This is a genomic window from Pseudomonas morbosilactucae (genome assembly GCF_023241665.1).
In the GTDB taxonomy this organism is placed as follows: Bacteria; Pseudomonadota; Gammaproteobacteria; order Pseudomonadales; family Pseudomonadaceae; genus Aquipseudomonas; species Aquipseudomonas morbosilactucae.
Window position 1 is genome coordinate 1 of the sequence record NZ_JALQCX010000029.1, and the last position, 52,307, is coordinate 52,307.

Here is a 52,307-nt window from a genome sequence, read left to right on the forward strand (position 1 = left end):
ATCCGCCCTTTGTAGGAGCTGGGCTCGCCAGCGATAGCGCCCTCAAGCCCTTTGCAAAACCCGAGGCCCCATGCCGGCAAGCCGGCTCCCACATTCACATGGAAGGCATCGAAATACCCATTGTAGGAGCTGGCTCGCCAGCGATAGCGCCCCCAAGCCCTGTACAAAACCCGAGGCCCCATCGCCGGCAAGCCGGCCCCGGCGGGGTCAGTGGTTCATGCTTTGGAAATGCTCGAGCATGCGCTGGGCGTCGGCGGTGACGCCGCTGAACAATTCAAACGCCTTGACCGCCTGGAACACCGCCATGTTGCCGCCATCCAGGGTCCGGCAACCGAGGGCGCGGGCGTTGCGCAGCAGTTCGGTTTCCAGCGGGAAGTAGACAATCTCGGCCACCCACAGGTCCGCGCGCAGCAACTCCACTGGCACGGGCATCCCCGGTAGCTTGGCCATGCCCATGGGCGTGGTGTTCACCAGGCCGTTGGCGGCGCCGAGGGTGGCGGGCAGGTCCACACCCGCCTTGGCCCGGCCGGGACCGAAGTGCTGATTGAGGTTGTCTGCCAGGCTCTGGGCGCGGCTGCTGTCCACATCGAAAATACTCAGTTGCTGCACGCCTTCACCGAGCAGGGCGTGGGCCACGGCGCCCCGGCACCACCGGCGCCCATTTGCACCACCCGTTCCAGGGCCACGCCTTGCAAGCCACGACGAAAACCTTCGGCAAAACCCAGGCAATCGGTGTTGTGGCCGATGCGCTTGCCGTTCTTCAGCACCACGGTGTTCACCGCGCCGATGCCCCGGGCTTCGGCAGACAGTTCATCAAGCAGAGGAATGATGCTCTGCTTGCACGGGAAGGTGATGTTCAGGCCGGTGAAACTCATGCGCTCGGCCGCCTGCAACAAATCGGGCAGGGCACTGCTGTCGAGTTTCAACTGATCCAGGTCGATGAGCCGGTACAGGTAGCGCAAACCCTGGGCATCGCCTTCACGCTCGTGCATGGCCGGGGTGCGGGAAGCCTGGATACCGGCGCCGATCAGGCCGGCGAGAATTGCGTTGTCAGCACTCATTGAGATCACCCTTGCAAGCGCTTGCTGAAATGTTCCAGGGCCAGGCGGTAGCCATGGCTGCCAAAGCCGCACATCACGGCCAGGGCGATGCTCGACACAAAGGAGTGATGACGGAACGGCTCGCGGGCGTGGACGTTGGACAGGTGCACTTCGATCACCGGCAACTCGCTGGCCACCAGGGCGTCGCGGATGGCCACCGAGGTATGGGTCCAGGCTGCCGGATTGATGACGATCCCGGCGCAACGGCCGCGGGCGCCGTGGATCCAGTCCAGCAACTCGCCTTCGTGGTTGGTCTGGCGGAACTCCACGGTGAGGCCGAATTCCTCGGCCGCACGGCCGCACAGGGCAGAAATATCCGCCAGGGTTTCATGGCCGTAAGTGGCGGGTTCGCGGGTGCCGAGCAGGTTCAGGTTCGGGCCGTTAAGCACCAGAACGATAGGACGCATGGGGAGTATCTCCGTTGTTATTGTTGGCCCGGCGTGAGGAGACCGGGCTGTGGAGATAAATTGTACTAACTGGTTAATTAGGTCAATTGCGCTCGGATCAGCGAGCCCCTGGCCCGGCATTAAGTGTTCGGTGATCGAACAAAAACACGAGCCGTCTTTGCGTGGGCACCGGCCTTGCAAGAATTGCTTACCACCTGATCGCCGTTTATCCCGCCGTCGTGGCTAGCCTTGATGGAGCTGGCTGGGGTATTGAGCGCTTCCCGTAACGGCCGTCAGAGCAGTGCGGCCAAGGCCCAGGCGGCCCGTCTCAATGGCAAGAAGGGCGGTCGCCCACGCAAGGTGGCTGAAGAGCTCTGAGGCGCAGGGGCTGCAAACGGCCGCCAGCCAGGGCATGGCGGCCGGTGGCTTTAACGACGAGTCAGCAAGACCCCGGATTCCATGTGATGGGTCCAGGGGAACTGGTCGAACAGCGCGCAGCGGGTGATGCGGTGGGTGTCGTGCAACTGGGCGATGTTGGCCGCCAGGGTTTCCGGGTTGCAGGAGATGTACAGGATGTTGTCGAAGCGCCGGGTCAGCTCGCAGGTGTCCGGGTCCATGCCGGCCCGGGGCGGGTCGACGAACACGCTGCCGAACTCGTAGCTCTTCAGGTCCACGCCTTGCAGGCGACGGAACGGACGCACTTCGTTCAAGGCTTCGGTCAGCTCTTCAGCGGACAGGCGCACCAGGGTCACGTTGTCCACGGCGTTTTCGCTGAGGTTGCTCAGGGCGGCGTTGACCGAGGTCTTGCTGATCTCGGTGGCCAGCACTTTGCGCACTCGAGTGGCCAGGGGCAGGGTGAAGTTGCCGTTGCCGCAGTACAGCTCCAGCAGGTCGTCCGGTCGATCACCCAGGGCCTCATAGGCCCAGTTGAGCATCTTCTGGTTCACCGTGCCGTTGGGTTGGGTGAAGGCACCTTCGGGCTGGCGATAGCTGAAGGTACGACCGCCCACCTCAAGTTTTTCGACCACGTAATCCTGTCCGATCACTTCACGTTTGCCCTTGGAGCGACCGATGATGCTGACGTTCAGGTCGGCTGCGAGTTGGGTCGCGGCTGCATGCCAATGCTCATCCAGCGGGCGGTGATAACACAGGGTGATCATCGCGTCGCCGGCCAGGGTGGTGAGGAACTCCACCTGGAACAGTTTGTGGCTCAGGGGCGCGCTGGCTTGCCAGGCGGCCTTGAGGCGGGGCATCAGGTCGTTGATGTGGCGACTGGCGATGGGGAAGGCTTCGATCAGGATCGGCGTGCGCTTGTCTTCCTGGGAAAACATCGCGTAATGCCGCTCACCGGCCTCGCGCCACAGACGGAATTCCGCGCGCAGGCGGAAGTTCTGCAAGGGCGAGTCGAAGACCTGGGGCTCGGGCGCATCGAAAGGGGCCAACAGGTCACGCAGGCGAGTGACCTTGTCGTCCAACTGTGCGGTGTAGCTTGGGGCATCAAAAGTCATGCGGCGAACCAACCCAACTTGATCACAAACAGAATCGACAGGATCACCAGCGGTGCATTCAGCTCACGGGCGCGGCCGGACAGCAACTTAATCGCGGTCCAGGCAATAAAGCCGAAGGCGATGCCGTTGGCGATGGAATAGGTGAACGGCATGGCCAGCGCGGTCACGACCACTGGTGCGGCTACGGTGATGTCGTCCCAGTCGATTTCCGCCAGGCCCGAGGTCATCAGCACCGCCACGAACAGCAGGGCTGGCGCGGTGGCGAAGGCCGGCACGCTGGCCGCCAGTGGCGAGAAGAACAGCGCCAGCAGGAACAGGATCGCCACCACGATGGCCGTCAGGCCGGTGCGGCCGCCGGCGCTGACGCCCGCTGCGGATTCGATGTAGCTGGTGGTGGTCGAGGTGCCCAGCAGGGAACCGGCCATGGCCGCGGTGCTGTCGGCGATCAAGGCCCGGCCCATTTTCGGCATGTGGCCGTCCTTGCCCATCAGGCCGGCGCGCTTGGCCACGCCGATCAGGGTGCCGGAGTTGTCGAACAGGTCGACGAACAGGAAGGCGAAAATCACGCTGACCAGGCCGATGTCCAGGGCGCCCTTGATGTCCAACTGGAGGAAGGTCGGCGCCAGGGATGGTGGCATGGACATCACCCCTTTAAAGGCAGTGAAGCCCAGGACGATGGAGGCGATGGTCACCACCAGGATGCCGATCAGCACAGCACCGCGAACCCGCAGGGCTTCCAGGGCCACGATCAGGGCAAAACCCAGAGTGGCGAGGATCGGCGCGGGTTTGCGCAGGTCGCCGAGGCCGACCATGGTCGCCTCGTTGCTGACCACGATGCCGGCGTTGTGCAGGGCGATCAGCGCCAGGAACAGGCCGATACCGGCCGCGATTGCCGAGCGCAGGGGCAGGGGGATGCTGTTGATGATCCATTCACGGATACGGAAGATCGACAGCAGGAAGAACAGCACCGCCGAGATGAACACCGCGCCCAGCGCCACTTGCCAGGTATGGCCCATGTGCAGGACCACGGTGTAGGTGAAGAAGGCGTTCAAGCCCATGCCCGGTGCCAGGGCGATTGGGTAGTTGGCGATCAGGCCCATGATGGTCGAGCCGATGGCCGCGGCCAGGCAGGTGGCGACAAACAGCGCGCCTTTGTCCATGCCCGTCTCGCCGAGGATGCTCGGGTTGACGAAGAGGATGTAGGCCATGGCCAGGAAGGTGGTGACGCCCGCAAGAATCTCGGTGCGCACGTTGGTGTTGTGTGCCTTGAGTTGAAACAGCCTTTCCAGCATGTCTGCTCCCCGTGGCGCGCCCGGCGCCGTGAATGTATCGACCTCAATAGCAAAGCACAGGCGGCCTGAGGCGTCTGTGGATTTGCGCTGGGTCGGAAAAAGCCGCGCATCATACCAGCAGCGTGGGGCAATGGCTGCGATCGTCGGCGATGTTTTGCCGGGATCGCAACTGGCGCATACTGCGCCCTGATTGATAGGGGGGACCTATGGGCAGCACGATGAAAATGACCGCTTGGGCTATTGGCCTGTTGAGCGCTGCCGGCTTGTACCTGGATGCGCTGCCGGCGCAGGCCCGTTCCGCGCCGCCCCTGAGCCGGGTCGAGGTGCTCAAGGTGCAGTCGCCCTCATGCGGGGTGGAAGATGTTTCCGGTGGCCGTGAAAGCACCTACTGCGACCACAGCGGGCCGAACATCAAGGTCTACGTGCTGGAGCTGGGCTACGGTCGCCAACCCCACGTGACCCTGGACGGCTTCGCCCTCAATGGCAGCCGTTCGGCGGTCTGCCAGGACGGCAGCAGCCTGGTGGCCTGTGGCACGGGCGCGGTCACGGTGGGCTATCTGTATACCTTTGACCTGGCGGGCAAGCAGGAAGGCACCTTCAGTTTCAGCAATACCTCGATCAATGCGCCGGGAAACACCATGAGCGCGCAGATCTATATCAAGTAACGACCTGAAAGCTGGCTAAGCTCTAAAGACCCTTTCGTGGAATTCCCCCCATGAGCTTCAGAGCCCTGATTACCCTCGCCGAGGGCATCGACGACCTGCAAAGCGTGACCCTGATTGACGTGTTGCGCCGCGCCGAAATCGAAGTGCTGGTGGCCAGTATCGAGGCGCGCCGCATGCTCACCTGTGCCCGGGGCACGCGCCTGACCGCCGATGCCATGTTAGTGGATGTGCTGGCCCAGGACTTCGACCTGATCGTGTTGCCCGGCGGCGCGGTGGGTGCACAACACCTGGCGGCGCATCAACCCCTGATGCAGCGGGTTAAGGATCAAGCGGCTGCGGGGCGGGTGTTTGCCGGTATCGCCGAAGCGCCGGCCCTGGCCTTGCAAGCCTACGGTGTGCTGCGCCAGCGACGCATGACCTGCTTGCCCAGCGTCAGCCAGCACTTGCTGGGCTGCACCTTTGTCGACCAGCCCGTGGTGGTGGATGGCAATTGCGTCACCGCCCAGGCTTCGGGAGCCGCCCTGGCGTTTGCCCTGACCCTGGTGGAGGCACTCTGTGGCCGCGGCAAGCGCGCTGCGGTGGCGGGGCAGATGCTGGTTTAGCCTGCCCCAAAGGCTTCAGGCGAGTTTTTCCTCGACCGGGACGTGCATCCGATCCCGATTGGCCAGGCTCGGGAACAATTTGATCCAGACGCCAGTGATCACCAGCGTACCGACCCCGCCCATGACCACGGCCGGCACGGTGCCGAACCAGTGGGCGGTAACCCCGGATTCGAACTCCCCAAGCTGGTTCGAGGCGCCGATAAACAGCCCGTTGACCGCACTGACCCGGCCGCGCATTTCGTCCGGGGTTTCCAACTGCACGAAGGACGCACGGATCACCATGCTGATCATGTCCGCCGCCCCCAGCACCACCAGCACGGCTAGGGAAAACCAGAACGAGGTGGACAGGCCGAAGGCGATGGTGGCCACGCCAAACACCCCGACCGCAGTGAACATCACCCGGCCCACGTGGCGATCGACACTGCTGCGTGCCAGCCACAGGGACATCAACAAAGCCCCCACGGCGGGCGCTGAACGCAGCAAGCCCAGGCCCCAGGGGCCGGTGAGCAGAATGTCCTTGGCAAACACCGGCAGCAAGGCGGTGGCTCCGCCCAGCAGCACGGCGAACAGGTCCAGGGAGATGGCGCCGAGGATGTCCGGGCGGCTGCGGATAAAGCGAATCCCCGCCAGTAACGAATCCAGGGTGGCCTTGCCCTTGTTCAGCGGCGTTTGCCGCGCCGGCAGGTTGAGCATCAGGCAGCAGGCGATCACGTAGAGCAGCACCGTCGGCCCATAGACCCAGACGCTGCCGAAGGCATAGAGCAGGCCACCGAGTGCCGGGGCCACGATGGTGGCCGATTGCTGGGCCGACTGCGCGGCCGCCACGGCCCGGGGGAACAGGGCGCTGGGCACGATGCTCGGCAGCAGGGCCTGGGTGGTGGGCATCTCGAAGGAACGGGCGGCGCCGAGCAGGAATGCGAGGATAAAGATCATTTCCCGGGTGACGTTGTCAGTCAGGCTGCCAATGGCCAGGGACAGGGCGATCAACGCCTGCAGCGACTGACAAATAGCGGCCACGCGGCGCCGGTCATAACGGTCGGCCACGTGCCCGGTGTGCAGCATGAACAGCACCCGCGGGGCGAATTCCACCAGGCCCACCAGGCCCAGGTCGAGCACGTTGCCGGTCAGTTGGTAGAGGTTCCAGCCGATGGCCACGGTGAGCATCTGGAAGCCGCTGGCGGTGAAAATCCGGGCCAGCCAAAAGGCAACGAACGGCTGGTGATGACGTAACAGCAGAGGGGCTTGGCTGGGCATCGGAACGTGGGTCTGAGCGAGGGGAACCGCGAGATTATCACCAACATGTAACCAATAGTTGCTATGCCGGGGAAAATCGTTAGCTGCGCATCTATCGAACTTCGCGGGGTCTTTCAGCGAACACGTCAAATCGCCGCCAAACCCCGGGCTTGAGGTGGTGAGGCAAGCTGTCACGCGACAAATAACCACACAGTTGCACCGTGAAAATGGGACTACTCTTTCAACGTTGCTTGACCCAGATCAAAACCTTTTTTCAAGGCTGATGTGGTGGCCAGAGGGCCGAAAATCCCTGCGTTGCGATGGTTTAAAAAAGAACGAATCAGAATTCGCCACACTCCATATCCGTGGGGGCAGTGGGTGCAGGCCCCAGGCCGGCAGCCGGTATTACCTGACTGAGGAAAACGTATGTTCGGTTTGGAGGCAATTGATCTCGCCCGAATTCAGTTCGCATTCACCATCTCGTTCCACATCCTGTTCCCGGCCATCACCATTGGTCTGGCGAGCTATCTGGCGGTGCTTGAAGGTCTGTGGCTGAAAACCCGTGACGATACCTACCGCGACCTGTACCACTTCTGGTCGAAGATCTTCGCCGTCAACTTCGGCATGGGCGTGGTGTCCGGCCTGGTCATGGCCTATCAGTTCGGCACCAACTGGAGCCGCTTCTCGGATTTTGCCGGCGCTGTCACCGGCCCGCTGCTCACCTATGAAGTCCTGACGGCCTTCTTCCTGGAGGCCGGTTTCCTCGGGGTGATGCTGTTCGGCTGGAACAAGGTCGGGCGCAACCTGCACTTCTTCTCCACGGTCATGGTGGCCATCGGCACGTTGATTTCGACCTTCTGGATCCTCTCGTCCAACAGCTGGATGCAGACCCCCCAGGGCTTTGAAATCGTCGACGGCCGGGTGATCCCGGTGGACTGGTTTGCCGTGGTGTTCAACCCCTCGTTCCCGTACCGCCTGGCCCACATGGCGACCGCAGCCTTCGTCGCCACCGCCTTCTTCGTGGGTTCCTCGGCCGCCTGGCACCTGCTGCGTGGGCGTGATAACCCGGCGATTCGGCGCATGCTGTCGATGGCCATGTGGATGGCCCTGATCGTCGCCCCAGTACAGGCGGTGATCGGCGACTTCCACGGCCTCAACACCCTCAAGCACCAGCCGGCAAAAATTGCCGCCATTGAAGGCCACTGGGAAAACGTCGGTGACGAGCCGACCCCGCTGATCCTCTTCGGCTGGCCGGACATGAAGGAAGAGAAAACCAAGTACGCGGTGGAAATTCCCTACCTGGGCAGCCTGATCCTGACCCACTCCCTGGACAAACAGGTGCCGGCGCTCAAGGAGTTTCCGCCTGAAGATCGCCCCAACTCGACCATTGTCTTCTGGTCGTTCCGGATCATGGTCGGCCTGGGCTTCCTGATGATTTTCACCGGCCTGTGGAGCCTGTGGCTGCGCAAGCGTGACCGCATTTACCACAACCGCCTGTTCCTGCATTTGGCGTTGTGGATGGGCCCGTCCGGGTTGATCGCGATCCTCGCTGGCTGGTTCACCACTGAAATCGGTCGCCAGCCGTGGGTGGTCTACGGGTTGATGCGCACGGCCGATGCGTCCTCAGGGCACAGCTTTGCCCAGATGAGCATCACCCTGGCGCTGTTTGTCGTGGTGTATTTCTCGCTGTTCGGCGTGGGCCTGGGCTACATGATGCGCCTGGTGCGCAAGGGGCCGAAAATCAACGAAGGCGCCGAGACCAGCCACGGCGGTCCCGGACAGCAACGTACACCGGCTCGTCCGCTGTCGGCTGCCGACGACGATGCTGGGGTCGACGACCACGGCACCCGCCTAAACAAGGGGAACTGAGTCATGGGTATTGATCTTCCGCTGATCTGGGCCGTGATTATCATCTTCGGCATCATGATGTACGTGGTCATGGACGGCTTCGACCTGGGCATCGGGATTCTCTTCCCGTTCGTCAAGGACGAGCGCGACCGTGACGTGATGATGAACACCGTCGCCCCGGTCTGGGACGGCAACGAAACCTGGCTGGTATTGGGCGGTGCGGCGTTGTTCGGCGCCTTCCCGCTGGCTTACTCGGTGGTACTTTCGGCGCTCTACCTGCCGCTGATCCTGATGCTGATCGGCTTGATCTTCCGCGGCGTGGCCTTTGAGTTCCGCTTCAAGGCCAAGGACGACAAGCGCCACATTTGGGACAAAGCCTTTATCTGGGGGTCGTTGGCGGCGACCTTTTTCCAGGGCGTGGCCCTGGGTGCCTTCATCGATGGCATTCCGGTGGTCAATCGCCAGTTCGCCGGCGGCTCCCTGGACTGGCTGACTCCGTTCACCCTGTTCTGCGGCCTGGCGCTGGTGGTGGCCTACGCCTTGCTCGGCTGCACCTGGCTGATCATGAAGACCGAAGGCAAGTTGCAGGAGCAGATGCACAACCTGGCGCGGCCCCTGGCCTACGTGGTGCTGGCGGTGATTGGCGTTGTCAGCCTGTGGACGCCCTTGGCCCATCCGGAAATCGCTTCGCGCTGGTTCACTCTGCCCAACCTGTTCTGGTTCCTGCCGGTGCCGATCCTGGTGTTGGTGACCATGTACGGCTTGCTCCGCGCTGTGGCCCGCAACGCCAACTACACGCCGTTCCTGTTGACCCTGGTGCTGATCTTTCTCGGCTACAGCGGTTTGGGCATCAGCCTGTGGCCGAACATCGTGCCGCCGTCGATCTCCATCTGGGACGCCGCCGCGCCGCCGCAAAGCCAAGGCTTCATGCTGGTGGGCACGCTGTTCATCATCCCGTTCATCCTGGGTTACACCTTCTGGAGTTACTACGTGTTCCGCGGCAAGGTCACCCACGAAGACGGTTACCACTAGGTAGGGGCCGGCTAGCCGGTGACGAGTCCCTTGAGGCTCGCGCCCGGCTTGCTGCCGCTTTCGCTGGCAAGCCAGCGGCTACAGGCATTCGGGTTAAGCAGGAATCGAGATCATGAGCGGTAAACACTCTTTGCAGGAAATCGAACAGGCGGAAAAGAAGCCGCTCTGGCAGCGGCTTGGTTGGCTGGCAATGATCTGGACCGGCAGCGTCCTAGCGCTTTTCGTGGTGGCCAGTCTGATGCGCATGTTTATGAACGCTGCGGGCCTGACCACCCACTGAAACACTACAGTCCATCCCATCCCGTTGCCTTGCGGCACGGTTTTATAACCCTCCGTTGGAGGGTTTTTTTTGGCCCGGGATTTACTTGCGTGCTTTGAGAATCACGAACTTCGGCGTGGCCGCCACTTGCTCCACGCCGCGGAACAGGCGCGCCAGCTTGCTGTGATAGCCCAGGTGGCGGTTGCCGACTATATAGAGGGCGCCGCCCACCACCAGGGCTTCACGGGCCTGCTGGAACATGCGCCAGGCGAGAAAATCGCCCACCACTTGCTGCTGGTGGAACGGTGGGTTGCACAGCACCACGTCCAGGGACTGGGCTTCCTGGCCGGCCAGGCCGTCGCCGGCGCGCACCGTCACGTCGCGTTCACCCAGGGTGGCGCGCCAGTTCTCCAGGGCTGATTGCACCGCCATGAACGACTCGTCCACCAGGGTGTACTGGGCGTCGGGGTTGTTCAGGGCACTGGCGATGGCCAGCACGCCGTTACCGCAACCCAGGTCGGCGACCCGGGCGCTGCCAAGGTTGTTCGGCAGGTGGGGCAGGAAGGCCCGGGTGCCGATGTCCAGCCCTTCGCGGCAGAACACGTTGGCGTGGTTGAGCAGCTCGATGGCCGGCTCGTCGAGCCGGTAGCGTGTCGGGTAGGGCGACACGGCCTGGGTTTTGTCTTCCGGGGTGGCGATCAGCAAACGGGCCTTTTTCACCGCCAGGGACGCCTGGACCGGGCCGATGTAGCGCTCCAGCAAATCCCCGGCGGCGCGGGGCAGGTGCTTGACCATGGCCGCCGCGACGACTTGTGCGCCTGGGGCCAGTTGCCCTTGCAGGCGGATCAGTTGTTCTTCCAGCAGTGCCAGGGTTTTCGGCACGCGGATCAGCACCCGGTCGAAAGGCCCGCTCAAGGGATGGCTGGCCGGCACCAGGCTCACGGCGTCGAAGGCCTGGCCATTGCGCACCAGGTTCTTTTCCAGGCCCTGGGCGCCGAGAAAGGAATCGCCACTGCTGCTGACCTGCACCCGGCCGACCAGACTCGCGGCCAAGGCGCCGAAGCTGTCGTTGAGCACCAGCACCCGCGTCGTTGCCGCCGGCTGTTGCTCGGCTAGGTGGTTGAGCAGGTACTCGTCCGCCGCGTCGAAGGCTTGCAGGGGCTCATTCGATTGTTCGGGTTGGCGGATCAGGTCGAGCTGGGCGAAGGGACTGACGAGCAGGGGCATGGGTACAGACTCTGGGTAATCGATGAATGTCCTGCCGGCGCACGGGCCGCGATGAAGGCAGGCCCCAGCGAGCCGGCGCGGTGTGGGCGTGGCTCGAAGGGGGGTAAATGGTACGTTTTTTTGCCGGTGCTTGCCCGGAAACGATGCCATTACAAACCGCCGGTGTTTGTCCGGCCCGCTTTGCGGGACACTAAGGGCCTTCGTCCCATGGAGCCCGTCATGACTGCCAGTGCAGAAAAATACACGCGCCAGACGTTGCTCGACGTCCAGCCCCTGACCCCCAGCCTGTTTACCCTGCGCACCACGCGGGATACGGGTTTTCGCTTTCGCGCCGGTCAGTTCGCTCGCCTCGGGGTGACCAAGGCCGATGGCAGCACGGTCTGGCGCGCGTACTCCATGGTGTCGTCGCCCTTTGATGAGTTCCTCGAGTTTTTCTCCATCGTGGTGCCGGACGGCGAGTTCACCAGCGAGCTGAGTCGGTTGCAGGTGGGCGACAGCCTGTTGGTGGATCGCCAGGCGTTTGGTTACCTGACCCTGGATCGCTTCATCGATGGCCGCGACCTGTGGCTGTTATCCACAGGCACCGGGGTCGCGCCTTTTCTGTCGATCCTCCAGGACTTTGACGTCTGGGAGAAATTCGAGCGCATCCTCCTCGTCTACAGCGTGCGCGAGGCCAAGGAGCTGGCCTATCAACAGTTGATCGCCGAGTTGGCGCAGCGCGACTACCTGGCGGAGGTTGCCCACAAGCTGACGTTCATCAGCACCGTGACCCGGGAGCAGCATCCAGGCAGCCTGAATGGGCGCATCACGACCCTGATTGAGAATGGTGAATTGGAACGGGCTGCGGGCGTTGAACTGTGCGCTGAGCACTCGCGGGTGATGCTCTGCGGCAACCCGCAGATGATCGAGGACACCCGCGCGCTGCTCAAGCAACGCGACATGCAACTGAGCCTGAGCCGGCGCCCTGGGCAGGTGGCGGTGGAAACCTACTGGTAATAAAAACGGCGCCTCGAGGGCGCCGTTTTGCTGATCCGTCGCCAGGGTTCAGGGCTTGTCGTTCTGCGCCTTGAGCAGGTCGCGGATCTCGCCCAGCAACACTTCTTCCTTGGTCGGAACCGGCGGCGCGCTGGGGGCCACGGCTTCTTCGCGCTTCAGGCGGTTGATGGCTTTCACGCCCATGAAGATGGCGAAGGCGACGATCACGAAGTCGATCATGCTCTGGATGAATTTGCCGTAGGCCAGAACCACGGCCGGCGTATCGCCCACTGCTGCCTTGAGGGTGATCGCTAAGTCGCTGAAGTCCACTCCACCGATCAGCAGGCCGATCGGGGGCATGACCACATCGCCGACAAAAGACGAGACGATTTTGCCGAAGGCGGCGCCGATGATAATACCGACCGCCATGTCGACAACATTCCCTTTGACCGCGAAGGCCTTGAACTCACTGATCACGCCCATGGGGTATTCCTTATTACTGATGAGGTTGGTTTTCGCAGTGTAAATCAGCAAAAAGCATTTTGCCGAAACAACTTTTTACAGCTCAGGGGGTATCGACCCTGATAACGGCCAATAGTTTATTAAAGTGCCACTATTCGCGCGTGATACCCCTCGCTTCAATAATTAACCAGAACTTTTTTTCAATCGGGGTCTTGTTGTCTTTCTATTTAGTACTCAAACACTTAGCTACTAGCCTCTGGCAGGCGCATCACGGTGCGCCTTATATAACTAGAGGAATAAAACATGACCGCTACCTTTGGCCTTGGGGCTCTTTCCCAGCGACGCATACTGGGCGTTCTTGCCGCCAGCATGCTCTCTCTTTCCGTACAGGCTGCCACCCTGACCCGTGATAACGGTGCTGCGGTGGGCGATAACCAAAACTCACAGACCGCGGGTGCCACCGGGCCGGTGCTGTTGCAGGATGTGCAGTTGATCCAGAAGCTCCAGCGCTTCGACCGCGAGCGCATTCCAGAGCGTGTGGTGCATGCCCGAGGCACTGGCGCCCATGGTGTGTTCACCGTCACCGACAACCTCAGCGACCTGACCCGGGCCAAGGTGTTTTCCAGCGGTGAAGTGACCCCGGTGTTTGTGCGTTTTTCTTCGGTGGTGCACGGCAACCACTCTCCGGAAACCCTGCGTGACCCCCGTGGTTTCGCCACCAAGTTCTATACTGCCGAAGGTAACTGGGACTTGGTGGGCAACAACTTTCCGACCTTTTTCATTCGTGACGCAATCAAGTTTCCCGATATGGTCCATGCGTTCAAACCGGACCCGCGCACCAACCTGGACGATGATTCCCGGCGTTTCGATTTCTTCTCCCATGTACCGGAAGCCACCCGGACCTTGACCGAGCTGTATTCAAACGCCGGCACTCCGGCGAGCTATCGGGAAATGGACGGCAATGGCGTGCACGCCTACAAGTTGGTCAACGCCAAGGGTGAAGTGCACTACGTGAAGTTCCACTGGAAGAGTCTGCAAGGCCTGAACAACCTTGATCCCCAGCAAGTCGCGCAGGTGCAGGGGCGTGATTACAGCCATATGACCCACGATCTGGTCAGCCACATCAACCAGGGCGACTTTCCGAAATGGGACCTGTATGTGCAGGTCTTGAAGCCCGAAGACCTGGCCAAGTTCGACTTTGACCCCTTGGATGCGACGAAAATCTGGCCGGGCATTGCCGAGCGCAAAGTCGGGCAAATGGTGCTCAATCGCAACCCGGCGAACGCCTTCCAGGAAACCGAACAAGTGGCCATGGCGCCGTCCAACCTGGTGCCGGGTATCGAGCCTTCGGAAGACCGTCTGTTACAGGGCCGAGTGTTCTCCTACGCCGACACCCAGATGTACCGCCTGGGGGCCAATGCCCTGCAACTGCCGATCAACGCGCCGAAAGTCGCGGTCAACAACGGCAATCAGGATGGTGCCCTGAATGGTGGCCAGACCAGCACCGGGGTCAACTACCAGCCCAGCCGTCTGTTGCCTCGTGAAGAGCCACAGAGCGCACGTTACAGCGCCTTGCCGCTGTCGGGCAGCACCCAGCAGGCGAAGATCCAGCGTGAGCAGAACTTCAAACAGGCAGGTGATCTGTACCGTTCTTTCAGCAAGAAAGAGCGCCAGGACCTGATCGACAGCTTCGGCGGTTCCCTGGCCACCACCGACGACGAGAGCAAGCACATCATCCTGTCGTTCCTCTACAAGGCTGACCCGGAGTACGGCACTGGTGTCACTCAAGTGGCCAAGGGCGATCTGGCCCGGGTCAAGGCCCTGGCGGCCAAACTGAGCGACTGATGCTTCACGCCTTGTAGGCGCTGGCTTGCCAGCGAGCACGGACGCCGCGCTGTCTCAGGCGGCCCCCTCGCCGGCAAGCCGGCGCCTACGGCTCTCAATTAAAACGGAGGGGCGTTATGCGCCTGTTTATTGCGTTGCTGACATCGGCCTGGGCCCTGGCTGCCCAGGCGCAGTCCCCCGACCCGGTGGCGGTCAAGGTCCAGTTGGAAAACTACTATTTCGATGCCGCTCGTCGTGGCGATGTGGAGATGCTCAACACCTTTATCGACGCCGGGTATGCCCTCAATACCCAGGATGACAAAGGCTACACGGCCTTGATCCTGGCGGCCTATCACGGCCAGGGGCCGGCTGTGGAGCGCTTGCTGGCCGCCGGTGCCGATGCCTGCGCCCAGGATAAAAGAGGCAATACGGCGCTGATGGGCGCCATCTTCAAAGGCGAATTACAGATTGCCCGGCGCTTGTTGGCTGCCGATTGCAGCCCCGACCAGCGTAACGCTGCCGGGCAGACGGCGGCGATGTATGCCGGCTTGTTCCAGCGCCAGGAATTGCTGGACGCCTTGGCGGCCAAGGGCGCCGACCTGCTGGCCGAAGACTCGTTGGGCAATAGCGCCGCGCGCCTGGCCGGCGGTGAAATCCGTACCGCCGTGCCGCACTGATCCCGCTCCAGCTGAGCTATCATCGCGGTTTTTGCCGGGGGTTCAGATGGCCAAGGCCAAGCGCATGTATGGCTGCACCGAGTGCGGCTCAACCTTTCCCAAGTGGGCCGGGCAATGCGGCGAGTGCGGGGCCTGGAACACCCTGACCGAAACCATGGTGGAAAGCGGCGGCGCTGCAGCGCCTACGGGGCGTACCGGCTGGGCTGGGCAGCAGGCGCAGATCAAGACCCTGGCTGAAGTCAGTGTTGAGGAAATCCCTCGTTTCTCCACCGCCTCCAGCGAGCTGGATCGCGTCCTCGGCGGTGGCCTGGTGGACGGTTCGGTGGTGCTGATCGGCGGTGACCCGGGCATCGGCAAGTCGACCATTTTGTTGCAAACCCTGTGCAATCTCGCCACGCGCATGCCGGCGCTCTACGTCACCGGCGAAGAGTCCCAGCAGCAGGTGGCCATGCGTGCCCGGCGTTTGGGGCTGCCCCAGGACAAGCTGCGGGTCATGACCGAAACCTGCATCGAAACCATCATCGCCACGGCCCGCCTGGAAAAGCCCAAGGTCATGGTGATCGACTCGATCCAGACGATCTTCACCGAACAGTTGCAGTCGGCGCCCGGCGGTGTGTCCCAGGTGCGCGAGAGTGCGGCGCTGCTGGTGCGTTACGCCAAGCAGAGCGGCACGGCGATTTTCCTGGTGGGCCACGTGACCAAAGAGGGCGCCTTGGCCGGACCGCGGGTGCTGGAGCACATGGTCGACACCGTGTTGTATTTCGAGGGCGAGTCCGACGGCCGCCTGCGTTTGCTGCGAGCGGTAAAAAACCGTTTCGGCGCAGTCAATGAGCTGGGTGTGTTCGGCATGACGGACAAGGGCCTGAAGGAAGTTTCCAACCCGTCGGCGATTTTCCTCACCCGAGCCCAGGAAGAAGTGCCGGGCAGCGTGGTCATGGCCACGTGGGAGGGCACTCGGCCGATGCTGGTGGAAGTCCAGGCCCTGGTGGATGACAGCCATCTGGCCAACCCGCGCCGGGTCACCCTCGGCCTGGACCAGAACCGGTTGGCCATGTTGCTGGCGGTGTTGCATCGCCACGGTGGCATCCCCACCCACGACCAGGACGTGTTCCTCAACGTGGTGGGCGGGGTCAAGGTGTTGGAAACCGCGTCTGACCTGGCGTTGATGGCGGCGGTCATGTCCAGTTTGCGCAACCGCCCGCTGCCCCACGACCTGCTGGTGTTTGGCGAGGTGGGCCTGTCGGGTGAAGTGCGCCCCGTGCCCAGCGGCCAGGAGCGCCTCAAAGAGGCGGCCAAGCATGGCTTCAAACGGGCCATCGTGCCCAAGGGCAACGCACCGAAAGAGTCGCCGCCGGGCTTGCAGATCATCGCGGTGACGCGTCTGGAACAGGCGCTGGATGCACTTTTTGAATAAATCGGATTCGGCCTCAATGAAAGGAAATCAATGATGGGCATAACACGCTGGGCAGTTTGCACGCTGGGGTTGGGCATGCTCTGCCACCTCGGCCTGGCGGTCGCGGAACCGGGCGAGCTACCGGAAGGTTATCGGGTGGCGCAGCAGGTGCTGGTGGGCGATGGCTCGGTGCTTGAGGTGCTGGAAGACCTGCGCATCACCCCGCAATTGCATGCCGCCAGTTGGGGCAACTCGCTGGATGCGGAGGCGTTTGACGAGTCCGAAGACGGCGATCAGCCACCGGCCCTGGAGGCTCAGGCGCGCTGGCTGGCTGATTCGGGAGAGGTGCTGGCGCAGAAGGCCCTGGGTTATCCCTTGGCCACAGTAGAGAAGGCCCCAATCAATGGCCTGCCGTCCCCGGTGTTTTTCCTGACCGTCGACCAGACCGCCCCGATGGGCAGTTACAGCGGCCCGGCCACCGAAATCCTGATGCCGTTGCAACATCAGCTCGACCCGGTGCTGTTTGTCTCCGAAAGCGGTGAGAAGCATCCCCTGGTGCTGGCCCAGACCGGCAAGGCTGCCTGGCAGATCGTGGCCGCCAGCGGTGGCGCCACCGAATCGATCCAGCAGGTGTCTTCGGCCTCTTCGGCAGACAACGAGGAGTTCGTCACCACCTATCGCACCTACCGTTACCTGAATGGGCAATGGACGGCCGCCGGGCGCCAGCAAGCCGGTTATTGGGACACGGAAAGCGAGTTTCCCCCGCCGGCGAATTTCCCCTGAGTGAATGCAGGGTGTTGATCAGATTTCGATCAGCGCCCCCAGTTCGCGCTCCAGCTCCTCCGGGTCCCCCAGGTTCAGCTCGATCAGGCGCCTTAGGTGTTCAATCGACGCCAGGTCGATGTGCACGCAGACGAAACCCAGTTGCCCGTGGTCGTCATGGGCCAGTTGCACTTCCATGCGCACATCGGCGTCGTTGCCCAGATGAATGTCGGCTGCGAAGGTCTGGCTGGCGTCGCCCTGCCAGGGTTCGGGGCGCTGGATCAGCAAGCCCTTGAGTGACAGGTCGAGCAGTTGCACCGACCAGCGGTTGGGCCCCTGGCTCAGTTCGGTCCTGGCATCGAAGGCGATGCGTTTGAAACGGCGGCGATCAGCGTGGTGCTCGCTCATGGTCTGGCCCTCTGCATGGTGAAATGACTATAGACCCCGGTTTCGATCAGTCGCTAGAGCCAGCGCCGCACCTTGCGACAATAGTCACGGTAGCCCTCGCCGAACTGCGCCAGCAGTTGCCTCTCATCGGGCCCGATCACGCTGAGGTTCATCAGCATCAGCAGGGGCATCAGCAGCAACCAGGGCCAAAGGCTGCCCATCAGCAAGGCAATGGCGCAATAACCCAGGGTGTCCCCCAGGTTGATCGGGTTGCGCGACACCGCAAAGGGGCCGTCGCGCAGCAGTTGCCGTGGCTGGTTGAAGTTGCTGCTGGTGGTGTGTTGCTGGCGAAAGCGCCACATGGCCCAGAACGACAACCCCTGCCCACCGACGATCAGGGCGACGGAAAGGGCTCTGATCCAGTCATTGACGAGCAGGGGCAGGGGGAGCCAGTCGGCCAGGAACAGGGCGCAGGTGATGAACAGCAAATACAGCAGGGGCGGTGGCAGTGGTGGCTGTTCGGAGGGGGCGGGCATGGCGATACCTGACAAGTTGCACTCAAGGTTGCGACCCTGTTCGCGCCCGGCTGGTTCAGCCGGGGTTGGGTGTGGGTTTCGAGAGGGGCGTATCGAGCCGCTTCCAAGGCGTTCCAACAACCCTCAAATTGGCAAAAGAAGGCTCTAGACCAACGTGGGGGGTGGTCTTTGGGACGGTTAGCGCTAAACTCCGTTTGGCTGTCTTTCTGTCCACCCTGGCTGGAATAAAAAAATGAAAAATAATAATAGCCTGCTACGCCACTTACCCTGGCTGCTGCTGGCAATCGTAGGAGCGTGCGCCCTTGGCGTAGTGGCATTGCGTCGCGGCGAGGCGATCAACGCCTTGTGGATTGTGGTCGCTGCAGTGGCCATTTATCTGGTTGCGTACCGTTACTACAGCCTGTTCATCGCTAACAACGTGATGCAACTCGATCCACGTCGGGCCACCCCCGCCGTGCTCAACAACGATGGTCTGGACTACGTCCCTACCAACAAACACATTCTTTTCGGTCACCACTTCGCGGCGATTGCCGGTGCAGGCCCCTTGGTCGGTCCGGTGTTGGCAGCGCAGATGGGCTATCTGCCCGGTACGCTCTGGCTGATTGCCGGCGTGGTGCTGGCGGGTGCGGTACAGGATTTCATGATCCTGTTCCTTTCCACGCGTCGTAACGGTCGCTCCCTGGGGGACATGGTCCGCGAAGAAATGGGCCGGATTCCCGGGACCATTGCGCTGTTTGGCTGCTTCCTGATCATGATCATCATCCTCGCGGTGCTGTCGCTGATTGTGGTCAAGGCCTTGGCCGAGAGCCCGTGGGGCATCTTCACGGTGATGGCAACTATCCCGATCGCGATGTTCATGGGCGTGTACATGCGCTACATCCGCCCGGGCCGCATCGGTGAAATCTCCATCATCGGCGTGCTGTTGCTGCTGGGTTCGATCTGGCTGGGCGGGCAGATTGCCGCTGATCCGGTATGGGCCAAAGCCTTCACGTTCACCGGGATCCAGATCACCTGGATGCTGGTCGGTTACGGTTTTGTGGCGGCGGTACTGCCGGTATGGCTGATCCTCGCCCCGCGCGACTACCTGTCGACCTTCCTCAAGATCGGTACCATCATCGCCCTGGCGATCGGCATCCTGATCACCATGCCCGACCTGAAAATGCCGGCGCTGACTCAATTTGTCGACGGCACTGGCCCGGTGTGGAAGGGCGGCCTGTTCCCGTTCCTGTTCATCACCATCGCCTGTGGTGCGGTTTCCGGCTTCCATGCGCTGATCTCCTCGGGCACCACGCCCAAGTTGCTGGCCAATGAGGCCCACTCGCGCTATATCGGCTACGGCGGCATGTTGATGGAGTCCTTCGTGGCCATCATGGCCATGGTCGCTGCATCGGTGATCGAGCCTGGCGTGTACTTCGCCATGAACAGCCCGGCTGCCGTGGTCGGTGCCGATGTGGTGTCTGTGGCACAAACCGTCAGCAGCTGGGGCTTCGCCATTACCCCGGAAGCGCTGCAAGCGGTCGCCCATGACATCGGTGAAACCACCATCCTGGCTCGCGCCGGCGGTGCGCCGACCCTGGCGGTCGGTATCGCGCAGATCCTGCACAGTGTGCTGCCGGGTGAAAACACCATGGCGTTCTGGTATCACTTTGCGATCCTGTTTGAAGCGCTGTTCATCCTGACCGCTGTCGACGCCGGTACCCGTGCCGGTCGATTCATGCTGCAGGACTTGCTCGGCTCCTTCGTCCCGGCCCTCAAGCGTACCGAGTCCTGGACCGCCAACCTGATTGCGACTGCAGGCTGTGTGGCGATGTGGGGTTACCTGCTGTATCAAGGCGTGATCGACCCGCTGGGTGGCATCAACACCTTGTGGCCGCTGTTCGGTATCTCCAACCAGATGCTCGCCGGTATCGCGCTGATGCTCGCCACCGTTGTGCTGATCAAAATGAAGCGCCAACGCTACATCTGGGTGACCATGCTGCCGGCTATCTGGCTGCTGATCTGCACCACGTCCGCAGGCTTCATCAAGCTGTTCGACGCCAACCCGGCGATCGGCTTCCTGTCGCTGGCGAAGAAATACAGCGACGCCCTGGCTAACGGGCAAATCCTGGCTCCGGCCAAGAGCATCGAGCAGATGCAGCACGTTATCTGGAACGCCTACACCAACGCCACGCTGACGGTGCTGTTCCTGCTGGTGGTCTTCAGCATCCTGTTCTATGCGCTCAAGGTCGGTGTCGCCGCCTGGGGCAATAAGCAACGGACGGATAAAGAATCGCCATTCCAGGCTGTTCCGGACGCGTAATAGAGGGTTGCGAACATGTTCAATGACTTGAGTCGCCTCGGTAAATACCTCGGTCAGGCCGCGCGCCTGATGGTCGGCATGCCCGACTACGACAACTACGTCGAGCATATGCAAACCAAGCACCCGGACAAGCCGATGATGTCGTACGAGGCGTTCTTCCGCGAACGCCAGGAGGCACGTTACGGCGGCAAGGGCGGTCCGAAGTGCTGTTGAACCACAGCGTTTAAGCCACACCCATGTAGGAGCCCGGTTTGTGGGCGATGGCGGTCTTGAGACCGTTATCGCCGGCAAGCCCGGCTCCTACATTTTTTTTGCGTGGGAGATCCTGTTTTGCAAAATCCTATTCCCGTCACCGTACTCAGCGGCTTTCTTGGCGCGGGCAAGACCACCTTGTTGCGCCATCTGCTCAAGGCCGAGCACGGCTTGAAAATCGCCGTGATCGAAAACGAATTCAGCGACGCCGGTATCGACACCCAGCTGTTGGGCGATGAGCCGGTGCAGGTGATGACGCTGTCCAACGGCTGCGTCTGCTGCACCATTCACACCGACCTGACCAAGGCCCTGTACCTGCTGCTGGAGCGCCTGGACAGCGGTGAGATCGCCTTTGACCGATTGGTGATCGAGTGCACCGGGCTGGCCGATCCGGCCCCTGTGGCCCAGACCTTTTTCATCGATGAAGAGCTGCGCGAGCGCTACATTCTCGACGGCATCATTACCTTGGTAGACGCCAAGCACGCCGAGCACCATCTGACCCAGACCATCGCCCAGGCGCAGATCGGCTTTGCCGACCGTTTGCTGGTGAGCAAGCGCGACCTGGTGGACGACGCAGCCTTTGATGCCTTGTGCGAACGCCTGACCCGTATCAACCGGCGGGCAGCGATCCGCGTGGTGGACCACGGCCGTATCGACCTGGCTGAGCTGCTGGATGTGCGCGGCTTCAACCTCAACGCCGACTTGGGCGGCGGGCTGAGCCTGCGCCCGGTGAGCAAGGCGCCCTCAGTGGACCGGATTTCCAGCCTGGTGCTGCGTACCGAGCAGCCCCTGGACCTGGACCGCCTCAGCGAGTTCATGAATGAGCTGCTGGAAGATCACGGCAAGCAATTGCTGCGCTACAAAGGCGTGCTGAGCGTTATCGACGAGCCGCGGCGCATGGTGTTCCAGGGCGTGCTCAAGCTCTATGGCTTCGATTGGGACACCGAGTGGGCCGAAGGCGAAGTGCGGGAGAGCGTGATGGTGTTCATCGCAGACGACCTGCCGGAAGAGAAGATCCGGCAGGGTTTCGAGAGGATGTTGGGGCGCTGAGGTCTTCGCCGGCAAGCCGGCTCCTACAGGCTGCCTAGCAGGCGCTGTTCCAAGTGATCGAGGTGCTGGTTCATCAGCGCTTCGGCCTTTTCGACATCGGCGTCCTGCACCGCATCGACAATGCTTGAGTGCTCTTGCCAGGCGCAGTAGTTGCGAGCCCGGCCCTCGAACTGGGCGATGGCCAGGGAGGTCAGCGGCACCAGGCTGCCGAGGAAGTGCGCCAGAGGAGCATTGCCGGCCACCTCGGCCAGTTGCAGATGAAACTCCCCTGATAAACGAATCGCCGGGCCGCGCTGATCACGCTCGATGGCCTCGCGTTCGCGCGCCAACAACTGGCGCAAGGGCAGCAACTGCCTTTGTGGCTGCTGGCAGGCCAGGCGCACCAGGGTGGTTTCCGTGAGCCGCCGGGCGTGCAGGATCTGCCGGGTCTGCTCGGCATCCGGCGCTGCCACCCGTGGCCGATGATTGGGCTGCAAGATCACCACCTGTTGATGGGACAGCCGCGCCAGGACTTGGCGGATGATGCTGCGGCTGACGCCGAACGCCTGGCCCAGGTTGTCTTCGGTAAAGCGGCTGCCGGGGGCGATGCGCTGCTCGAGAATGGCGTCGAAAATCTGCGGGTAGACGTCGTCCACCAGCAGGGTGCGTTCACCGTTGTGGCGCCGGGGCAGGCTGGCGGCCAGGGTGAACGGGTTGTTTTTAAAGGCGTAGCTGACCATGGCGTGGTGTCCCCTCCGGTTGCAGACGTTCAAACCATCACGGGGTTATCTGGCCCAGATGATCGTCCGGAATATTCAGTTCAATTCCCATGCGCTGGCCTTCCATCAGGATATGCCGACGCATTTCGGCACTGGCCAGGGCGCTGTTCTTGCTGCGGATGGCACGCACCACCGCTTCGTTTTCCTGCAGTCGTTCGGCCAGGTGTTCCGGCGAGTTACGCAGGACCTGGGCGCTCTGCTTGAGGGCATTGCTGGTTTGTTGCACCACGTTCTGGAAGATCGGGTTGGAAGTCAGGGTGAACAATTCTTCGTGGAAGGCGATGTAGGCGTTCATCCCGGCTTCGCTGTCGTTGGCTTCCAGGGCTTCGCGCATGTCCATGAGGGTCAGGCGCAGTTGGCCGACTTCCTTGCTGCTGATGGATTGCGCCACCAGGCCGACGATAAAGGGCTCGAGGGTGTAGCGCAGTTGCAGCACATCCTCGAGGCTGGCGCCGGCCACGCCGCTGTCGCTGGCCGGGGTGTCATCCAGGGGCGCATCCAGTACCACCACGCCCTTGCCGGGCATGGAGCGCACCAGGCCCAGGGTTTCCAGGACCGTCACCGCTTCGCGCAGGCTAGGGCGGCTGATGCCCAGTTGTTCGGCCAGTTCGCGTTGTCCGGGCAGCATGTCGCCGGAGCGCCACTGGCCCCGGGCCAACGCGGCCCGCAGCTTTTCCACCACTGAATTTACGACTGTCGACGAGCTGATCACTGTTTACTCCATGGGTTATCGGTCATGGCGCCACGCTGGGCGCCGATGAGTGTGCCTGCCCGAGGCAGGCACGAACGGGTCAGAATTCCTGCGGCTGGGTGCCCGGCGCTGGCTTTCTTGGCTGGAAAACATAGCCTTGTTGGCCGCTCAGTACCTTGTCGGCCCGCTGCAGGTCGATGTCTTTCTCCCAGCGCGCGATGGCCACGGTGGCCACGCAGTTGCCGATCAGGTTGGTCAGGGCGCGGCCGATGCCCATGAACCAGTCCACCGCCAGCACCAGCACCAGGCCCACCACCGGAATGGCCGGGATCGCGGTCAGGGTCGCTGCCAGGATCACCAGGGCCGAACCGGGAATACCGTGTGCGCCTTTGGAGGTGATCAGCGACACCAGCAAGATGGTCAGCAGGTCGGACATCGACAACGGCGTGCCGGTGGCGTTGGCGATAAAGACGATGGCCAGGGTCAGGTAGATGGAGAAACCGTCGAGGTTGAACGAGTAGCCGGTGGGGATGACCAGGCCGACCGTGGAGCTGCCGATGCCCAGGTGTTCAAGCTTGCGCATGATCTGCGGCAGCACGGCGTCCGAAGAGGCGGTGCCGAGAACAATCATCAGCTCTTCGCGCAGGTACTTGAGGAACGGCAGCATGGGCAGGCCCGCCACACGCATCACCACGCCCAGGATCACCGCCACAAAGGCGAAGCAGGTCAGGTAGAACAGGCCCACGAGGCTGCCCAGGTGCTGCAATGAATCCACCCCGTATTTGCTGGTGGTGAAGGCGATCGCACCAAACACGCCGATGGGCGCCAGGCGCACGATCATGCCCATGATGCGGAAGATCACATGGCTGAGTTCGTTGATCAGGCGGGAGATGCCGGACGCCGCTTCACCCACCAGGTTCAGGGCGCTGCCGAACAGCACGGAGAACAGCAGTACCTGAAGGATGTTGTTATCGGCAAAGGCGCCGATGACCGAGTTCGGAATCAGGTTCATCAGGAACTGGGCGGTGCCCTGCATGTGCTGGCCGCGCTGGGCGAGGTCGCCGACGTCGGCGCTGGACAGCTGCTCCAGATGGATGTTGGCGCCGCTGCCGATGCCGGTACTGAAGGCCATGACCAGGCCCAGTACCAGGGCAACGGTGGTCAGTATTTCGAAGTAGATCACCGACTTCAGGCCGATGCGCCCAACCTTCTTCAGGTCACCGGCACCCGAGATGCCACTGACCACCACACAGAATACGATCAGGCCGATCAGCATTTTGATCAGCTTGATGAAGCCGTCGCCCAGTGGTTTGAGTTGAGAGGAGAATTCGGGGAGTGCGAGTCCGCACACAACGCCGAGGATCAGTCCGAGGACTACTTGGAGGAAAATCGAACGCGAGCACCATCTGAGCATGGGAGGGATCCTGATCGGTGTCCTGGCTGCCATGCGCGGGGCGCTATGGATTCAGGACTTAATTATTGTGGTCTTACCGGTATGTCCAGTGCAGCCGCAGTCTACGCTCGGACTTTAGGGGGTTACAAGGGGCTGTGAATAAATTGGCTTTACCGGTCTGACCAGTGGCGATCCGGGTCAATGACAGGCGAAAAAAAGCCCGGCACTCAGGCCGGGCTTTTTCGTGCTGCGGTGTAACGGGCTGATTAAGCGCCGTATACCGGCAGTTTTTTGCAGATGGCTTTGACCTTTTCACGTACGGCATCGATCACCGCTTCGTTGTTCAGGTCGGCCAGGATGTCGCAGATCCAGCCAGCCAGTTCCTTGCACTCGGCTTCCTTGAAGCCACGAGTGGTCACAGCCGGAGTGCCGAAGCGCAGGCCGGAGGTGACGAACGGGGAGCGTGGATCGTTTGGCACGGAGTTCTTGTTCACGGTGATGAACGCTTTGCCCAGAGCGGCGTCGGCGTCTTTACCGGAGATTTCCTGCTTGATCAGCGACAGCAGGAACAGGTGGTTTTCAGTACCGCCGGACACCACGTCAAAACCGCGCTCGATGAACACGCTGGCCATGGCCTGGGCGTTTTTCACCACTTGCTGCTGGTAAGTCTTGAACTCAGGCTGCAGGGCTTCCTTGAAGCAGATCGCTTTGGCTGCGATCACGTGCTCCAGCGGGCCACCTTGGGCGCCTGGGAATACAGCAGAGTTCAGCTTCTTCTCGATGTCGGCGTTGGCGCGAGCCAGGATCAGGCCGCCACGAGGACCGCGCAGGGTCTTGTGAGTGGTGGTGGTGACCACGTCAGCGAAAGGCACCGGGTTCGGGTAGACGCCAGCGGCGACCAGACCGGCCACGTGGGCCATGTCGACGAACAGGTACGCGCCGACTTTGTCAGCGATTTCGCGGAAGCGCGGGAAGTCGAGGATCTGCGAGTAGGCAGAGAAACCGGCCACGATCATTTTCGGCTTGTGCTCGACGGCCAGGCGCTCGACTTCGTCGTAGTCGATCAGACCGTTGGCGTCGATGCCGTATTGAATGGCGTTGTACAGCTTGCCGGAGGAAGAAACGCTGGCGCCGTGGGTCAGGTGACCACCGTGGGCCAGGCTCATGCCCAGGATAGTGTCGCCAGCCGACAGCAGAGCCAGGTAAACGGCGCTGTTGGCTTGGGAGCCGGCGTGCGGCTGGACGTTGGCGTAATCGGCGCCGAACAGTTCCTTGGCACGGTCGATGGCCAATTGCTCAACCACGTCGACGTACTCGCAGCCGCCGTAGTAGCGCTTGCCTGGGTAACCTTCGGCGTATTTGTTGGTCAGCACCGAGCCTTGAGCTTCCATCACCGCTGGGCTGGTGTAGTTTTCCGAAGCGATCAGCTCGATGTGCTCTTCCTGGCGCTGAGCTTCTTGCTCCATGGCGGCAAAGAGATCGGCGTCGTACTTGGCAATAGTCAAATCACGGCTGAACATGGCGGTCCTCAAGGATCGGGGGGCAGAAAAGGGAGGCATTCTAACCCAATGGCTTTTAGAAGGCATATGAAAGGACATCATGTCGCAGAGAAGCAGGGTTCAAGTGACGAGCTGCAAGCGGCAAGTCAAAGCGAACCGCTCCTCTCTCGCCGCTTGAAGCTTGAAACGTGCCGCTGCTACCCATCAATCAAACATGAATAACGCGTCATTGCTGAACTGCGCTTCAAACCGATTGGCCGGCATCGGGCGGCCGAACAAGTAGCCTTGTACTTCGTCGCAGCCGTGCTCACGCAGGAAGTCCAATTGTTCGTGGGTTTCCACGCCCTCGGCGATCACCGCCAGGTTCAGGCTGTGGGCCATGGCGATGATGGCCCGGGCAATCTGCGCATCCTGTTCACCGGACGGCAGGCCGTCGACGAAGGTGCGGTCGATTTTCAGCACGTCGATGGGGAACTGCTTGAGGTAGTTCAGGGATGAATAGCCGGTGCCGAAGTCGTCCACCGCGATGCTCAGGCCGAGGTTTTTCAGGCCGTCGAGGATCTGCATCGCTTCGCTGACTTCGCGCATCAGGATACTTTCGGTCAGTTCCAGCTCCAGGCACGCCGGCGGCAGGCCGGTGTCCCTGAGAATGGTGGCGATCCGCGTGCCCAGTTGGCCGTCGGAGAATTGCCGCGCCGAGATGTTCACCGACACTTTCGGCACTCGCACCTTAGCCTGGTGCCAGGCCTTGAGCTGGCGGCAGGCTTCGCTGATGACCCAGTCGCCCACGTCCACCACCAGGCCCAGCTCTTCGAGTACCGGAATGAAATCCCCCGGCGGCACCAGCCCGCGGCGCGGATGGCGCCAGCGCAACAGGGCCTCGGCACCGGTCAGGCGCTTGCCGTCGCCGCTGAACTGCGGCTGGTAATAGAGCACGAACTCTTCCTGCTCCAGGGCGTGGCGCAGGTCGCTTTCCAGCTCCAGGCGCTCCAGGGCGCTGGCGTTCATGTCCGCCTGGTAGAACTGGAAGTTGTTCTTGCCGCGTTCCTTGGCGTGGTACATCGCGGTGTCGGCGTTCTTCATCAACTGGCTCAGCTCGTTACCGTCCTGAGGGCTCAGGGCGATACCGATACTGGCGGTGACGAAGAACTCCCGGCCTTCGAGGACGAAGGGTTTGACCAGGCTGGCGAGGATCTGCTCGGCCACGTGGATCGCTCGGTTCAGGGCCATCTCACGGCTGGCGCGTGGTTGCAGCAGCAGAGTGAATTCGTCGCCGCCCATGCGAGCCACGGTGTCGTCATCGTCGACGCAGCCCAGCAGGCGCGTGGCCATTTCCTTGAGCATGCGGTCGCCGGCGGCGTGGCCGAGGGAGTCGTTGATCGGTTTGAAACGGTCGAGGTCGAGGAACATCAGCACCACCCAGGACTTCTGCCGCTCCGCCGATTGCAGCGCGGTGTGCAGGCGGTCCTGGAACAGGGTGCGGTTGGGCAGGTGGGTCAGGGCGTCGTAGTAGGCGAGGCGGTGAATGCGCTGCTCACTGGCTTTGCGCTCACTGATGTCGCTGAAGAAGCACACGTAGCTGGCCAGGTCGCCTTCGTCGTCGAGTACCGCGGTAATGCCGACCCAGGCCGGGTAGTGCTCGCCGTTGCGCCGCTTGAGCCAGACTTCGCCTTCCCAGGTGCTGTGCTGGTGCAGTTGCTTGAGCACGTAGCGCAGGTGGGCTTCCTGCTGGTTGTCGACGGTGAGCATGTTGGGCAACTGGTCCAGCACCTGGGACACGGCATAGCCGCTGACCCGGCTGAACGCTTCGTTGGCCTGGACGATATAACCCGCAGGGTCGGTGATGAGGATCGCCGACGTCGAGTGCTCGAATACCGTGGCGGCCATGCGCAGGTCTTTTTCCGCGCGGCGCTGTTGGCTGATGTCGCGGCCGACGCCGAGCACGCCTTCGAAGCCCCCTTGTTCATCCCAGACCAGTACCAGGCGCAGCTCGATGGGGATCTTGCGCCCATCGCCACGCAGGCAGTCGAAGAGGAACAGCTGGGTCTGCACCTGGCTGCGCAACTCGGCCAGTTGCTCGGGTTTGTCCAGGGCCTTGCTGACCCGGTCCATCAAGGTATAGATGCCGGTCAGTTGCTGGGGGTTGGCGATGGTCGATTGCCAGCCGTTCTGGAAGATCCAGTCCACGTCGTAACCCAGCACGGCTTGCACCGACGGGCTGACGTAGTTGAGGGACAGTTGGCTGTCGGTGGAGAAGATCACGTCGCTGATGCTTTCGGCGAGCATGCGGTAGCGCTGCTCGCTATCACGCAGGGACTCGCTGGCCTCGATCTGATCGGTGATGTCCTTGGCCACTCCGATGATGCGTGTGACCTGGTCGTACTTGTCCCGTGCCAGGGCCTGTTCGCGGATCTCGAAGCGTCGCCACTGGCCGCTGCGGTGGCGGAAACGCAACTGGCATTGCAGCAGTTGCGCGTAGCCCGCATGGCGCTGTTCCTGGCGCAGGCGATGGTAGAGGTCGGCATCTTCGGGGTGCAGAAGGATTTCCCAGAAGTATTCGCCCATCTGGTGCAGTTCGGTCTTGTTGTAGCCGAGGGTCTGGCCCAGGTGGTGGTTGCTGAAAATCATCCGCTGGCTGATCACGTCCTGCACATACAGGTGATCGGGCACGGTGCGCACCACGTCGGACCAGAAACCCTCGCGCTCCAGCAGCGACAGTTCGATCAGCTTGCGGCTGGTGATGTCGCTGATGCTGAGGATCACCGCGCGATAGTCGGCTGGGTCTTCCGGCAGGCGCAGCACCAGCCACAGATGCTGGTCGTGGCCCTGGGCGTCGCTGAGCTTGATCTCCAGCTCCAGCTGTTTCTGCTGGTTGAGCACGGCGTCCAGCAACTGGCTGCCAATCGCGTTGCCATTGAGTGCGCAGCCGTCGATCAACAGCTTCCAGGCCTGTTCGCAGGAGTCGACATTGAGCAGGCGCAGGGCGACCTGGTTGACTTCGGTGACCCGCAGTTCGCGCAGCAATTGCAGGCGTTGCTGCGGACTCTGTTCCTGCCAGCGCTTGAGCTGCTCGCTATTGCGCAAATGAGCCTTGTCCAGTTGCCCAGGCAGGCCGGAAACATCCAGCACACACAGGGCTACGCCGGTGCCTTCGAAAATGTCCTGGTAGCGGCGGCGGCCTTCGTGCAATTGGCGCTGGCGGCGGCGCATGTTCAACAGGGCGATCACCGGCAGCAGGGAGAACGCCAGCCCCAGGAGGCATTTGCCGATAAAGGCTGGCAGCAGTTGTTCAATCACCGCCCGTTCGTCGAAAAGGCCGCGCAGTTGCCAGTCGCTGTTGCTCAAGGGCGTCACCAGCACGCTGTCGGCCATGTCTTCCGGGCTCAACAGGCCGGGCTTGGCCAAATCGGGGTGGGTGCGGCTGACCACCAGTCGGGTGAGGCGGTTTTCCAGGACCCAGGCCGGTTTTTGCGCGGTTTCCTGGTCCCTAATCAACGTCTGGAAGAAGCTCGGTGCCAGGCGCAGCACCCAGTAACCCCTGACCGAGCCGCTGGGTTGGTGCATTAACAGGGTGACCAGCGAACCGTCGCTCTCGTTGCTGAAGTAGTAGCGCTGGCCGTGGCTGCGCTGCACCAGCTCCGCCAGCCAGGCCGCGTCCAGGGAGGTGCTGGCGCTGTCATTGACGATCTGACCGGAGGCATCCAGCAGGGCGATACTGCGCACATCCGGCAACGACAACTGGAGCTTTTGCAGCAGTTGTTGCTGTTGTTCGGCGGTGTGGGGTTGTTCGACGATCGGTAGCAGATTCAGAGCGATCTGCGCATTAAGGGCCAGGTTCAGGCTCAGGTGATCGGCCTGGTCGGCACTGTAGTCGATGGCGTATTGCTGCTGGACCTTGCGGGTTTTCTGCAGTTGGTCGAGCAGTTGCCAGAACAGCAAGGCCAGGAGTAATAGCACCAGCGTCGCCAGTGCACCTTTAAGGGTGCCGCGCAGGGGGGAGCCGGGCGCAGGGATAGGCGCACGCGCGGGCGGTGGCGAAGTGACGTTGGGCAAGCTGTGATCCTGCGGTTTGGCTGGGCTGGCGCGACGTGCACTATAAGCCGGACGCCCGAAGGGCGGCTAGCATGCCTTGAGTTGTGGCAAAGTGCCAGTCCCGCTTGGCTGGACCTTGATCCGCCATTGAGGTAGTTTTGCCCGCTACACATAGGGGCGTTCCAGCTCCAGATCATCAGGTTTCTGTTCACGCCGGCATCGATTTGCGTCCATGCCGGCGCTGCGCATGGCCTGACACGGGCAGCGCCCGCTTCTATTCATCAGTCACTGACGCTAGGTTCACCATGGCTCAATACGTCTTCACCATGCATCGGCTGAGCAAAGTTGTTCCGCCGAAGCGGGAAATCCTGAAAAACATTTCTCTGTCCTTCTTCCCCGGCGCCAAGATCGGCGTACTCGGCCTCAACGGTTCGGGTAAGTCCACGTTGTTGAAAATCATGGCCGGCGTTGACACCGAGTTCGATGGTGAAGCGCGCCCGATGCCTGATCTGAATATCGGCTACCTGCCCCAGGAGCCGCAGCTGGATCCGACCAAGACCGTACGTGAAGTGGTCGAGGAAGCGGTCAGCGTGATCAAGGACGCCCAGGCCCGCCTGGACGAGGTCTACGCCGCCTACGCCGACCCGGATGCCGACTTCGACAAGCTGGCCGCTGAACAGGCCAAGCTCGAAGCCATCCTGCAAGCCAGCGACGGCCATAACCTGGAGCGTCAGTTGGAAGTCGCCGCCGACGCCCTGCGCCTGCCAGCCTGGGACGCGAAGGTCGAGCACCTGTCCGGTGGTGAAAAGCGTCGTGTGGCCCTGTGCCGCCTGCTGCTGTCTGCCCCGGACATGCTGCTGCTCGACGAACCAACCAACCACTTGGACGCTGACTCCGTGGCCTGGCTGGAGCATTTCCTCCACGACTTCCCGGGCACCGTGGTTGCGATCACGCACGACCGGTACTTCCTCGACAACGTCGCGGGCTGGATTCTGGAACTCGACCGCGGCGCCGGTATTCCTTACGAGGGCAACTACTCGGGTTGGCTGGAAGCCAAGTCCGACCGTCTGGCCCAGGAATCCAAGCAGCAGTCGGCCCATGAAAAGGCCATGAAAGAAGAGCTGGAATGGGTGCGCAAAGGCGCCAAGGCTCGTCAGTCGAAATCCAAGGCTCGTCTGCAACGCTTTGAAGAAATGCAGTCCCAGGAATTCCAGAAGCGCAGCGAAACCAACGAGATCTACATCCCGGCCGGTCCGCGCCTGGGTGACAAGGTCATCGAGTTCAAGAACGTCACCAAGGGTTACGGCGATCGCGTACTGATCGACAACCTGTCGTTCGCCATGCCCAAGGGCGCCATCGTCGGCGTGATCGGCGGTAACGGTGCGGGTAAATCCACCCTGTTCCGTATGCTGATGGGCAAGGAAACCCCGGATTCCGGCAGCATCGAAATCGGTGAAACCGTGCAACTGGCGTGCGTCGATCAGAGCCGTGACGACCTGGACGGCAGCAAGACGGTGTTCCAGCAGATTTCCGATGGCTCGGACCAGATCCGCATCGGCAACTACGAAATTCCGTCCCGCACCTACGTGGGTCGTTTCAACTTCAAGGGCGGCGACCAGCAGAAGTTCGTCAAGGACCTGTCCGGTGGTGAGCGCGGTCGCTTGCATCTGGCCCTGACCTTGAAAGAGGGCGGCAACGTCCTGCTGCTCGACGAACCGTCCAACGACCTCGACGTTGAAACCCTGCGTTCCCTGGAAGAAGCCCTGCTGGACTTCCCAGGCGCCGCCATTGTGATCTCCCACGATCGGTGGTTCCTGGACCGTGTGGCCACTCACATCCTGGCCTACGAAGACGATTCGCAAGCCGTGTTCTTCGAAGGCAACTACACCGAGTACGAAGCCGATCGTAAGAAACGCCTCGGCGAAGCGGCTGCTCAACCGCACCGCGTGCGTCACAAGAAGCTGGCCTGATAAGGTCGCTGCTTGAACAGAACGGAGCCTTCGGGCTCCGTTTTTTTTGCCCTCTTTTCGACCCACTGGCAGCGACATTTCTGTAGGAGCCGGCTTGCCGGCGATCCACTTTTTCGCCTCACCAAAAGCGTGCGGCTCAGGCAGGAAGTGCCACCAATCCGGTGCACAAACCCCCTGAAAATCGTCGCCATTTATATTTAATGCACCATTTAAATTCATAACTGCGACATTTTGCGCTGTCGCGGTGCGATTTGAATTGATAAAGTCCCGGGCAAATCTCCCCTTAACGACAATAAATTTGCCGAGACTTCCCATGATCGAATCCGTCGAAGACTTCCTTGCCCGTCTGAAAAAACGCGACCCGGACCAGCCTGAATTCCACCAGGCCGTGGAAGAAGTACTGCGCAGTCTGTGGCCCTTTCTGGAGGCCAACCCGCACTACCTGACCTCGGGCATTCTCGAGCGTATTTGTGAGCCGGAACGCGCCGTGGTGTTTCGCGTTTCCTGGGTCGACGACCAGGGCAAGGTCCAGGTCAACCGCGGCTTCCGTATCCAGATGAACAGCGCCATCGGTCCGTACAAGGGCGGTTTGCGCTTCCATCCATCGGTGAATCTCGGGGTGCTGAAATTCCTCGCCTTCGAGCAGACCTTCAAGAATTCCCTGACGTCCCTGCCCATGGGCGGCGGCAAGGGCGGTTCGGACTTCAACCCCAAGGGCAAGAGCGACGCCGAGGTGATGCGCTTCTGCCAGGCCTTCATGAGCGAGCTGTATCGTCACATCGGCGCCGATGTGGACGTGCCCGCCGGTGACATCGGTGTCGGTGCCCGGGAGATCGGTTTCCTGTTTGGCCAGTACAAACGCCTGAGCAACCAGTTCACTTCAGTGCTGACCGGCAAGGGCATCAGCTACGGCGGCAGCCTGATTCGTCCTGAAGCCACCGGTTTTGGCTGTGTGTACTTCGCTGAAGAAATGCTCAAGCGCCGTGACCAGCGGGTTGAAGGCAAGCGCGTGGCGATCTCCGGTTCCGGCAACGTGGCGCAATACGCGGCACGCAAAGTCATGGACCTGGGCGGCAAGGTGATTTCCCTGTCGGATTCCGAAGGCACCCTGTACTGCGAGTCCGGCCTGAGCGAAGAGCAATGGCAAGCGGTGCTGGAGTTGAAGAACGTCAAGCGCGGGCGCATCAGTGAGCTGGCCAGCCAGTTCGGCCTGGAGTTCCTGGCCGGCCAGACGCCGTGGACCCTGGCCTGCGACATCGCCCTGCCGTGCGCCACACAGAATGAGCTGGACGCCGATGCGGCCCGCGCTTTGTTGCGTCAGGGCTGCATCTGCGTGGCCGAAGGCGCGAACATGCCGACCACCCTGGAGGCTGTGGATATCTTTATCGAGGCGGGCATTCTGTTCGCACCGGGCAAGGCATCGAACGCCGGTGGCGTGGCCGTCAGCGGTCTGGAAATGTCACAGAACGCCATGCGCCTGTTGTGGACTGCCGGAGAGGTAGACACCAAGCTGCACGCCATCATGCAGTCGATTCACCACGCCTGCGTGCACTACGGTGAAGAGAACGGTCGGATCAACTACGTCAAAGGCGCCAACATCGCTGGCTTCGTCAAAGTCGCTGATGCGATGCTGGCACAAGGCGTGGTTTGAGTCGTTTCAGGCCGGCTCGATGCGGATGATCTCGATCAACTGATCCCCAGCCGGCCTTTTCCACAGCACCTCATCGCCGGGTTGCGCGCCAAGCAGGGCGCGACCCAAAGGCGAGCCCCAGTTGATCAGGCCCTGGCCGACATCGGCCTGATCTTCTCCCACCAGTTGCACCTGCTGCTCGTTCCCCTGTTCATCCGCGAAGGTCACTCGGCTGCCGATCTGCACCTGTTGGGTGGAGGTGGCGGGCGCGGTGAGCTGGGCGCTTTGCAGGCGCTGATTGAAGTAGCGCAGGTCCCGCTCCAGGTCGGCCAGCCGCTGTTTGTCCGCAGCATCGCCCTGGGCGCTGTGTTCGCTGTGCTGGGTTTGCAACTGCGTGACCTTGGCCTGCAACGCGGCAAGGCCTTGGGGTGTGACGTAATTGGGCTGGGTGCTGACCAGGCGCTCAACCGGCGTGTCGGCCTGATCGGCAGCCTGGTCTTCGTTGACGAATGCGCGGCTCATGGCAATTCTCCGAAGGTGGAGGTTGGACCCTGCTCGCAGCCTTTTAGTGTCGACGGTTATCCGAGAGCGGCTCACTGCGAACGATAGGCGCGGGCGGCGTCACGGTCCTTCTCTTGCTGCCAGGCCCGTTCCCGCTCATCCCAATGGTGTTCACGGTATTCGGTGCGATCCTGATTTTCCAGCATGGCCTGACACTGCCTGAAACCGTCGCTCCAGCCTTCGGCATATTGCGCGTCCTTGAGGTAGCGCGGCACGTTCTTGCGGAACTCGCCGGTGATGGCGCCGGCCGCTTGCCGGCCACTGACACAGCCATCATCGAAACCATCGGCAAAGGCCGGTGGATAGCCCTGGGCAAGCAAATGCTCGTGGGTGGACTCGCACCCGCCGATCACCAGAAAAAGCACCACTAACCACCCGAACCGCCACATGCCTGACTCCTACGCCGGATTACGGCTGATGGCATCAGTCTAGAAGTCGATTCGTCGCTACCTCGTGAAAGCCAGGTGAAGAATTAGCAGGCCAATGCGGCTGTTGCCCCTAGTAGTGGTACCACTTGAGTTCCAGCATCACTTCATTCTCGGCGGTGGCCAGGTGGCTGAATTCGCGTTGCGCGCTGAGGCGCAGACCGAGGTTGCGTGACAGCTCCCACTGTTGGTTGAGACTCAGGCTGCGGCGGACTTCGCCATTGGTGAAGTAGTCGCCCTTGGCTTCCACGCTGAAGTTGCCCAGCGGGTTTTTCCACAGCAAGCCAGTGTTGAACCCGGCGGCCGGGGAGATAAAGGCCGAGAAGTCGTTATTGTGCTCGACCCGCACGGTACCCAGGGCAAAGCCCAGGGTGTTCTCGCCCAACTGCCAGGTGCCACCGGCGCCGCCATTGACGTGGCTGACCAGGGTCTCATCGTCATGCTTGCCCGGCACGCGCTCCAGGCCGCCGGTGACTTGCCAGGACCAGGGCTGCAGCAGTTCGTTGCGCGGCGTCAGGGAGCGAATGGTGGCCAGGTCCAATTGCTGCAACTGCCAACGATTGCCTTCGTACTGGCGCAGTTTCATTTGCAGGATTTCAATCTGCGCGCCCAGGGGGAAACCTTCGGCGTTGTCGTTGAGGTCGTGATAGGCCATGCGCAGGCCGTACTCGCCAAACGCCTGGTCGCCCCGGGTGCCGATACCGACTTGCCAGGTGCGGGATTCGTGGCCGTCTTCCGGTAGGCCGGGGCGCTCGATCTGCAACTCTGGCGCAGGGTTGCGGTTGATTGCCCGGAGCAGTTCGAAGCTGCGCTGCGAGCGCGCAGGGTCGCGCTCCTGGCCGTTGGCCCGGTAGCGCTCCAGGCGATAGGCCGCGTCGACGATCAGCGCCTGGCGATCCCTTGGCAGGGCTTTGAAGTCGGCGTCTTGCAGGTGCTGCTGATCGGCGCTGACCTTGAGCACCCATTGCTGCTCCTCGCCGTTCAGGGGCTCGGCGCGGCTGAGCAGTTCACGCTCACGGGACGGTCGATAGTCGATCTTTTCCACCAGCCCGGCTTCCTTCACCGCCTTGACGGTGTCGGTGGGGATCGCAGTCAGAGGGAATTGCTCGGTCAGCTTCAGGCCCGGGCGCGCCACTTGCAGCAACTCCAGCAAGCGATAGGAGCAGTTCTCGTCGAAGAAGAAGTAGTCGAACTGGATCTGCTTGAGTTCCCAGACGTGCTCGACCATGCGCTCGGTTTCAACCTGGGTCAGGTTCAGCCGGTATTCCCAGAGGTCGCGGTTTTCCAGGCTGCGGTATTCCGAGAGTTTCTCCTGGTAGGGCACCAGGGCGAACAGGCCCGGGTAACCACCCATCAGGCCTTTCCAGGCGTAGAGGATGCTGTTGTCCGAGCCTTCGATGTAGGCGCCGAAGTTGATGGCGTAGCTGAGCAGGGCGGTGTTGTTGCTTTGCACGTCGGCCTGGTCGATACGCAGCAGGGTGTGGCCGAACATCGACGACGGGCTGTTGAGGTAAGCCGCCGGGAAGATCATCACCGCGCTGTGGGGCGCGACGTCCTTGAACCACTGCTTGAATTCGCTGCAGGCCACGGTGGGCAGGTCGGTGAGTTGTAACTGGTCCTTGAGCCAGCGGGTGCGTGCCGGGTACACACATTGGGCGTGCTGCTCACCGGCGCTGGCCGGGGCGTACAGGGCTTGCAGGGTGGCGGCCAGTTCGGCGTCAGGGTGCTGCGCGCCGTCTTTGGCGAGGAAAAACTTCGCGTCGCTGACGTAGCTGCGCCAGCCGCCCAGCTTGGCGCTCTCGTAGTGCCCCAGGGAGATCCAGAACGGATCATTGGCCAACTGCTGCAAACGTGGATTGTCGATAGCGGGCGCGGCGGACAGCGGGGCGCAGACACAGAGCGCCAGGTAGGCAAGGCGTTTGAGCATGGTGGGCAACTTAAGTCGAAAGAAACAAAGGCCCGTTAAGGGTCAGCTCCCAAAAAACAAAAGCCCGCTCTTGGGGAAGAGCGGGCGGGTCGAGCTTAAGCTGGAGTTGCGTACTTGGCCAGACGAGCGTCGCTTTTCAGCACGGCCAGGGTGTTGGTGTGCACATCATCCGCAGTCACGTCGGCTTTGCTGAAGATCTGTTGGAAGTGCTCATGGGTAACAGCGGCGAAATGCGCGCGGTCTTCAGGAGCAACGCCCAGCACCACAGCGTAGGTGGTCAGTGCTTCGCCCTGACCTTTGGCCATGTCTTCAGAGAGCTCGTTCATCATGCCATTCATGGCAATCCAGGATTTACCGCCATAAGTCAGTGCCGAGTTGGTCGAGCAACCGTTGGTGCCGGAAGTCATACCGAACGTGGCGTTGCCGGAGGTGCCGTTGGTGGTGGAAGCCAGGAAATGCGCCGGGGTGCCACGCTGACCTTCGAACAGCATGTTGCCCCAACCACAATCCGGACCGCCTGGCGCTTGGGCCATGGCGTTGATGGATACTGCGGTGAAAAGAGTACCGAGAAGAATCCGTTTCATAGCTGTGTTCTCTTTGTGTGCAAACCAATGGACAAGGGGTGCTGGCCAATGTCAGCGCCAGTTGGGCCGGTTATTAGTCCAGCCGCGCAGTTTGGAGTTTAGGCAGGTTCCAAGGGTTCCGTGACTTTTTACAAAACATTCGCTGACATAGCCGGTTTTCCGGGGGGCGGCTGGGCACATTACCCTTGTCTATGCTTTCGCCCTAGGCGCGCCTTGCCAGCCGGGCATACCCGGCGCCAGAATGCCGCCATCTGCCCCGCCTGATGTAAGGAAGCCCGATGCCTGATCCTGTTGCTGCCAGCTTGCGTCTAGCGCCCGAAGCGCTGACCCGTCCTTTTTCCGCTGAACAGTTCAGCTTCTCGACCACCAATGATTTGGAGCCCTTTCGCGGTGTGCTTGGCCAGGAACGTGCGGTTGAAGCCTTGCAGTTCGGGGTGGCCATGCCGCGCCCCGGTTACAACGTGTTTGTCATGGGCGAGCCCGGTACCGGCCGCTTCTCGTTTGTTAAACGCTACCTGAAGGCGGAAGGCAAACGCCTGCAGACCCCGGCCGACTGGGTCTACGTCAACAACTTCGATGAACCCCGCGAGCCTCGTGCCCTGGAGCTGCCGGCAGGTGGTGCTGCCGCGTTCATCGCGGACATCAACGGCCTGATCGACAACCTGGTCGCGACGTTCCCGGCGGTGTTTGAACACCCGACTTATCAACAGCGCAAGAGCGCCATCGACCGTGCCTTCAACCAGCGCTACGACCGCGCCCTGGACGTGATCGAGCGTCTGGCCCTGGAAAAAGACGTGGCGCTGTACCGCGACAGTTCCAACATTGCCTTTACGCCGATGCTCGATGGCAAGGCCCTGGACGAAGCTGAGTTCTCGCAGCTGCCGGAAGCCGATCGCGAACGTTTCCACACGGATATTTCCGAGCTCGAAGAGCGCCTCAACGAAGAACTCGCCAGCTTGCCCCAGTGGAAGCGCGAGTCGAACAACCAGATGCGCCAGTTCAACGAAGAAACCATCACCCTGGCCTTGCAGCCGCTGTTGGCACCGTTGTCCGAGCAGTACGCAGAGAACGCCGCGGTCTGCGGTTACTTGCAGGCGATGCAGGTGTACCTGCTGAAAACGGTGGTCGAGCAATTGGTGGATGACGCCAAGACCGACGCCCAGGCCCGCAAGCTGCTGGAAGAACAGTACTGCCCGAGCCTGGTGGTCGGCCATCCGGTCAGCGGCGGTGCGCCAGTGGTGTTCGAGCCGCATCCAACGTACGACAACCTGTTCGGCCGCATCGAATACAGCACCGATCAGGGCGCGCTCTACACCACCTATCGCCAGTTGCGTCCAGGGGCTTTGCACCGTGCCAACGGCGGCTTCCTGATTCTCGAAGCCGAGAAAATGCTCAGCGAGCCCTTTGTCTGGGACGCCCTCAAGCGTGCCTTGCAATCGCGCAAGTTGAAGATGGAGTCCCCGCTGGGCGAGCTGGGCCGTTTGGCAACGGTGACCCTCAATCCGCAAGTGATCCCGTTGCAGCTCAAGGTCATCATCATTGGCTCCCGCCAGCTGTATTACGCCCTGCAAGACGCCGATCCGGACTTCCAGGAGATGTTCCGGGTGCTGGTGGATTTTGACGAAGACATTCCGATGGTCGATGAAAGCCTGGAGCAGTTCGCCCAGTTGCTGAAAACCCGCACCTCGGAAGAAGGCATGGCGCCTCTGACCTCCGATGCCGTGGCGCGTCTGGCGACCTACAGCGCGCGGCTGGCAGAGAACCAGGGGCGCTTGTCGGCGCGGATCGGTGATCTGTTCCAACTGGTCAGCGAGGCCGATTTCATTCGCCACCTGGCGTCTGACGAGAAGACCGACGCCGGGCACATCGAGCGTGCGCTCAAGGCCAAGGCCACGCGCACCGGGCGTGTTTCAGCGCGGATTCTCGATGACATGCTGGCCGGGGTGATTCTGATCGACACCGCCGGCGCGGCAGTGGGCAAGTGCAACGGCCTGACGGTGCTGGAGGTCGGTGATTCGGCGTTCGGGGTGCCGGCGCGGATTTCCGCCACGGTCTACCCGGGCGGCAGTGGCATTGTCGACATCGAGCGCGAGGTCAACCTCGGGCAGCCGATTCACTCCAAGGGGGTGATGATCCTCACCGGTTACCTGGGCAGCCGTTATGCCCAGGAATTCCCCCTGGCGATCTCGGCGAGTATCGCCCTGGAACAGTCTTACGGTTATGTGGACGGTGACAGCGCGTCCCTGGGTGAGGCCTGTACCTTGATTTCGGCCCTGTCGAAGACGCCGCTCAAGCAGTGCTTCGCCATCACCGGTTCAATCAACCAGTTTGGTGAAGTGCAGGCGGTGGGCGGGGTCAACGAGAAGATCGAAGGCTTCTTCCGCCTTTGCGAAGCACGGGGCCTGACCGGCGAGCAGGGGGCGATCATTCCCCAGGCCAACGTCGCCACCCTGATGCTCGACGAGAAGGTGTTGCAGGCCGTGCGCGACGGCAAGTTCCACGTCTACGCGGTGCGTCAGGCCGACGAGGCCCTCAGCCTGTTGGTCGGCGAGCCGGCTGGCGAGCCGGATGCGGACGGTCAGTTCCCGGAAGACAGCGTCAATGGTCGAGTGGTGGAGCGCCTGCGCGCCATCGCCGAAATGATCAGTGAAGAGGACCTCAAAGAGGCGGAAAAAGAGCTGGCGCAAGAGGCATTGGCAGACACCAAACCCGCCTGAATCAGGCGTGCGGCGAGGGCTTGTACCTCGCCGCAGGTGTCAGCGACTTGGCGCCAACTTTTGCCAATAGACCATTCGGCGCCTGTTGCCTTGGTCAACTTTGTTTATCGGGCTTTTCTTCTATCCTCAGGGCAAGGAGAACGACAGTCGTCACTGGAACGAAACAGTCTTCTCGCGGAGGCTGAACGCCGGATCTACCGAGGGTCGCCGCCATGTCGCGCAACCTCTGCCTCACCCGCCAATGCCTTGGCCTGGTTACCCGCATCGAATGCTGCATTCGTCCCCTGGCCGGGGATAAGGGGATGTGGACCTTGCTGTTTGCCGCCGGAATGGCCGGTGAGCAACCGTCTGCGATCAAGGCCCAAGGCCCGTTCTGCGGCCCGTTGGTGGCCGAATCCATCCTTGATTCCATCGTCCAGAGCCTGACCACCCATGGTTATGAACTGGCCGATGATCCGCAGATCTGGTGCCTGCATCTGCAGGCGCAACTGCGCCAGATCAATGGCGAGCGCAGTCGCAACATCCAGTTTCACCCCGAGCATTGAGGCTTATTGGGCAGGGGGTTGCGCTTCGAGCTTGTCCAGTTTGACCTCGAAGCCATATTCCACGGTGTTGAGTTCGGTGCGCATGAAGGTTTCCAACTGGGTGGGTTGCCCATAGAAGTAATGCACGTCGAACACGGCCGGGCCCTGGTCAGAGGCTTGATGACTGACGCTGAGGATTTCCTTGAGGTACTGGCCGCTGTCGTCTTTGGCGTAGAAGCGCCAAGTGTCCGCCGGGAACAGGCGTTGGTCGACGATCAACGCATTGCCTTTGAGCGTCAGGCCTTCGGGCAGGGTGCGGGCGGAGAGGGATTGATGGTCGACGCTGGCCAGGAACAGCGGGACCGAGCCTACGGCGTAGGCCGGTGTTTCAGGAAATAGGTTGAGGTCGTAGGTGATGACCCCGCGCAACGGGTCGATTTCGAAGGCTTCGGTCGGCAGCTCGATCGGCTCGCCCCGTTTCCCATTGTCATCCTGGGTGAAGAACGTCAGCGGGGTTTCACCCACGTCGAACGCTGAGCCCAGCAATTCGTCATTGAAGGTCTTGGGGTGGTTGAACTCGATGCGCGATGCGCTGGAGTCTTCCACCGACTGGCTGATCGTTACGGACTTTTTCAACGACGCCTCATCGAGGTCGGCGCCTTTCAGGTAGGCCGTCGCCTGGTCGTCATACACCACCACCGGCATTGGCAGGGGCTGGATATTCTTGTCGGTGGTCTGGCGTTCGAAATGCTGCACCGGCAGTTCCAGGTCTTTGCGGGTCACGCTGGCCTGGGAAAAATCGAGCACGCTGACTTCCAGCTTATCGATCATCCCGTTGAAGTAGACCTTGCTGTAGTGGTTGCGCTGCTGGCGTTCGAAGTCCTTTTGCTCGCTCTCCAACTGCTGCTCGAAGCTGTCGCTCCAGGCTGACTGCTTCTGCATGGTTGCCAGTTGTTTCTCGTAAAAAGCGATTTGCTGGGTGTTTTCGTTGATCGACCCGGAGCGGGAAAGCAGTTGCCCGCTGGCATCGCGAGCCTGGGCCAGCAGCGGGTTCAGTGCGGCGTCGGCGACTTCGGTGGGTAGCGCTGCGCTGTTGCTCAGCTGGATCTCGGCGACGTTCTTGCCCAGGGACATCAAGGTCACGCTGATGTTGTCGTCGGTGCGGGTCTTGCCCACATCGCCCTTGCCCAGCACAAAGGTCTGTACCCGGCGCGGGGCTATCACTTCGACTTTGCCTTGCAGCGTGACGGGTTGGGGCTGGTGCTTGTTGTCCACTTCCAGCCCTTCGATGAAGGGGTAGGTCACGGTCAGGTCATCCGGGTTGGTCAGGTTGGAACTCGAAGGGCTGAGCTGGATGCCCGGGTCGGTTTCCGACCACTCCGGCTGAAAGGGGATGACTTTTTTGTTGCTCAGGGTGACGGACTGCCATTCCAGGCCGTGGGGGAACGGAAACTCCGCAGGCATGGTGAAGTTGAAGGGGAACACCGGCTGCAAGTCGATCAGGTAGTCGGAACTCGAGGCCTTGCGCAGCACGAACAGGCCGTTGATGTAGGCATCCACCAGGGCTTGCGGGCTGGGGTAATGCTTGAGCAGGGCCAGGGCATCCTCCCCGTACTCGGTTTCGATGGGCTTGCTCTCGAGTTTGAGGCGCGCGCGTTCCAGCAACAGCAGCGAGCCGCCAAGGTCGGCAATGGCCTCTTTGAGCTTCGGGTCCTGGATGCTGTCCAGGGACTTTTCGAACTGCGCGGTCTTGTCGTCGAGGCTGACCTGGCGCTTCTCATCACTCGGCGAGCACCCGCCGCTGAGCAGCAAGGCAATGCAGAGACCGATGCTCGCTAAAGGCAATCGCACATCCATTTTCCGTCTTCCTGTCCGATGTCTGTGAACGCTGTGACAGGCTCCGACACTAGCAGAAAACGCGTCTGTAAAAAGCCGCAGGTCGTGGATTTGTCGGTGGTTTATGGGGATTCGGCGCACTGATATACTCGCCGCCGTTTTCAGACCAGGTGCGAGATTCAATGGAACGTTTAATCGAAAATGCGATGTACGCCTCACGCTGGTTGCTGGCACCCATCTATTTTGGTCTGTCGTTGGGGCTGCTGGCGCTGGCCTTGAAGTTCTTCCAGGAAGTCTTCCACGTCATCCCCAATGTGTTTTCCATGGCCGAATCGGACCTGATCCTGGTGCTATTGTCGTTGATCGACATGGCCCTGGTGGGCGGCTTGCTGGTGATGGTGATGATTTCCGGCTATGAGAACTTCGTCTCTCAGCTGGATATCGACGAGGACAAAGAGAAGCTCAGCTGGCTGGGCAAGATGGATTCTTCGTCCTTGAAGATGAAGGTCGCGGCCTCCATCGTGGCGATTTCCTCGATCCACCTGCTGCGGGTGTTCATGGACGCCAAGAACACGCCCACCGATTACCTGATGTGGTACGTGATCATCCACATGACGTTTGTGGTGTCGGCCTTTGCCATGGGTTACCTGGACAAGCTGACCAAGCACTGATCTGTCGACCGCAACAAGACCCGCGACGCCCGGCCGTTAGACAACGCCCGGGCGTTTTTTATTGGCGGTTTGTGGGCTACAAGCAGCCGGCCATCACCACATTGTCGGTGACATAGCAGGGGTTCTCCGGCTTTTGCAGTTCGATGTCGTAGTCATAGAGCAGGGGGCTGATGCTGATTAGTTTGTAGGCTTCGATACTGGTCGCTCGCCGTAGTAGTACTGCACGTCGAACATCGCCGAGCCGTAGGCTTTATCCAGATGGCTGACTTGATGGATCTTGCGCAGGTAGCGGCCCTGGCTGTCCCGGGCAAAGAAGCGCCAGCGCTCCTTGGGGAACGGCTTGCTTTCGATAATCAGCGCATTGCCTTGCAGGCGCATGCCCGGGGGGAGGGCGTCGACCGGGTACAGGGTCTTTTCCACTTTTGGATGGATCAGGGTCATGGTGCCCTTGGCAAACGCCGGCTCCCGGCGGAAGTCGGCGGGGCTGTAGCTGATCCACCCCTCGTAGGGATCGACGTCATAGACATTGGGGCTCACGTCCATCAGGTCGCCGTGCCTGCCGAGCTTGTCCTGGGTGTAGAAGTCGACTTTGCGGTCGATGGGGCGCCCGGGGATCTTCCAGTCGAAGGGCAGGTCGCTGCGAAAGCGGATTCTGGCGTAGCGGACGCTGACCAGTTCGGACTGCACCTTGACGCTCCGGCGGTGCTCTTCCTCGCTCATGGCGTAGCGGCCGGTCTGTTCGGCGATGCGCTCGTCATAGACCACGGCAGTGGCCGGCATGGGCTGCAGTGTCTTACCCACCAGGGTTGGGGCGAAGGTATCGACGGCCGTCTTCAGCGTCTGGCGTTCCACCTTGGCGGCAGAGAAGTCCAGGGCGGTGACTTTGAGGCTGGCCAACTCGCCGGAGAAGTACTGCTTTTTGTAGCGGCTGGCCTGGCCCCGGTGGAATGCCGCGAGCTGTTGGCGCTGCTGGTCAAAAAAAACGGGGTCATAGCTGGGTTGTTGCAGCAGCGTCTGCAGTTGTTGGTCTTCGAAGGCCCGTTGCTGTGGGGCCTTTTCAATGCTGCCTTCGGCCTTCAGGTAGTTGCCGTCGCGGTCCAGGGCCTGGATCACCAAGGGGTCGAGGCCTCGCTCCGAGAGCTCCGGCGCCAGCGCCGCGCTGTTGTGCAGTTCGAACTCGGCGGAGTACGGGCCGACCTTGAGCAGGGTGACGCTGAGGTTGCTCTGGGTGCGGGTGCTGCCGACATCCTTGGGCGAAAAACTGAACACCTGGACCTGGCTTGGAATAACGATTTCTACGTGGCCGTTGAGGGCGACGACTGGCGGGCGGTGTTCCGAGTCCGGTGCCGGTTGGCCTTTTTGCCGGTCGTGCAGTTCGAACACCCCGGGGTTCACTTTGATCAGGGAGACGCCGGTCTCTGCCACGGTATTGCCGAGGGCAATCACGCGGCCGTCAGCCAGGCTGGCTGAGTCCCAATCCAGGGTGGCGGGGAACAGTGGCTTTACTGGGTAGTCGCGGATAAACGGTGAACCGATGATCAAGGTGCTGGCGGAGGCTTGGCGCGGGTAGTTTTTGAAGAACAGGCTGCCCAGCCAGCGCTGGGCGGCGATGCTCAAGTCCGGGTACTGCTCGATCAGCGCGTTGGCGTCCAGGCTATGGCGGGCCTCCTCAGGTGGCCTATCGAGCACCAAGGCCTGGCGCTGCTCTTTGTACCAGTCTTGCAACCGCTGGATCGCCCGCTTCTCCAACTCGGGGTCGCCGAGGGCCTCTGCTTGGTGGTAACGCTCCCTGTAGGTGTTTTCCAGGATTTGTTCGGGGCCTGGTACCAGGTACAGATACAGAGCCACGCCGGCTGCTGCCAGAGTGCTGGCAGCAAGGGCGAGATAGATGCGTTTCAACGGCATGACTGGCCATCCGTTGGCGGAGAAATCAGAGGGTCAAGATCCATTTGTGGATATCCAATTACGTGTAGGAAAAGTAGACGCGGCGGCGACACTAACAGAAACCGCATTGGCTGTTCTGTCCGCCGTTGGTCCAGAGACCCTGTCCGCTCCTTGTGCTTTTGGGGCGCCAGGCATATGCCTGTAGTGTCACGGGCTTGAATTGCACGAGGTGCGTTTATGAACCTGCAAGAAATGAATGCCTATGCCATTGCTGGCAAGGTCGACGAGTTGAACTTGATCTCCCTGGAAGGTGGGATCTACCTGCTTGAGGCCCGCATGCACGGCGCCGCCTATCCCCTGAGCGACAACCAGGGGCACATGTTCCACCTGCGCTCGGTGGAGCATGCGCGCGAAGTGCTGCAGGCGTTTCCGAAGCTGCCCTTTCACTTGATACACACCTCGGTGCACGACGAGATGTGTGGCCTGGCCGCCAGCGCCGAAGAAAGCCTGAAGGTGCCGATCACCCTGCGCTCAAGCTGGTAAGGCAGGGCGCCCGCTCATCATGGCGACAGCTTCTGTGCTAGTCTGCTCGCCCTTTTGGTTCCGGGCGCCCCGGAATGCGCTGTGCACGCACGGCAAATTCCCGAGCCGTCCCCACAGCGGAGCAGTTTCATGTCCGAAGTAAATCTGTCCACCGACGAAACCCGCGTCAGCTACGGCATTGGCCGTCAGTTGGGCGACCAACTGCGCGACAACCCGCCACCGGGCGTGAGCCTGGACGCAATCCTGGCTGGTTTGACCGACGCATTCGCCGGCAAGCCTAGCCGTGTTGGCCAGGAAGAAATGTCCGCCAGCTTCAAAGTGATCCGCGAGATCATGCAAGCCGAAGCCGCTGCCAAAGCTGAAGCCGCTGCGGGTGCCGGCCTGGCTTTCCTGGCTGAAAACGCCAAGCGTGACGGCATCACCACCCTGGCTTCCGGCCTGCAATTCGAAGTGTTGACCCAAGGTGAAGGCGCCAAGCCATCCCGTGAAGACAGCGTGCGCACGCACTACCACGGCACCCTGATCGACGGCACTGTGTTCGACAGCTCCTACGATCGTGGCCAGCCTGCGGAATTCCCGGTTGGCGGCGTGATCGCGGGCTGGACCGAAGCCCTGCAGCTGATGAACGCCGGTAGCAAATGGCGTCTGTACGTGCCAAGCGAGCTGGCTTACGGCGCGCAAGGCGTGGGCAGCATTCCGCCCCACAGCGTCCTGGTATTCGACGTCGAGCTGCTCGACGTTCTGTAAGCCATACCCCGCTGTGCGGGAGCCGGTTTGCAAGCGAGGCGGGCGGCGCGGTTCAACCCTGAACCCGTGCCGAAGCCTTCGCTGGCAAGTCGGCTCCTACAGGTTTTGCAGTGAGTCTCATACCTGGAACTTGGTATGCAGATCGGATGCCGGGCGCAAGGCTCTGGCGTAGCAGAACAAAAACAGGTTGCGCACCAGTTCCTTGAGCACCACCGGCTCGCTGGAGCTCAAACCGTTCAGGTCCAGATCTCCCTGGTCCTGCAGCTCGTTAAGGGCTTCTTCTTCCAGTACCGCACAAACTTCCCCGGTCTCCCGATGGAGAATCCGCAGGTAAGGCTGTGGGCGGTCCAGCCAGGCGTCGATTAAATAAGTCATGGTTCTCATCTCCTTGATGGGGTTAGGTGAGAATAATTCTTATTCAATGAATAGCAAGTACCTATTGGCAGTTTCTGCTTTTTTTTTGTGGGGAAATTGCTGTCGGTCAAAAGGGCTGGCCTTTTGCTATGGCGGGGCGGCGAGGCGGGGGAAGAGGGCGCCATCCCGCGTCAGGCGCGGGATGGAGGCAGAAGCATCAGACTTTGCGGACGAACTCGGACTTGAGTTTCATCGGGCCGATGCCGTCGATCTTGCAGTCGATGTCGTGGTCGCCGTCGCACAGGCGGATGTTCTTGACCTTGGTGCCGACCTTGACCACCAGGGAGGTGCCCTTGACCTTGAGGTCCTTGATCACGGTAATGGTGTCGCCGTCTTGCAGGACGTTGCCCACGGAGTCTTTTTTCACGGTGTCATCAGAGGTCGCCTCGGCTTCGCCGGTGGCGGACCACTCATGGGCGCACTCCGGGCAGATCAGCTGGGCGCCGTCTTCATAGGTGTATTCGGAATTGCATTTTGGGCAGGGTGGCAAAGTGCTCACTAACGCTCCTTGATTTCAGGATGGCTAAAAAGCGCACATTGTATAGGGTTTTTGTCGGGAAGGGGCGGGGCAAGGCAGTGCCAGCAAGCCGGCCCCATTGCGGGAGCCGGCTTGCGAGTCATGGATCAGTGGGTGCGGGCGACGGCGAACTCGCTGAGTTCCACCAGGGCATCGCGGTACTCGCTGGGTGGCAGTGCTTCCAGGCAAGTGATGGCTCGGGCTACATAGTCGCGGGCCAACTGGGCGGTGTAGTCCAGGGAACCGGACGCTTCGACGGCCGCGCGGATGCTTTCCAGGTCTTCGATACCGCCTTTCTGAATCGCCTTGCGCACCAGTGCCGCCTGTTCGGGCGTGCCTTCGCGCATGGTGTAGATCAGTGGCAGAGTCGGTTTGCCTTCGGCCAGGTCATCGCCGACGTTCTTGCCCAGGGTCTCCGCGTCGCCGCGGTAGTCCAGCAAGTCGTCCACCAGTTGGAAGGCCACACCCAAGTGGTCGCCAAAGGTCCGCAGGGCTTCGCTCTGCTCCGGCGTGGCGCCAGCCAGGGCGGCGGCGCTGTGGGTCGAGGCTTCGAAAAGCATCGCCGTCTTGCCGCGGATGACTTCCATGTAGGTTTCTTCGGTGGTGCTGGCGTCACGAACCTTCGACAGCTGCAGCACTTCGCCTTCGGCGATGATGCGAGTGGCCTGGGACAGGATCTTCATCACCTGCATCGAGCCCAACTCGACCATCATTTCGAAGGAGCGCGAGTACAGGAAGTCACCGACCAAGACGCTGGGCGCGTTGCCCCACATGGCGTTGGCCGTGGAGCGGCCACGGCGCATGCCGGACATGTCGACCACGTCGTCATGCAGCAGGGTCGCGGTGTGCAGGAACTCGATGGTGGCGGCCAGCAGGCGCAGGTCATCGCCTTCGCGGCCCAGGGCCTTGCCACACAGCAGCACCAGCAGAGGACGCAGGCGCTTGCCACCAGCCGAAGTGATGTAGTCGCCGATTTTCGATACCAGCGGCACTCGAGACGTCAGTTGCTTCTTGATGATGTCGTCGACGGCGCTAAAATCGTCCGCCACCGCGCGGTAGAAAGCTTGGGGTTGCATCAGCGACAGGTGCTCCAGAAGGGTTGCGCGGCATGCTAGGACCCGCGTCCGCGGGTGTCAAGGCGCGATGGACGGCCACTTGCATAGGCTTTGCGCCTTGCGTACAATCGCGCACCCTGAACTTCCTGGGCAGCACCTGCCTTACGCAATTGCACTTGGGCCGTTCCAGCCCCATGCAGCCATGCCAGCCAATACCTCTTCTTATAAAGAGCTGGGTGAGCAGGATTATCGGAGAAATACCATGTACGCAGTAATCGTTACCGGCGGTAAGCAATACAAGGTCGCTGAAGGTGAATACCTGAAGATCGAAAAACTGGAAATCGCCACTGGCGAATCCGTGACTTTTGACCGCGTTCTGTTGGTCGCCAATGGCGATGACGTGAACATCGGCGCTCCTGTTGTTGCTGGCGCAACCGTCAAGGCTGAAGTGATCTCCCAAGGTCGTCACGATAAAGTCCGCATCATCAAGTTCCGTCGTCGTAAGCACCACATGAAGCGTATGGGCCACCGCCAGTGGTTCACCGAGATCAAAATCACCGGTATTCAGGCTTAATTACAGCCTAATTCCTCACTAGGAGAATTGAACTCATGGCACACAAAAAAGCTGGTGGTAGTACCCGTAACGGTCGCGACTCAGAAGCCAAACGCCTTGGCGTGAAGATGTATGGCGGCCAGAAAATCATTCCGGGCAACATCATCGTGCGTCAGCGCGGCACCCAATTCCACGCTGGCTACGGCGTTGGCATGGGTAAAGATCACACCCTCTTCGCGAAAATCGAAGGCGTGATCAAGTTTGAAGTAAAAGGCGCTTTCAACCGCCGTTACGTGAGCGTTGTCGCCGCTTAATTGCGCGCACGCTGGAAAAGCCCTGTCTCGCGACGGGGCTTTTTCGTTTGTGGGGTGAGTCTCTTGCAAAACTGTTTGTATGGGCTGCTGGCGCTGGATGTTTCGGTCGTTGATTGAGGTCGCTGCGCTCATTTTTGCAAGAGTCTTATGTCTTAGTGTTTTTCGGCTCGCCCGTGCGGCGAGAGGCGTTTGGTTATGAAGTTTGTTGATGAAGTATCGATTCGAGTAAAAGCGGGCGACGGCGGCAATGGCTGCATGAGTTTCCGTCGGGAAAAATTCATCGAAAACGGTGGTCCGAACGGTGGTGATGGTGGTGATGGCGGCTCGATCTACATGATCGCCGACGAAAACCTCAACACCCTGGTTGACTACCGCTACACCCGGCATTTCGATGCCGAGCGCGGTTCCAATGGCGGCAGCACCGATTGCACCGGCAAGAAAGGTGAGGATCTGGAGCTGCGCGTTCCGGTCGGTACCACGGTGATCGATGCGGGCACCCAGGAAATCATTGGTGACCTGACCAAGGCGGGCCAGCGCCTGCTGGTGGTCCAGGGTGGCTGGCACGGGCTGGGTAACTCCCGGTTCAAATCCAGTACTAACCGTGCGCCACGCCAGACCACGCCAGGCAAGCCGGGCGAGCAGCGTGATCTCAAGCTGGAGCTGAAGGTGTTGGCGGATGTGGGCCTGCTGGGCTTGCCGAATGCTGGCAAAAGTACCTTTATCCGTTCGGTTTCCGCGGCCAAGCCGAAAGTCGCCGACTACCCGTTCACCACGCTGGTGCCGAACCTGGGCGTGGTCAGCGTTGATCGCTGGAAGAGCTTTGTGATTGCCGACATTCCGGGCTTGATCGAGGGTGCTTCCGATGGCGCGGGCCTGGGGATTCGCTTCCTTAAGCACTTGGCGCGTACCCGGATCCTGCTGCACTTGGTGGACATGGCGCCGCTGGATGAAAGCAGCCCTGCTGATGCGGCGGAAGTGATCGTCAACGAGCTGGTCAAGTTCAGTTCGTCCCTGGCGGAGCGCGAGCGTTGGTTGGTGCTGAACAAGTGCGACCAGATCCTTGAAGAAGAGCATGAAGAGCGGGTCAAGGAGATCGTTGATCGTCTGGAGTGGACGGGCCCGGTGTACGTGATCTCGGCTATCTCCAAGGACGGCACCGAGCGCCTGAGTCGCGACATCATGCGGTACCTGGAAGATCGTGCTGATCGCCTGGCGGCCGACCCGGCCTATGCCGACGAGCTGGCCGAGCTGGATCAGCGTATCGAAGACGAGGCGCGTGCCCAGTTGCAGGCCCTGGATGACCAGCGTGCTCTGCGTCGCAGTGGTGTGAAGAGCGTGCACGACATCGGTGACGATGACTGGGATGAAGAGGATGTGGATGATGATGACGGTCCGGAAATCATTTACGTCCGCGACTGATTCGTTGCGAGCGGGCTAGCCCGCGAAGACGGTTTATCTGGCTGGGCGCGGTGTTATCATCGCTGCCAAGCCAGCTTCCAAGGCGCCGCTCATTTGAGCGGCGTTTTGGTGTCTGCAAGGTGTCAATACGAATAACCCCATGAGTGACGCTCGGTCGCGTCGCTCGCTGGCAAAGGTTGAATAAAATGCGGAGCAAGGTGACAGGTGCGCAGCGCTGGGTCGTGAAGATCGGTAGTGCACTGCTGACAGCGGATGGCAAAGGGCTGGATCGCGCAGCAATGGGTGTTTGGGTCGAGCAGATGGTGGCCTTGCATGAGGCGGGCGTCGAGCTGGTACTGGTTTCCTCCGGTGCAGTAGCGGCCGGCATGAGTCGCCTGGGCTGGACCGCACGACCGAGTGCGATGCATGAGCTGCAGGCGGCTGCGGCCATTGGTCAGATGGGGCTGGTGCAGGCGTGGGAGTCGAGTTTTGCCGAGCATGGCCGGCACACCGCGCAGATCCTCCTCACTCATGACGACCTTTCCGATCGCAAGCGCTACCTCAATGCCCGCAGCACCTTGCGCGCCCTGGTCGAGCTCAAGGTGATCCCGGTCATCAACGAAAACGACACTGTGGTCACCGACGAGATTCGCTTTGGCGATAACGACACGCTGGCGGCGCTGGTGGCCAACTTGGTGGAGGCGGACTTGTTGGTGATCCTGACGGATCGCGATGGCATGTTCGATGCGGACCCGCGTAACAATCCCGATGCACAGCTGATTTACGAAGCGCGAGCCGATGATCCGGCGCTGGATGCGGTGGCGGGCGGTACCGGTGGCGCCCTGGGGCGTGGCGGTATGCAGACCAAGCTGCGTGCGGCGCGTCTGGCGGCGCGTTCCGGTGCGCATACCATCATTGTCGGTGGTCGCCTGGAACGGGTTCTGGATCGCTTGAAAGCGGGTGAGCGCATTGGCACCTTGCTGTCGCCTGAGCGCGGCATGCTGGCGGCTCGCAAGCAGTGGCTGGCCGGGCACTTGCAGACCCGCGGTACCTTGGTGCTGGATGCGGGCGCGGTGTCCGCCCTGTCCCAAGGCAACAAGAGTTTGTTGCCGGTGGGTGTGAAGCAGGTCCAGGGCGGTTTCCGGCGTGGTGAGATGGTGGTGTGCGTGGCGCCTGATGGGCGTGAAATCGCTCGCGGCCTGGCCAACTACAGTGCCTTGGAGGCGCAGAAAATCATCGGTCAGTCGTCTGAGGCGATTGTCGGTCTTCTTGGTTACATGGCTGAGCCGGAACTGGTTCACCGCGATAACCTGATTCTGGTTTGAGTGGCGTAAGGAAAAGCGAATGCGCGTAGCAAAAGGATTGTTGGGTTTGCTCTTGGCGATGCCGTTGTTGGCGTCAGCTGAAGAGATTGGTCAGGTTTCCACGGTGTTCAAGTTTGTCGGACCTAATGACCGCATTGTGGTCGAGGCCTTTGACGATCCGAAGGTGGATGGCGTGACCTGCTATTTGTCCCGGGCCAAGACGGGTGGGGTGAAGGGTGGTTTGGGCTTGGCTGAGGATCGTGCCGAGGCCTCGATCGCTTGCCGCCAAGTTGGGCCTATCGCGTTCAAGGGCGAGCTCAAGGATGGCGAGGAGGTGTTCAAGGAGCGCACGTCCCTGGTGTTCAAGACCATGCAGGTGGTGCGTTTCCTCGACAAGAAGCGCAATACCCTGGTGTATCTGGTCTATAGCGATCGCTTGATCGAGGGCAGTCCGCAGAATGCGGTGACCGCGATTCCGATTCTGCCGTGGGCGCATCAGTGACTGCTTAAGGTCACTGTCGCCGGCAAGCCGGCTCCTACAGGGTGTTTTGTGGGAGTTGGCGGATTGGAGAAAACGTAGGCAATAAAAAA

At 61.4% G+C, this 52,307-nt stretch carries 47 protein-coding genes and 1 pseudogene; 25 read left to right on the forward strand and 23 right to left on the reverse strand.

Annotated features, from left to right (window positions below):
• Positions 1 to 207: 207 nt before the first annotated feature.
• The 4 genes and pseudogenes from M1B35_RS16270 to M1B35_RS16285 form a co-directional block, all read right to left on the reverse strand.
• Positions 208 to 1,061, reverse strand: a pseudogene (locus M1B35_RS16270) (shikimate dehydrogenase).
• A 5-nt stretch (positions 1,062 to 1,066) separates the two neighbouring features.
• Positions 1,067 to 1,507 (reverse strand): type II 3-dehydroquinate dehydratase, encoded by a 441-nt coding sequence (gene aroQ / locus M1B35_RS16275; RefSeq protein ID WP_123334792.1) that lies wholly within the window; start codon positions 1,505 to 1,507, stop codon positions 1,067 to 1,069.
• A 407-nt stretch (positions 1,508 to 1,914) separates the two neighbouring features.
• Positions 1,915 to 2,994: a tRNA (uridine(54)-C5)-methyltransferase TrmA gene (gene trmA / locus M1B35_RS16280; protein ID WP_268262516.1), complete on the reverse strand. Its 1,080-nt coding sequence runs from the start codon at positions 2,992 to 2,994 to the stop codon at positions 1,915 to 1,917.
• The gene (locus M1B35_RS16285) at positions 2,991 to 4,286 is read right to left on the reverse strand and encodes an NCS2 family permease (protein ID WP_123334796.1); all 1,296 of its coding nucleotides are present in this window, start codon (positions 4,284 to 4,286) and stop codon (positions 2,991 to 2,993) included. Before M1B35_RS16285 ends, trmA begins: the two co-directional genes overlap by 4 nt.
• A gap of 206 nt (positions 4,287 to 4,492) precedes the next feature.
• On the opposite strand from M1B35_RS16285, the gene M1B35_RS16290 reads away from it, so the two are divergent.
• Together M1B35_RS16290 and M1B35_RS16295 are read left to right on the forward strand one after the other, a co-directional pair.
• Positions 4,493 to 4,951, forward strand: coding sequence for a DUF4879 domain-containing protein (locus tag M1B35_RS16290; RefSeq protein WP_123334798.1), 459 nt, complete (start codon positions 4,493 to 4,495; stop codon positions 4,949 to 4,951).
• Positions 4,952 to 5,001: 50 nt separating this feature from the next.
• Entirely contained in the window at positions 5,002 to 5,553 is a 552-nt protein-coding gene (locus M1B35_RS16295; RefSeq protein WP_123334800.1) for a DJ-1 family glyoxalase III, read from the forward strand.
• A 15-nt stretch (positions 5,554 to 5,568) separates the two neighbouring features.
• On the opposite strand, the gene M1B35_RS16300 is transcribed toward M1B35_RS16295, so the two are convergent.
• On the reverse strand, positions 5,569 to 6,807 hold the full coding sequence (locus tag M1B35_RS16300; RefSeq protein ID WP_268262517.1) for an MFS transporter: 1,239 nt from the start codon (positions 6,805 to 6,807) through the stop codon (positions 5,569 to 5,571).
• 405 nt (positions 6,808 to 7,212) lie between these two features.
• On the opposite strand from M1B35_RS16300, the gene M1B35_RS16305 reads away from it, so the two are divergent.
• The 3 genes from M1B35_RS16305 to M1B35_RS16315 all read left to right on the forward strand — a co-directional run bounded on the left by M1B35_RS16305 (position 7,213) and on the right by M1B35_RS16315 (position 9,946).
• Positions 7,213 to 8,655, forward strand: coding sequence for a cytochrome ubiquinol oxidase subunit I (locus M1B35_RS16305; protein WP_123334804.1), 1,443 nt, complete (start codon positions 7,213 to 7,215; stop codon positions 8,653 to 8,655).
• Positions 8,656 to 8,658: 3 nt separating this feature from the next.
• Complete coding sequence (gene cydB / locus M1B35_RS16310; RefSeq protein ID WP_123334806.1) at positions 8,659 to 9,666, forward strand: cytochrome d ubiquinol oxidase subunit II; 1,008 nt, start codon at positions 8,659 to 8,661, stop codon at positions 9,664 to 9,666.
• A 112-nt stretch (positions 9,667 to 9,778) separates the two neighbouring features.
• Complete coding sequence (locus tag M1B35_RS16315) at positions 9,779 to 9,946, forward strand: DUF2474 domain-containing protein (RefSeq protein WP_123334808.1); 168 nt, start codon at positions 9,779 to 9,781, stop codon at positions 9,944 to 9,946.
• 81 nt (positions 9,947 to 10,027) lie between these two features.
• On the opposite strand, the gene M1B35_RS16320 is transcribed toward M1B35_RS16315, so the two are convergent.
• Entirely contained in the window at positions 10,028 to 11,152 is a 1,125-nt protein-coding gene (locus tag M1B35_RS16320; RefSeq protein WP_268262518.1) for a methyltransferase, read from the reverse strand.
• Positions 11,153 to 11,371: 219 nt separating this feature from the next.
• Here M1B35_RS16320 and M1B35_RS16325 point away from each other — a divergent pair, with 219 nt between their 5' ends.
• A complete protein-coding gene (locus M1B35_RS16325) occupies positions 11,372 to 12,148 on the forward strand; it encodes a ferredoxin--NADP reductase (protein ID WP_268262519.1) in 777 nt (258 codons plus the stop codon).
• Positions 12,149 to 12,196: 48 nt separating this feature from the next.
• Here M1B35_RS16325 and mscL read toward each other — a convergent pair whose 3' ends face one another.
• Positions 12,197 to 12,610: a large-conductance mechanosensitive channel protein MscL gene (gene mscL, locus M1B35_RS16330; protein WP_123334814.1), complete on the reverse strand. Its 414-nt coding sequence runs from the start codon at positions 12,608 to 12,610 to the stop codon at positions 12,197 to 12,199.
• 282 nt (positions 12,611 to 12,892) lie between these two features.
• On the opposite strand from mscL, the gene katB reads away from it, so the two are divergent.
• From katB to M1B35_RS16350, 4 genes are all read left to right on the forward strand, one after another.
• Positions 12,893 to 14,434 carry a catalase KatB gene (gene katB / locus M1B35_RS16335; RefSeq protein ID WP_268262520.1) on the forward strand — a complete coding sequence of 514 codons (1,542 nt, stop codon included), beginning with the start codon at positions 12,893 to 12,895 and terminating at the stop codon, positions 14,432 to 14,434.
• A gap of 116 nt (positions 14,435 to 14,550) precedes the next feature.
• On the forward strand, positions 14,551 to 15,090 hold the full coding sequence (locus tag M1B35_RS16340; protein WP_123334818.1) for an ankyrin repeat domain-containing protein: 540 nt from the start codon (positions 14,551 to 14,553) through the stop codon (positions 15,088 to 15,090).
• 46 nt (positions 15,091 to 15,136) lie between these two features.
• A complete protein-coding gene (gene radA, locus M1B35_RS16345; RefSeq protein ID WP_123334820.1) occupies positions 15,137 to 16,504 on the forward strand; it encodes a DNA repair protein RadA in 1,368 nt (455 codons plus the stop codon).
• 33 nt (positions 16,505 to 16,537) lie between these two features.
• Positions 16,538 to 17,266: a hypothetical protein gene (locus M1B35_RS16350; protein WP_268262521.1), complete on the forward strand. Its 729-nt coding sequence runs from the start codon at positions 16,538 to 16,540 to the stop codon at positions 17,264 to 17,266.
• An 18-nt stretch (positions 17,267 to 17,284) separates the two neighbouring features.
• Here the strand turns inward: M1B35_RS16350 and M1B35_RS16355 are convergent, their stop codons facing one another.
• Positions 17,285 to 17,653, reverse strand: a complete 369-nt coding sequence (locus M1B35_RS16355; RefSeq protein WP_268262522.1) for a PilZ domain-containing protein — start codon at positions 17,651 to 17,653, stop codon at positions 17,285 to 17,287.
• A gap of 53 nt (positions 17,654 to 17,706) precedes the next feature.
• Positions 17,707 to 18,168 (reverse strand): methyltransferase family protein, encoded by a 462-nt coding sequence (locus tag M1B35_RS16360; RefSeq protein ID WP_123334826.1) that lies wholly within the window; start codon positions 18,166 to 18,168, stop codon positions 17,707 to 17,709.
• Positions 18,169 to 18,400: 232 nt separating this feature from the next.
• Here M1B35_RS16360 and M1B35_RS16365 point away from each other — a divergent pair, with 232 nt between their 5' ends.
• The 3 genes from M1B35_RS16365 to yjiA all read left to right on the forward strand — a co-directional run bounded on the left by M1B35_RS16365 (position 18,401) and on the right by yjiA (position 21,769).
• Positions 18,401 to 20,467 (forward strand): carbon starvation CstA family protein, encoded by a 2,067-nt coding sequence (locus M1B35_RS16365; protein ID WP_123334828.1) that lies wholly within the window; start codon positions 18,401 to 18,403, stop codon positions 20,465 to 20,467.
• Between the two features lie 15 nt (positions 20,468 to 20,482).
• Complete coding sequence (locus M1B35_RS16370) at positions 20,483 to 20,680, forward strand: YbdD/YjiX family protein (protein ID WP_123334830.1); 198 nt, start codon at positions 20,483 to 20,485, stop codon at positions 20,678 to 20,680.
• 117 nt (positions 20,681 to 20,797) lie between these two features.
• On the forward strand, positions 20,798 to 21,769 hold the full coding sequence (gene yjiA, locus M1B35_RS16375) for a GTPase (RefSeq protein WP_268262523.1): 972 nt from the start codon (positions 20,798 to 20,800) through the stop codon (positions 21,767 to 21,769).
• Between the two features lie 23 nt (positions 21,770 to 21,792).
• Here yjiA and M1B35_RS16380 read toward each other — a convergent pair whose 3' ends face one another.
• The 5 genes from M1B35_RS16380 to M1B35_RS16400 form a co-directional block, all read right to left on the reverse strand.
• Complete coding sequence (locus M1B35_RS16380; protein ID WP_123334834.1) at positions 21,793 to 22,488, reverse strand: GntR family transcriptional regulator; 696 nt, start codon at positions 22,486 to 22,488, stop codon at positions 21,793 to 21,795.
• 37 nt (positions 22,489 to 22,525) lie between these two features.
• Positions 22,526 to 23,239, reverse strand: coding sequence for a FadR/GntR family transcriptional regulator (locus tag M1B35_RS16385; RefSeq protein ID WP_123334836.1), 714 nt, complete (start codon positions 23,237 to 23,239; stop codon positions 22,526 to 22,528).
• Positions 23,240 to 23,318: 79 nt separating this feature from the next.
• Positions 23,319 to 24,632: a C4-dicarboxylate transporter DctA gene (locus tag M1B35_RS16390; RefSeq protein ID WP_123334838.1), complete on the reverse strand. Its 1,314-nt coding sequence runs from the start codon at positions 24,630 to 24,632 to the stop codon at positions 23,319 to 23,321.
• Between the two features lie 245 nt (positions 24,633 to 24,877).
• Positions 24,878 to 26,131 carry a serine hydroxymethyltransferase gene (gene glyA / locus M1B35_RS16395; RefSeq protein ID WP_123334840.1) on the reverse strand — a complete coding sequence of 418 codons (1,254 nt, stop codon included), beginning with the start codon at positions 26,129 to 26,131 and terminating at the stop codon, positions 24,878 to 24,880.
• A 183-nt stretch (positions 26,132 to 26,314) separates the two neighbouring features.
• Positions 26,315 to 30,163 (reverse strand): bifunctional diguanylate cyclase/phosphodiesterase, encoded by a 3,849-nt coding sequence (locus M1B35_RS16400; protein WP_123334842.1) that lies wholly within the window; start codon positions 30,161 to 30,163, stop codon positions 26,315 to 26,317.
• Between the two features lie 284 nt (positions 30,164 to 30,447).
• On the opposite strand from M1B35_RS16400, the gene ettA reads away from it, so the two are divergent.
• Together ettA and gdhA are read left to right on the forward strand one after the other, a co-directional pair.
• The gene (gene ettA / locus M1B35_RS16405; protein ID WP_123334844.1) at positions 30,448 to 32,112 is read left to right on the forward strand and encodes an energy-dependent translational throttle protein EttA; all 1,665 of its coding nucleotides are present in this window, start codon (positions 30,448 to 30,450) and stop codon (positions 32,110 to 32,112) included.
• Between the two features lie 313 nt (positions 32,113 to 32,425).
• Positions 32,426 to 33,763, forward strand: a complete 1,338-nt coding sequence (gene gdhA, locus M1B35_RS16410; protein ID WP_123334846.1) for an NADP-specific glutamate dehydrogenase — start codon at positions 32,426 to 32,428, stop codon at positions 33,761 to 33,763.
• A 6-nt stretch (positions 33,764 to 33,769) separates the two neighbouring features.
• On the opposite strand, the gene M1B35_RS16415 is transcribed toward gdhA, so the two are convergent.
• From M1B35_RS16415 to M1B35_RS16430, 4 genes are all read right to left on the reverse strand, one after another.
• Positions 33,770 to 34,264 carry a GreA/GreB family elongation factor gene (locus M1B35_RS16415; RefSeq protein WP_123334849.1) on the reverse strand — a complete coding sequence of 165 codons (495 nt, stop codon included), beginning with the start codon at positions 34,262 to 34,264 and terminating at the stop codon, positions 33,770 to 33,772.
• A gap of 71 nt (positions 34,265 to 34,335) precedes the next feature.
• Positions 34,336 to 34,692 carry a hypothetical protein gene (locus tag M1B35_RS16420; RefSeq protein WP_123334851.1) on the reverse strand — a complete coding sequence of 119 codons (357 nt, stop codon included), beginning with the start codon at positions 34,690 to 34,692 and terminating at the stop codon, positions 34,336 to 34,338.
• 109 nt (positions 34,693 to 34,801) lie between these two features.
• Positions 34,802 to 36,655 (reverse strand): DUF7840 domain-containing protein, encoded by a 1,854-nt coding sequence (locus M1B35_RS16425; protein ID WP_123334854.1) that lies wholly within the window; start codon positions 36,653 to 36,655, stop codon positions 34,802 to 34,804.
• A 95-nt stretch (positions 36,656 to 36,750) separates the two neighbouring features.
• Complete coding sequence (locus M1B35_RS16430) at positions 36,751 to 37,239, reverse strand: DUF3015 domain-containing protein (protein ID WP_123334856.1); 489 nt, start codon at positions 37,237 to 37,239, stop codon at positions 36,751 to 36,753.
• Between the two features lie 278 nt (positions 37,240 to 37,517).
• On the opposite strand from M1B35_RS16430, the gene M1B35_RS16435 reads away from it, so the two are divergent.
• Together M1B35_RS16435 and M1B35_RS16440 are read left to right on the forward strand one after the other, a co-directional pair.
• On the forward strand, positions 37,518 to 39,956 hold the full coding sequence (locus M1B35_RS16435; protein ID WP_123334858.1) for a Lon protease family protein: 2,439 nt from the start codon (positions 37,518 to 37,520) through the stop codon (positions 39,954 to 39,956).
• 212 nt (positions 39,957 to 40,168) lie between these two features.
• The gene (locus tag M1B35_RS16440; protein WP_123334860.1) at positions 40,169 to 40,501 is read left to right on the forward strand and encodes a PA4575 family protein; all 333 of its coding nucleotides are present in this window, start codon (positions 40,169 to 40,171) and stop codon (positions 40,499 to 40,501) included.
• A gap of 3 nt (positions 40,502 to 40,504) precedes the next feature.
• Here M1B35_RS16440 and M1B35_RS16445 read toward each other — a convergent pair whose 3' ends face one another.
• Positions 40,505 to 42,337, reverse strand: a complete 1,833-nt coding sequence (locus tag M1B35_RS16445) for a hypothetical protein (RefSeq protein ID WP_123334862.1) — start codon at positions 42,335 to 42,337, stop codon at positions 40,505 to 40,507.
• Between the two features lie 161 nt (positions 42,338 to 42,498).
• Between M1B35_RS16445 and M1B35_RS16450 the strand changes: the two genes are divergently transcribed.
• On the forward strand, positions 42,499 to 42,987 hold the full coding sequence (locus M1B35_RS16450) for a TIGR00645 family protein (RefSeq protein WP_123334864.1): 489 nt from the start codon (positions 42,499 to 42,501) through the stop codon (positions 42,985 to 42,987).
• A gap of 177 nt (positions 42,988 to 43,164) precedes the next feature.
• Here the strand turns inward: M1B35_RS16450 and M1B35_RS16455 are convergent, their stop codons facing one another.
• Positions 43,165 to 44,892 (reverse strand): hypothetical protein, encoded by a 1,728-nt coding sequence (locus M1B35_RS16455; protein WP_268262524.1) that lies wholly within the window; start codon positions 44,890 to 44,892, stop codon positions 43,165 to 43,167.
• A gap of 216 nt (positions 44,893 to 45,108) precedes the next feature.
• Here M1B35_RS16455 and M1B35_RS16460 point away from each other — a divergent pair, with 216 nt between their 5' ends.
• Together M1B35_RS16460 and bamJ are read left to right on the forward strand one after the other, a co-directional pair.
• Complete coding sequence (locus M1B35_RS16460) at positions 45,109 to 45,414, forward strand: DUF6482 family protein (RefSeq protein WP_123334868.1); 306 nt, start codon at positions 45,109 to 45,111, stop codon at positions 45,412 to 45,414.
• A gap of 129 nt (positions 45,415 to 45,543) precedes the next feature.
• On the forward strand, positions 45,544 to 46,161 hold the full coding sequence (bamJ, locus tag M1B35_RS16465) for a BamJ family beta-barrel-assembly machinery protein (protein ID WP_123334870.1): 618 nt from the start codon (positions 45,544 to 45,546) through the stop codon (positions 46,159 to 46,161).
• Positions 46,162 to 46,278: 117 nt separating this feature from the next.
• On the opposite strand, the gene M1B35_RS16470 is transcribed toward bamJ, so the two are convergent.
• The 3 genes from M1B35_RS16470 to M1B35_RS16480 all read right to left on the reverse strand — a co-directional run bounded on the left by M1B35_RS16470 (position 46,279) and on the right by M1B35_RS16480 (position 48,168).
• On the reverse strand, positions 46,279 to 46,536 hold the full coding sequence (locus M1B35_RS16470) for a PA4570 family protein (protein ID WP_123334872.1): 258 nt from the start codon (positions 46,534 to 46,536) through the stop codon (positions 46,279 to 46,281).
• A gap of 196 nt (positions 46,537 to 46,732) precedes the next feature.
• Entirely contained in the window at positions 46,733 to 47,074 is a 342-nt protein-coding gene (locus tag M1B35_RS16475; RefSeq protein ID WP_123334874.1) for a zinc ribbon domain-containing protein YjdM, read from the reverse strand.
• 125 nt (positions 47,075 to 47,199) lie between these two features.
• Positions 47,200 to 48,168, reverse strand: a complete 969-nt coding sequence (locus tag M1B35_RS16480) for a polyprenyl synthetase family protein (protein WP_123334876.1) — start codon at positions 48,166 to 48,168, stop codon at positions 47,200 to 47,202.
• Positions 48,169 to 48,409: 241 nt separating this feature from the next.
• Here M1B35_RS16480 and rplU point away from each other — a divergent pair, with 241 nt between their 5' ends.
• The 5 genes from rplU to M1B35_RS16505 all read left to right on the forward strand — a co-directional run bounded on the left by rplU (position 48,410) and on the right by M1B35_RS16505 (position 52,218).
• Positions 48,410 to 48,721 (forward strand): 50S ribosomal protein L21, encoded by a 312-nt coding sequence (gene rplU, locus M1B35_RS16485; protein WP_007924746.1) that lies wholly within the window; start codon positions 48,410 to 48,412, stop codon positions 48,719 to 48,721.
• 35 nt (positions 48,722 to 48,756) lie between these two features.
• Positions 48,757 to 49,014, forward strand: coding sequence for a 50S ribosomal protein L27 (gene rpmA, locus M1B35_RS16490; RefSeq protein ID WP_003176049.1), 258 nt, complete (start codon positions 48,757 to 48,759; stop codon positions 49,012 to 49,014).
• A 195-nt stretch (positions 49,015 to 49,209) separates the two neighbouring features.
• Positions 49,210 to 50,433: an Obg family GTPase CgtA gene (cgtA, locus tag M1B35_RS16495; protein WP_268262525.1), complete on the forward strand. Its 1,224-nt coding sequence runs from the start codon at positions 49,210 to 49,212 to the stop codon at positions 50,431 to 50,433.
• A 185-nt stretch (positions 50,434 to 50,618) separates the two neighbouring features.
• Entirely contained in the window at positions 50,619 to 51,737 is a 1,119-nt protein-coding gene (gene proB, locus M1B35_RS16500; protein WP_123334880.1) for a glutamate 5-kinase, read from the forward strand.
• 19 nt (positions 51,738 to 51,756) lie between these two features.
• On the forward strand, positions 51,757 to 52,218 hold the full coding sequence (locus M1B35_RS16505; RefSeq protein WP_123334882.1) for a CreA family protein: 462 nt from the start codon (positions 51,757 to 51,759) through the stop codon (positions 52,216 to 52,218).
• Positions 52,219 to 52,307 lie beyond the last annotated feature (89 nt).

What these genes read in the sequence shown, in the direction of transcription:
- aroQ (WP_123334792.1), bottom strand. Translation starts at nt 1,507, where the DNA reads ATGCGTCCTATCGTTCTGGTGCTTAACGGCCCGAACCTGAACCTGCTC.
- trmA (WP_268262516.1), bottom strand. Translation starts at nt 2,994, where the DNA reads ATGACTTTTGATGCCCCAAGCTACACCGCACAGTTGGACGACAAGGTC.
- M1B35_RS16285 (WP_123334796.1), bottom strand. Translation starts at nt 4,286, where the DNA reads ATGCTGGAAAGGCTGTTTCAACTCAAGGCACACAACACCAACGTGCGC.
- M1B35_RS16290 (WP_123334798.1), top strand. Translation starts at nt 4,493, where the DNA reads ATGGGCAGCACGATGAAAATGACCGCTTGGGCTATTGGCCTGTTGAGC.
- M1B35_RS16295 (WP_123334800.1), top strand. Translation starts at nt 5,002, where the DNA reads ATGAGCTTCAGAGCCCTGATTACCCTCGCCGAGGGCATCGACGACCTG.
- M1B35_RS16300 (WP_268262517.1), bottom strand. Translation starts at nt 6,807, where the DNA reads ATGCCCAGCCAAGCCCCTCTGCTGTTACGTCATCACCAGCCGTTCGTT.
- M1B35_RS16305 (WP_123334804.1), top strand. Translation starts at nt 7,213, where the DNA reads ATGTTCGGTTTGGAGGCAATTGATCTCGCCCGAATTCAGTTCGCATTC.
- cydB (WP_123334806.1), top strand. Translation starts at nt 8,659, where the DNA reads ATGGGTATTGATCTTCCGCTGATCTGGGCCGTGATTATCATCTTCGGC.
- M1B35_RS16315 (WP_123334808.1), top strand. Translation starts at nt 9,779, where the DNA reads ATGAGCGGTAAACACTCTTTGCAGGAAATCGAACAGGCGGAAAAGAAG.
- M1B35_RS16320 (WP_268262518.1), bottom strand. Translation starts at nt 11,152, where the DNA reads ATGCCCCTGCTCGTCAGTCCCTTCGCCCAGCTCGACCTGATCCGCCAA.
- M1B35_RS16325 (WP_268262519.1), top strand. Translation starts at nt 11,372, where the DNA reads ATGACTGCCAGTGCAGAAAAATACACGCGCCAGACGTTGCTCGACGTC.
- mscL (WP_123334814.1), bottom strand. Translation starts at nt 12,610, where the DNA reads ATGGGCGTGATCAGTGAGTTCAAGGCCTTCGCGGTCAAAGGGAATGTT.
- katB (WP_268262520.1), top strand. Translation starts at nt 12,893, where the DNA reads ATGACCGCTACCTTTGGCCTTGGGGCTCTTTCCCAGCGACGCATACTG.
- M1B35_RS16340 (WP_123334818.1), top strand. Translation starts at nt 14,551, where the DNA reads ATGCGCCTGTTTATTGCGTTGCTGACATCGGCCTGGGCCCTGGCTGCC.
- radA (WP_123334820.1), top strand. Translation starts at nt 15,137, where the DNA reads ATGGCCAAGGCCAAGCGCATGTATGGCTGCACCGAGTGCGGCTCAACC.
- M1B35_RS16350 (WP_268262521.1), top strand. Translation starts at nt 16,538, where the DNA reads ATGGGCATAACACGCTGGGCAGTTTGCACGCTGGGGTTGGGCATGCTC.
- M1B35_RS16355 (WP_268262522.1), bottom strand. Translation starts at nt 17,653, where the DNA reads ATGAGCGAGCACCACGCTGATCGCCGCCGTTTCAAACGCATCGCCTTC.
- M1B35_RS16360 (WP_123334826.1), bottom strand. Translation starts at nt 18,168, where the DNA reads ATGCCCGCCCCCTCCGAACAGCCACCACTGCCACCGCCCCTGCTGTAT.
- M1B35_RS16365 (WP_123334828.1), top strand. Translation starts at nt 18,401, where the DNA reads ATGAAAAATAATAATAGCCTGCTACGCCACTTACCCTGGCTGCTGCTG.
- M1B35_RS16370 (WP_123334830.1), top strand. Translation starts at nt 20,483, where the DNA reads ATGTTCAATGACTTGAGTCGCCTCGGTAAATACCTCGGTCAGGCCGCG.
- M1B35_RS16380 (WP_123334834.1), bottom strand. Translation starts at nt 22,488, where the DNA reads ATGGTCAGCTACGCCTTTAAAAACAACCCGTTCACCCTGGCCGCCAGC.
- M1B35_RS16390 (WP_123334838.1), bottom strand. Translation starts at nt 24,632, where the DNA reads ATGCTCAGATGGTGCTCGCGTTCGATTTTCCTCCAAGTAGTCCTCGGA.
- glyA (WP_123334840.1), bottom strand. Translation starts at nt 26,131, where the DNA reads ATGTTCAGCCGTGATTTGACTATTGCCAAGTACGACGCCGATCTCTTT.
- ettA (WP_123334844.1), top strand. Translation starts at nt 30,448, where the DNA reads ATGGCTCAATACGTCTTCACCATGCATCGGCTGAGCAAAGTTGTTCCG.
- gdhA (WP_123334846.1), top strand. Translation starts at nt 32,426, where the DNA reads ATGATCGAATCCGTCGAAGACTTCCTTGCCCGTCTGAAAAAACGCGAC.
- M1B35_RS16415 (WP_123334849.1), bottom strand. Translation starts at nt 34,264, where the DNA reads ATGAGCCGCGCATTCGTCAACGAAGACCAGGCTGCCGATCAGGCCGAC.
- M1B35_RS16420 (WP_123334851.1), bottom strand. Translation starts at nt 34,692, where the DNA reads ATGTGGCGGTTCGGGTGGTTAGTGGTGCTTTTTCTGGTGATCGGCGGG.
- M1B35_RS16425 (WP_123334854.1), bottom strand. Translation starts at nt 36,655, where the DNA reads ATGCTCAAACGCCTTGCCTACCTGGCGCTCTGTGTCTGCGCCCCGCTG.
- M1B35_RS16430 (WP_123334856.1), bottom strand. Translation starts at nt 37,239, where the DNA reads ATGAAACGGATTCTTCTCGGTACTCTTTTCACCGCAGTATCCATCAAC.
- M1B35_RS16435 (WP_123334858.1), top strand. Translation starts at nt 37,518, where the DNA reads ATGCCTGATCCTGTTGCTGCCAGCTTGCGTCTAGCGCCCGAAGCGCTG.
- M1B35_RS16440 (WP_123334860.1), top strand. Translation starts at nt 40,169, where the DNA reads ATGTCGCGCAACCTCTGCCTCACCCGCCAATGCCTTGGCCTGGTTACC.
- M1B35_RS16445 (WP_123334862.1), bottom strand. Translation starts at nt 42,337, where the DNA reads ATGGATGTGCGATTGCCTTTAGCGAGCATCGGTCTCTGCATTGCCTTG.
- M1B35_RS16450 (WP_123334864.1), top strand. Translation starts at nt 42,499, where the DNA reads ATGGAACGTTTAATCGAAAATGCGATGTACGCCTCACGCTGGTTGCTG.
- M1B35_RS16455 (WP_268262524.1), bottom strand. Translation starts at nt 44,892, where the DNA reads ATGCCGTTGAAACGCATCTATCTCGCCCTTGCTGCCAGCACTCTGGCA.
- M1B35_RS16460 (WP_123334868.1), top strand. Translation starts at nt 45,109, where the DNA reads ATGAACCTGCAAGAAATGAATGCCTATGCCATTGCTGGCAAGGTCGAC.
- bamJ (WP_123334870.1), top strand. Translation starts at nt 45,544, where the DNA reads ATGTCCGAAGTAAATCTGTCCACCGACGAAACCCGCGTCAGCTACGGC.
- M1B35_RS16470 (WP_123334872.1), bottom strand. Translation starts at nt 46,536, where the DNA reads ATGACTTATTTAATCGACGCCTGGCTGGACCGCCCACAGCCTTACCTG.
- M1B35_RS16480 (WP_123334876.1), bottom strand. Translation starts at nt 48,168, where the DNA reads ATGCAACCCCAAGCTTTCTACCGCGCGGTGGCGGACGATTTTAGCGCC.
- rplU (WP_007924746.1), top strand. Translation starts at nt 48,410, where the DNA reads ATGTACGCAGTAATCGTTACCGGCGGTAAGCAATACAAGGTCGCTGAA.
- rpmA (WP_003176049.1), top strand. Translation starts at nt 48,757, where the DNA reads ATGGCACACAAAAAAGCTGGTGGTAGTACCCGTAACGGTCGCGACTCA.
- cgtA (WP_268262525.1), top strand. Translation starts at nt 49,210, where the DNA reads ATGAAGTTTGTTGATGAAGTATCGATTCGAGTAAAAGCGGGCGACGGC.
- proB (WP_123334880.1), top strand. Translation starts at nt 50,619, where the DNA reads ATGCGGAGCAAGGTGACAGGTGCGCAGCGCTGGGTCGTGAAGATCGGT.
- M1B35_RS16505 (WP_123334882.1), top strand. Translation starts at nt 51,757, where the DNA reads ATGCGCGTAGCAAAAGGATTGTTGGGTTTGCTCTTGGCGATGCCGTTG.